Annotated in this window: 56 protein-coding genes, 1 tRNA gene and 1 pseudogene (1 of these 58 cut by a window edge); 38 read left to right on the forward strand and 20 right to left on the reverse strand. The window is 59.6% G+C overall.

Annotated elements, in window-relative coordinates:
* Positions 1-53 precede the first annotated feature (53 nt).
* From NW822_RS07435 to NW822_RS07460, 6 genes are all read left to right on the forward strand, one after another.
* Positions 54-941 carry a DUF4388 domain-containing protein gene (locus NW822_RS07435; RefSeq protein ID WP_414404024.1) on the forward strand — a complete coding sequence of 296 codons (888 nt, stop codon included), beginning with the start codon at positions 54-56 and terminating at the stop codon, positions 939-941.
* A 94-nt stretch (positions 942-1,035) separates the two neighbouring features.
* Complete coding sequence (locus tag NW822_RS07440; protein WP_414359763.1) at positions 1,036-1,404, forward strand: roadblock/LC7 domain-containing protein; 369 nt, start codon at positions 1,036-1,038, stop codon at positions 1,402-1,404.
* A 46-nt stretch (positions 1,405-1,450) separates the two neighbouring features.
* Positions 1,451-2,008 carry a protoglobin domain-containing protein gene (locus NW822_RS07445; RefSeq protein ID WP_414359766.1) on the forward strand — a complete coding sequence of 186 codons (558 nt, stop codon included), beginning with the start codon at positions 1,451-1,453 and terminating at the stop codon, positions 2,006-2,008.
* A 62-nt stretch (positions 2,009-2,070) separates the two neighbouring features.
* The gene (locus tag NW822_RS07450; protein WP_414359769.1) at positions 2,071-2,616 is read left to right on the forward strand and encodes a GTP-binding protein; all 546 of its coding nucleotides are present in this window, start codon (positions 2,071-2,073) and stop codon (positions 2,614-2,616) included.
* A 112-nt stretch (positions 2,617-2,728) separates the two neighbouring features.
* Positions 2,729-3,181, forward strand: a complete 453-nt coding sequence (locus NW822_RS07455; RefSeq protein ID WP_414404025.1) for a hypothetical protein — start codon at positions 2,729-2,731, stop codon at positions 3,179-3,181.
* A gap of 7 nt (positions 3,182-3,188) precedes the next feature.
* Entirely contained in the window at positions 3,189-4,112 is a 924-nt protein-coding gene (locus NW822_RS07460) for a fructosamine kinase family protein (protein WP_414404026.1), read from the forward strand.
* A 36-nt stretch (positions 4,113-4,148) separates the two neighbouring features.
* On the opposite strand, the gene glyS is transcribed toward NW822_RS07460, so the two are convergent.
* The 7 genes from glyS to NW822_RS07495 form a co-directional block, all read right to left on the reverse strand.
* Complete coding sequence (gene glyS, locus NW822_RS07465; RefSeq protein ID WP_414404027.1) at positions 4,149-6,341, reverse strand: glycine--tRNA ligase subunit beta; 2,193 nt, start codon at positions 6,339-6,341, stop codon at positions 4,149-4,151.
* Between the two features lie 176 nt (positions 6,342-6,517).
* Positions 6,518-6,991, reverse strand: a complete 474-nt coding sequence (locus NW822_RS07470; RefSeq protein ID WP_414404028.1) for a universal stress protein — start codon at positions 6,989-6,991, stop codon at positions 6,518-6,520.
* The gene (locus NW822_RS07475) at positions 6,988-7,374 is read right to left on the reverse strand and encodes a hypothetical protein (protein WP_414404029.1); all 387 of its coding nucleotides are present in this window, start codon (positions 7,372-7,374) and stop codon (positions 6,988-6,990) included. Before NW822_RS07475 ends, NW822_RS07470 begins: the two co-directional genes overlap by 4 nt.
* Positions 7,346-8,455 (reverse strand): cation:proton antiporter, encoded by a 1,110-nt coding sequence (locus NW822_RS07480; protein ID WP_414404030.1) that lies wholly within the window; start codon positions 8,453-8,455, stop codon positions 7,346-7,348. The genes NW822_RS07475 and NW822_RS07480 overlap by 29 nt, the downstream gene beginning before the upstream one ends.
* Positions 8,456-8,726: 271 nt before the next feature.
* Positions 8,727-9,326 carry a superoxide dismutase gene (locus tag NW822_RS07485; RefSeq protein ID WP_414359777.1) on the reverse strand — a complete coding sequence of 200 codons (600 nt, stop codon included), beginning with the start codon at positions 9,324-9,326 and terminating at the stop codon, positions 8,727-8,729.
* 185 nt (positions 9,327-9,511) lie between these two features.
* Positions 9,512-9,871, reverse strand: a complete 360-nt coding sequence (locus tag NW822_RS07490; RefSeq protein WP_414359780.1) for a hypothetical protein — start codon at positions 9,869-9,871, stop codon at positions 9,512-9,514.
* Positions 9,868-11,838 carry a transglycosylase domain-containing protein gene (locus tag NW822_RS07495; protein ID WP_414404031.1) on the reverse strand — a complete coding sequence of 657 codons (1,971 nt, stop codon included), beginning with the start codon at positions 11,836-11,838 and terminating at the stop codon, positions 9,868-9,870. The genes NW822_RS07490 and NW822_RS07495 overlap by 4 nt, the downstream gene beginning before the upstream one ends.
* 161 nt (positions 11,839-11,999) lie before the next feature.
* On the opposite strand from NW822_RS07495, the gene tyrS reads away from it, so the two are divergent.
* Positions 12,000-13,235: a tyrosine--tRNA ligase gene (tyrS, locus tag NW822_RS07500; protein WP_414360075.1), complete on the forward strand. Its 1,236-nt coding sequence runs from the start codon at positions 12,000-12,002 to the stop codon at positions 13,233-13,235.
* Positions 13,236-13,286: 51 nt separating this feature from the next.
* On the opposite strand, the gene NW822_RS07505 is transcribed toward tyrS, so the two are convergent.
* Entirely contained in the window at positions 13,287-14,003 is a 717-nt protein-coding gene (locus tag NW822_RS07505; protein ID WP_414404032.1) for a hypothetical protein, read from the reverse strand.
* Between the two features lie 328 nt (positions 14,004-14,331).
* On the opposite strand from NW822_RS07505, the gene NW822_RS07510 reads away from it, so the two are divergent.
* Complete coding sequence (locus NW822_RS07510) at positions 14,332-14,814, forward strand: hypothetical protein (protein WP_414359785.1); 483 nt, start codon at positions 14,332-14,334, stop codon at positions 14,812-14,814.
* A gap of 145 nt (positions 14,815-14,959) precedes the next feature.
* Entirely contained in the window at positions 14,960-16,105 is a 1,146-nt protein-coding gene (locus NW822_RS07515) for a peptidylprolyl isomerase (RefSeq protein ID WP_414404033.1), read from the forward strand.
* Between the two features lie 117 nt (positions 16,106-16,222).
* Here the strand turns inward: NW822_RS07515 and NW822_RS07520 are convergent.
* A pseudogene (locus NW822_RS07520) lies at positions 16,223-17,137 on the reverse strand (IS630 family transposase).
* Between the two features lie 412 nt (positions 17,138-17,549).
* Between NW822_RS07520 and NW822_RS07525 the strand changes: the two are divergent.
* The 11 genes from NW822_RS07525 to NW822_RS07575 all read left to right on the forward strand — a co-directional run bounded on the left by NW822_RS07525 (position 17,550) and on the right by NW822_RS07575 (position 26,521).
* A complete protein-coding gene (locus NW822_RS07525; RefSeq protein ID WP_414404034.1) occupies positions 17,550-17,852 on the forward strand; it encodes a restriction endonuclease subunit S in 303 nt (100 codons plus the stop codon).
* A 3-nt stretch (positions 17,853-17,855) separates the two neighbouring features.
* Positions 17,856-18,572, forward strand: coding sequence for a transposase (locus NW822_RS07530; RefSeq protein WP_414404035.1), 717 nt, complete (start codon positions 17,856-17,858; stop codon positions 18,570-18,572).
* Complete coding sequence (locus NW822_RS07535; RefSeq protein ID WP_414404036.1) at positions 18,487-21,408, forward strand: type I restriction endonuclease subunit R; 2,922 nt, start codon at positions 18,487-18,489, stop codon at positions 21,406-21,408. Before NW822_RS07530 ends, NW822_RS07535 begins: the two co-directional genes overlap by 86 nt.
* A gap of 41 nt (positions 21,409-21,449) precedes the next feature.
* The gene (locus NW822_RS07540; RefSeq protein WP_414404037.1) at positions 21,450-21,722 is read left to right on the forward strand and encodes a M48 family metallopeptidase; all 273 of its coding nucleotides are present in this window, start codon (positions 21,450-21,452) and stop codon (positions 21,720-21,722) included.
* A gap of 71 nt (positions 21,723-21,793) precedes the next feature.
* Positions 21,794-22,075: a DUF4351 domain-containing protein gene (locus tag NW822_RS07545; RefSeq protein ID WP_414404038.1), complete on the forward strand. Its 282-nt coding sequence runs from the start codon at positions 21,794-21,796 to the stop codon at positions 22,073-22,075.
* A 13-nt stretch (positions 22,076-22,088) separates the two neighbouring features.
* A complete protein-coding gene (locus NW822_RS07550; RefSeq protein ID WP_414359802.1) occupies positions 22,089-23,429 on the forward strand; it encodes a TldD/PmbA family protein in 1,341 nt (446 codons plus the stop codon).
* A 4-nt stretch (positions 23,430-23,433) separates the two neighbouring features.
* Entirely contained in the window at positions 23,434-24,231 is a 798-nt protein-coding gene (locus NW822_RS07555; RefSeq protein ID WP_414404039.1) for an MBL fold metallo-hydrolase, read from the forward strand.
* Complete coding sequence (locus tag NW822_RS07560; protein ID WP_414404040.1) at positions 24,228-24,635, forward strand: DUF2358 domain-containing protein; 408 nt, start codon at positions 24,228-24,230, stop codon at positions 24,633-24,635. Before NW822_RS07555 ends, NW822_RS07560 begins: the two co-directional genes overlap by 4 nt.
* A 69-nt stretch (positions 24,636-24,704) precedes the next feature.
* Positions 24,705-24,789 (forward strand) — tRNA-Ser (locus NW822_RS07565).
* Positions 24,790-24,837: 48 nt separating this feature from the next.
* Complete coding sequence (locus tag NW822_RS07570; RefSeq protein WP_414378738.1) at positions 24,838-25,182, forward strand: hypothetical protein; 345 nt, start codon at positions 24,838-24,840, stop codon at positions 25,180-25,182.
* A gap of 199 nt (positions 25,183-25,381) precedes the next feature.
* Complete coding sequence (locus NW822_RS07575) at positions 25,382-26,521, forward strand: YbhB/YbcL family Raf kinase inhibitor-like protein (RefSeq protein ID WP_414404041.1); 1,140 nt, start codon at positions 25,382-25,384, stop codon at positions 26,519-26,521.
* A 9-nt stretch (positions 26,522-26,530) separates the two neighbouring features.
* Here NW822_RS07575 and NW822_RS07580 read toward each other — a convergent pair whose 3' ends face one another.
* The 3 genes from NW822_RS07580 to cobU form a co-directional block, all read right to left on the reverse strand.
* Positions 26,531-27,073 carry a hypothetical protein gene (locus tag NW822_RS07580; protein WP_414404042.1) on the reverse strand — a complete coding sequence of 181 codons (543 nt, stop codon included), beginning with the start codon at positions 27,071-27,073 and terminating at the stop codon, positions 26,531-26,533.
* Positions 27,070-27,570: a CRR6 family NdhI maturation factor gene (locus NW822_RS07585; RefSeq protein ID WP_414359814.1), complete on the reverse strand. Its 501-nt coding sequence runs from the start codon at positions 27,568-27,570 to the stop codon at positions 27,070-27,072. The genes NW822_RS07580 and NW822_RS07585 overlap by 4 nt, the downstream gene beginning before the upstream one ends.
* Positions 27,571-27,652: 82 nt before the next feature.
* Positions 27,653-28,216, reverse strand: coding sequence for a bifunctional adenosylcobinamide kinase/adenosylcobinamide-phosphate guanylyltransferase (cobU, locus tag NW822_RS07590; protein WP_414404043.1), 564 nt, complete (start codon positions 28,214-28,216; stop codon positions 27,653-27,655).
* 804 nt (positions 28,217-29,020) lie between these two features.
* Between cobU and NW822_RS07595 the strand changes: the two genes are divergently transcribed.
* From NW822_RS07595 to ubiE, 3 genes are read left to right on the forward strand one after another with little or no spacing between them, the layout of a single operon-like run.
* Positions 29,021-29,293: a hypothetical protein gene (locus NW822_RS07595; protein WP_414359823.1), complete on the forward strand. Its 273-nt coding sequence runs from the start codon at positions 29,021-29,023 to the stop codon at positions 29,291-29,293.
* A gap of 57 nt (positions 29,294-29,350) precedes the next feature.
* Positions 29,351-30,142, forward strand: a complete 792-nt coding sequence (locus tag NW822_RS07600; RefSeq protein ID WP_414404044.1) for a hypothetical protein — start codon at positions 29,351-29,353, stop codon at positions 30,140-30,142.
* A 50-nt stretch (positions 30,143-30,192) separates the two neighbouring features.
* Positions 30,193-30,906 (forward strand): bifunctional demethylmenaquinone methyltransferase/2-methoxy-6-polyprenyl-1,4-benzoquinol methylase UbiE, encoded by a 714-nt coding sequence (gene ubiE, locus NW822_RS07605; protein WP_414359826.1) that lies wholly within the window; start codon positions 30,193-30,195, stop codon positions 30,904-30,906.
* Between the two features lie 4 nt (positions 30,907-30,910).
* Here ubiE and NW822_RS07610 read toward each other — a convergent pair whose 3' ends face one another.
* The 3 genes from NW822_RS07610 to NW822_RS07620 all read right to left on the reverse strand — a co-directional run bounded on the left by NW822_RS07610 (position 30,911) and on the right by NW822_RS07620 (position 33,654).
* On the reverse strand, positions 30,911-31,687 hold the full coding sequence (locus NW822_RS07610; protein ID WP_414359828.1) for an anti-sigma factor domain-containing protein: 777 nt from the start codon (positions 31,685-31,687) through the stop codon (positions 30,911-30,913).
* A 36-nt stretch (positions 31,688-31,723) separates the two neighbouring features.
* Positions 31,724-32,332, reverse strand: coding sequence for a sigma-70 family RNA polymerase sigma factor (locus NW822_RS07615; protein ID WP_414360078.1), 609 nt, complete (start codon positions 32,330-32,332; stop codon positions 31,724-31,726).
* 161 nt (positions 32,333-32,493) lie between these two features.
* Entirely contained in the window at positions 32,494-33,654 is a 1,161-nt protein-coding gene (locus NW822_RS07620; protein WP_414359830.1) for an HhoA/HhoB/HtrA family serine endopeptidase, read from the reverse strand.
* 365 nt (positions 33,655-34,019) lie between these two features.
* On the opposite strand from NW822_RS07620, the gene NW822_RS07625 reads away from it, so the two are divergent.
* From NW822_RS07625 to NW822_RS07645, 5 genes are all read left to right on the forward strand, one after another.
* On the forward strand, positions 34,020-34,712 hold the full coding sequence (locus NW822_RS07625; protein ID WP_414359832.1) for a hypothetical protein: 693 nt from the start codon (positions 34,020-34,022) through the stop codon (positions 34,710-34,712).
* A gap of 166 nt (positions 34,713-34,878) precedes the next feature.
* Complete coding sequence (locus NW822_RS07630) at positions 34,879-35,364, forward strand: allophycocyanin (RefSeq protein WP_414359834.1); 486 nt, start codon at positions 34,879-34,881, stop codon at positions 35,362-35,364.
* Between the two features lie 58 nt (positions 35,365-35,422).
* Positions 35,423-35,908 carry an allophycocyanin subunit beta gene (gene apcB / locus NW822_RS07635; protein WP_414359836.1) on the forward strand — a complete coding sequence of 162 codons (486 nt, stop codon included), beginning with the start codon at positions 35,423-35,425 and terminating at the stop codon, positions 35,906-35,908.
* Between the two features lie 161 nt (positions 35,909-36,069).
* Positions 36,070-36,273, forward strand: coding sequence for a phycobilisome linker polypeptide (locus NW822_RS07640; RefSeq protein ID WP_011431036.1), 204 nt, complete (start codon positions 36,070-36,072; stop codon positions 36,271-36,273).
* 111 nt (positions 36,274-36,384) lie between these two features.
* Positions 36,385-37,383, forward strand: coding sequence for an ABC transporter ATP-binding protein (locus tag NW822_RS07645; RefSeq protein ID WP_414404045.1), 999 nt, complete (start codon positions 36,385-36,387; stop codon positions 37,381-37,383).
* Positions 37,384-37,472: 89 nt separating this feature from the next.
* Here the strand turns inward: NW822_RS07645 and NW822_RS07650 are convergent, their stop codons facing one another.
* On the reverse strand, positions 37,473-39,122 hold the full coding sequence (locus NW822_RS07650) for a 2-isopropylmalate synthase (protein ID WP_414359839.1): 1,650 nt from the start codon (positions 39,120-39,122) through the stop codon (positions 37,473-37,475).
* Positions 39,123-39,452: 330 nt separating this feature from the next.
* Between NW822_RS07650 and NW822_RS07655 the strand changes: the two genes are divergently transcribed.
* Together NW822_RS07655 and NW822_RS07660 are read left to right on the forward strand one after the other, a co-directional pair.
* Positions 39,453-41,591, forward strand: a complete 2,139-nt coding sequence (locus tag NW822_RS07655) for a polyribonucleotide nucleotidyltransferase (protein WP_414359841.1) — start codon at positions 39,453-39,455, stop codon at positions 41,589-41,591.
* Between the two features lie 43 nt (positions 41,592-41,634).
* Positions 41,635-43,677: a CHASE2 domain-containing protein gene (locus NW822_RS07660; RefSeq protein WP_414404046.1), complete on the forward strand. Its 2,043-nt coding sequence runs from the start codon at positions 41,635-41,637 to the stop codon at positions 43,675-43,677.
* Between the two features lie 461 nt (positions 43,678-44,138).
* Here the strand turns inward: NW822_RS07660 and NW822_RS07665 are convergent, their stop codons facing one another.
* Positions 44,139-44,360: a high light inducible protein gene (locus NW822_RS07665; protein ID WP_414359847.1), complete on the reverse strand. Its 222-nt coding sequence runs from the start codon at positions 44,358-44,360 to the stop codon at positions 44,139-44,141.
* A gap of 242 nt (positions 44,361-44,602) precedes the next feature.
* Here NW822_RS07665 and NW822_RS07670 point away from each other — a divergent pair, with 242 nt between their 5' ends.
* The gene (locus NW822_RS07670) at positions 44,603-45,085 is read left to right on the forward strand and encodes a pyridoxamine 5'-phosphate oxidase family protein (protein WP_414404047.1); all 483 of its coding nucleotides are present in this window, start codon (positions 44,603-44,605) and stop codon (positions 45,083-45,085) included.
* Between the two features lie 38 nt (positions 45,086-45,123).
* On the opposite strand, the gene NW822_RS07675 is transcribed toward NW822_RS07670, so the two are convergent.
* Entirely contained in the window at positions 45,124-46,050 is a 927-nt protein-coding gene (locus tag NW822_RS07675) for an alpha/beta fold hydrolase (protein WP_414359852.1), read from the reverse strand.
* Positions 46,051-46,129: 79 nt separating this feature from the next.
* On the opposite strand from NW822_RS07675, the gene NW822_RS07680 reads away from it, so the two are divergent.
* The 4 genes from NW822_RS07680 to NW822_RS07695 all read left to right on the forward strand — a co-directional run bounded on the left by NW822_RS07680 (position 46,130) and on the right by NW822_RS07695 (position 49,034).
* Positions 46,130-46,903, forward strand: coding sequence for a WecB/TagA/CpsF family glycosyltransferase (locus NW822_RS07680; protein WP_414404048.1), 774 nt, complete (start codon positions 46,130-46,132; stop codon positions 46,901-46,903).
* Positions 46,904-47,063: 160 nt separating this feature from the next.
* The gene (locus NW822_RS07685; RefSeq protein WP_414404094.1) at positions 47,064-47,750 is read left to right on the forward strand and encodes a cell division ATP-binding protein FtsE; all 687 of its coding nucleotides are present in this window, start codon (positions 47,064-47,066) and stop codon (positions 47,748-47,750) included.
* A 79-nt stretch (positions 47,751-47,829) separates the two neighbouring features.
* On the forward strand, positions 47,830-48,735 hold the full coding sequence (locus tag NW822_RS07690) for a cell division protein FtsX (RefSeq protein WP_414359856.1): 906 nt from the start codon (positions 47,830-47,832) through the stop codon (positions 48,733-48,735).
* 59 nt (positions 48,736-48,794) lie between these two features.
* Positions 48,795-49,034, forward strand: coding sequence for a DNA-directed RNA polymerase subunit omega (locus tag NW822_RS07695; protein WP_414359857.1), 240 nt, complete (start codon positions 48,795-48,797; stop codon positions 49,032-49,034).
* 88 nt (positions 49,035-49,122) lie between these two features.
* On the opposite strand, the gene cax is transcribed toward NW822_RS07695, so the two are convergent.
* Positions 49,123-50,226 carry a calcium/proton exchanger gene (gene cax, locus NW822_RS07700; protein ID WP_414404095.1) on the reverse strand — a complete coding sequence of 368 codons (1,104 nt, stop codon included), beginning with the start codon at positions 50,224-50,226 and terminating at the stop codon, positions 49,123-49,125.
* Positions 50,227-50,586: 360 nt separating this feature from the next.
* Positions 50,587-51,816: a bifunctional phosphopantothenoylcysteine decarboxylase/phosphopantothenate--cysteine ligase CoaBC gene (gene coaBC / locus NW822_RS07705; RefSeq protein ID WP_414404049.1), complete on the reverse strand. Its 1,230-nt coding sequence runs from the start codon at positions 51,814-51,816 to the stop codon at positions 50,587-50,589.
* 345 nt (positions 51,817-52,161) lie between these two features.
* Between coaBC and NW822_RS07710 the strand changes: the two genes are divergently transcribed.
* From NW822_RS07710 to NW822_RS07720, 3 genes are all read left to right on the forward strand, one after another.
* Complete coding sequence (locus tag NW822_RS07710) at positions 52,162-52,530, forward strand: AbrB family transcriptional regulator (protein ID WP_414359861.1); 369 nt, start codon at positions 52,162-52,164, stop codon at positions 52,528-52,530.
* Positions 52,531-52,726: 196 nt separating this feature from the next.
* Positions 52,727-53,515: an Ig-like domain-containing protein gene (locus NW822_RS07715; RefSeq protein ID WP_414404050.1), complete on the forward strand. Its 789-nt coding sequence runs from the start codon at positions 52,727-52,729 to the stop codon at positions 53,513-53,515.
* A gap of 26 nt (positions 53,516-53,541) precedes the next feature.
* Positions 53,542-55,126, forward strand: the 5' portion of a protein-coding gene (locus tag NW822_RS07720) for a helicase HerA domain-containing protein (RefSeq protein ID WP_414404051.1). 131 nt of this gene lie beyond the right edge of the window; the window shows 1,585 of its 1,716 coding nt (coding positions 1-1,585); its start codon is at positions 53,542-53,544; its stop codon lies off the right edge, out of view.

A 55,126-nucleotide genomic window follows, 5' to 3' on the forward strand; every position in this document is an offset into this window, starting at 1 on the left:
GAATGGTGGTGTCTTTGAGGATCCCTGAAACTAATGGAGGCTAAAGAATTGCTATGGCCATCGTTGGAGACCTCCAGGAATTTTCTTTGCCCGATCTGTTGCAGCTCATCGAAAAAGGCGGCAAAACAGGGCAACTTTCCATCTGGGCCCCAAACGGTATCTACAGAATCTGGTTTTACCAAGGTCGGGTGATTGCAGCTCTGCCCCCCGAAGAGGAGCACTGCTTGGAGAGTTTGTTGGCCCGTTCCGGCTTGGTTAGCAAGCGGGTGGTGGAAAAGCTGGCTTCTTTCTGCGGCCTAGAAGAGCCGCTGGGGCGGTGTTTGCAGCGGCAAGGGTTGATCTCGCCAGCAGCTTTGGCCAAGCTCTTCCGCCATCAACTGCAGGTGGGTCTCTACAGCTTGTTTGCTCTGGAAGCGGGTCAGTTCAGCTTCCTACCTAACGCACCCATGCCTTATCGGGAGATGACTGGCCTAAGCAAGGGGGCCAGTGCTGTGGTTCTGGAAGCGCTGCAGCAGCTTAAGCTCGATCAGTTTCCTGAGGAGAACCTGCCGCAGCCGGACAGCTATTTCTGGCGCACCAGCACTGAGCTGCCCTTGTACAAGCTCTCTGCCTTAGAGTGGGGGATCCTGGAGCAGGTTTCGCCTTCGCGCCGGCTGACCGACCTAGCCCGGGCGCTGGGGGCAGATCTTCTGGAAGTTCGCTATGCCTGCGCCCGCCTGGCCAAGCTGGGGCTCATCAGCCCCTGTGACGGCCCAACAACTATTGCTTCTGCTTCTCTCCCGGCTTTCTTGGACAAGTCGGCACCAGCAGCAGACAACCTAGAAACCGCAAAGGAGAAGCTGAACACCAAGCTGCCTCCCTCCCAAGAAGGGAATGAGCAGGTTAAGCCCTCCCTCGTCGCGCGACTTGCCACTTTACTGAGGGGAGTTCGTGATAGATGATTTTTTGGGTAGATCTCTGCGCTACTATCTTCTGCAGCAGGTATAGGAACAGATGGAAAAATGACAAGAAGGACTGAGAGCGGGGAGAGAAAGGATGGCTAACTTATCCTCTTTGCAGGCAATTCTGCAGAACTACGTTTCCAGCACGCCAGGAATTCAAGGAGCGGCTGTGGTTACTCCTGATGGGCTGCCATTGGCATCCGCCTTGCCCGTAGGCATGGACGAGGAGAGAACCTCGGCTATGTCTGCTGCCATGCTTTCTTTGGGGGAGCGGATTGGGAAAGAGTTGGGTCGTGGAACCATAGAGAGGGTCCTTGTGCAGGGAGAAAAGGGATATGGAGTTTTAACCAGTTGCGGCCCCGATGCTGTACTGTTGACAATTGCTAGTGATGAAGTAAAGCAGGGTTTGCTGTTTTTGGAGATGAAGCGAGCCGCAGCAAGCATTGCGGAAGCCATGAAGTAGAGAGCAGGGAAGCTGAGCTTGATTTTGACCTGATTCTGAGGGAACTATGGCTATCAAACCTTTGGAGCTGCTGCAAGTCTTAATCTCGCGTACCCAATTTACAGACGAAGACAGAAAGGTTTTGCAGCAAAATGCCGACTGGGGCAGCAGCATTGCCGCAGAAATGTCGGATACCTTTTACAGCTATTTGGATCGCGATGCCGAGATGGCGGCCATCATTGCCAAGCATAACCGGCAGCGGCTGGGTCAGACTTTTGCCGACTGGTTTAAGGAAATGTTCACAGGCATGGACAACTGGGGTCCCCAGTATGCCGATCGCCGCTGGAAAATTGGCCTAGTTCATGTGCGCGTTGGCATTGGCCCTCAACACGTGGTGCCGGCCATGGCGACGGTTGTCCAGGAGGTGAGTCGTCGGCTGGTCAAAGAGGGCAAGCCCGAACAACTGCGGATGAGCCTAAGCAAAGTTTGTATGATCGACCTTTCCTTTATTGAGCAGGCCTATCTTGAGGTGGCCTATAATGCTGTACAGCAAGAAACAGGCATGAGCGAGGCTTTGTTTAAGCGCTTGATCGCTACCGGGGCTAACAGCTTAGCTTCCTCTTGATTAATCTTAATTAATTGGGTTGGGATAGGTGGGCCTGCACTGGGGGCTTGGAGCTGAGAGCTATGGACAATATTCTCCGCATTGTTGTAACCGGGCCGGTGGGAGCTGGAAAGTCCACTTTTATTCGCACCATTAGCGAGATCGAAGTGGTCGATACGGATCGCAAGGCCACCGATGAGGTGGCAGAACTTAAGAAGAGCACAACGGTCAGCATGGACTTTGGCCGCCTGAGAATTGGCGAAGAGGAAGAAGAGATGTGGCTACATCTCTACGGCACCCCCGGCCAGGCCCGTTTTAGCTTTATGTGGGATATTTTGATTAGGCGTGCCCACGGATATATTCTTTTGGTACCCGCCCACCTGCCCGGCCAGTTTCGCAATGCCCAGGCCATTCAAGCCTTTATGAGAGCTAGGACAAGTGCTCCCTCAGTTATCGGGATCACCCATGTCGATCACCCGAATGCCTGGGATCCGGAAGACATTCTGCTGATCTTGAACAACCAAGATGGCTCGATTCCCCACACGACCTTAAATGCCCAAGAGCCGGCCTCTGTGGCTAATACGCTGCTCCTATTGGTTGAGCAACTGATGCCCCAAGTGGTCGCCTAAGAGAAGGTGGCCGCGATGGCTCGGCCCCTTCCGGCTTCTTGTAGGTACTGCCTCGGAAGCAGAAGATGCTAAGGAATGTTAAGCTAGGGGAGACTTGGATCAGGTAAGCCTCATGGAGTCCCTCTACGTCAGCAGCGAGTTTTCCCGTAGCTTTGTCAACCCCCCTATCTACTCGGCCATTGCCCTGTTTAGCTTCTTTGCTGTTATTTTCGGCCTCATCTTTAAGGACAAGTTGGAATACCAGGTAGCCCTCTGGCAGCGGAACCGAGAGCGCCAAGGCCAGATTCGCTACCGCACAGCAGGGGTGATCCTTACCTATATCCTCTGCTGTGGGTTTACTTTTGGCTTTGTGGCTGCCTGTTTGCACGTGTTTGGCTTATCCCTGGCTTTGGCTGCCTTGGTCGGCGGGATCCTTGTCTTCAGTACGGCAGGATTGATCTGGTGGCGGCTGGGATCCCTGATGGATCTGTTGGCGACGGGGGGATCCCAAGCCATTGATCTCGACTTTTACGGGGCAGGGGCTGTTTTGGATCCTGAGGCAGCGGCGCCTACGGAAGGAGAATAGCGTACTGATGCAGCATTTTTGGCAGGCTATTGCCCAGCACCTTTCTGAAATTACAGGGGATCCCTTACGTCCCCTCCACTTCCGTCCTGTGGGCGGGGGCAGCATCAACGCCGCCTATCGGTTTTCCTGTGCGCTCCAGACTCCTTCTGCCCAGGCAACAAGGGACTACTTTGTTAAAGTGGCGCGCGGGGGAGGGGGGGCACTGGAGATGTTTGCAGCAGAGGCGGCGGGCCTGCAAGCCTTGGCAGCAGCCAACGCCGTGCGGGTGCCGCAGCCGATTGCCTGGGGATCCCTAGATGGGCAGGCTTACCTGGTGCTGGAATACCTGGAGCTGACCTCGCCCCGCCCTCAAACGGGAAGTCTGCTGGGATCCCAGTTGGCCCAGTTGCACCGCACGCTCTCCCCCAACGGCAGCTACGGCTGGGATCGCGACAACACCATCGGCTCGACGCCGCAGATCAACAGTTGGCGGCAGAACTGGCTGGACTTCTACCGGGAACAGCGACTGCTCTACCAGGTCAAGCTGGCCTGCCAGCGGGGTTACCGCGGCGCGTGGGTAGCCCAAGCCGAGCGGGTCATGGCAGAGCTGGAGACTTTCTTTCGGGACTACCGGCCCGTCCCGTCTCTGCTCCATGGGGATCTCTGGGGTGGCAACTACGGCGCCTTGCCCGATGGCTCGCCGGTGATTTTCGACCCGGCCACCTACTACGGGGATCGGGAGACGGATCTGGCGATGACCGAGCTTTTTGGCGGCTTTCCACCGGAGTTCTACCAGGCCTATCAAGAAGCCTATCCGCTGGATGAGGGGTATTCCCGGCGCAAGCCTCTTTACCAGCTCTACCACTGGCTTAACCATCTCAACCTGTTCGGAGAGGGCTACCTGGGCTCGGTGCAGCGGGCCTTGCAGCAATGCTTGTGCTTTCTTGGATAATTCCACTCTCCCGCAAAGGGAAGAGCCAGCCGGCAGCTAGCGGCTCTTTTCTGGCGCAGCTTCCCCTGCCATGACTACAGCCCCCATATCTCCCAGCAGGCGGGACTGGTTGCGCAATATCCCCAATAGGTTTAGCCGGTTGGTCCGCAGGCTGGGATCCGGATCCATGACCAAAACCGCCTCGAAAAAGCGATCCACTGCAGGGGCTGCTGCCTGCAGACCCTCCACCAGCGGGGTAAAGTCTCCCTGTAAGGCTGGCTCCACCCCCAGCCGGTAAACCCTTTGACAGGCCTCGTACAGCTCCCGTTCTGCCGCCTCCTGAAACAGGCTGGGATCCACGGCAGCCGCCGGATCCAGCACGGCGTAGTCCAAGTCCCCTTGGGCGGCCAGGCGGGCGCAGCGGTTGAGGGTGGGGTAGAGATCCACCAATTCTTCAGTAGCTCGCAGATGTTGTAAGTACTCGGCCCGCAGCAGGGTGAGGGGCAGGTTGCTCAAAGCCCGCAAGGTCAGTTCCGCTTTCTGGGGATCCTCGCTGTGGACAGACTCTGGATCCCCGACCACCGCTCTGACCAAGTCGTAGTCGATTTGCTTTTCCTCCTGCAGAAGGATTTGCAGCCGCTGGGCAAGAAACTCCTGCAAGGCCTTTAAGGTCTTTTCATTTCCCGCCGCATACTCCTGCACCAGCTGGCGCAGGAGCTGATTGACATCCAACCTCCAGCCGGCCTCCCAGGCAATCAACACCAGGCTGTTGGCAGCCCGCCGCAGGGCAAAGCGATCCGAAGAACCCGTGGGGATCTGCCCCAGGTGGAACATGCCCACCAAGGTGTCCAGGCGATCTGCCCAGCCCACCACCCGCCCAGTCAAAGAGGTGGGCAGAGCCTCCCCTGCCCCCAGGGGCCAGTAGTGCTGCTCGATCCCCTCTGCCACGGCTTCCGGCTCGCCGTCATGGCGGGCGTACTCGGCGCCCATGATCCCCTGCAGCTCCGGGAACTCGTACACCATTTGGGTAACCAGATCCGCCTTGCACAGGTAAGCCGTGCGATCTACTAAGGCTTGTTCTTGGGGATCCAGATTTAAGGCAGTGGCGATGAGGCGGCTGATGCGGCGGATGCGCTCCACTTTATTGCGCATGGATCCCAGCCCTTCGGCAAAGGTAACCGCCTGCAGCCGCTCCACCCGCTGGGCCAAGGGGATGCGGCGATCCTCCTCGTAGAAAAAGCGGGCATCGGCTAGGCGCGCCCGCACCACGCGGCTGTTGCCTGCCGCAATCCGCTCCGCTTGCCGGGGGTCGCCGTTGGAGATGGTGATGAAGTAGGGTAGCAATTTCTCGGGATCCCGGCCATCCCGCACCGGGAAGTAGCGCTGGTGGGTGATCATCACCGTCTCGATGACCGCAGGGGGCAATTGCAAAAACTCCGGCTCAAAGCGCCCCAGAACGGCCGTTGGCCACTCCACCAACTGCACCACCTCCTGTAGCAGAACAGGGGGGATCTGGGCTCGCCCGTTCACCTGCTTGGCCAGCTTGGTCACCTCCGCCTGGATCTGGGCCGCTCGTGCCGCCGGGTCAGGGTTGACGCCAGCTGCTTGCATTTGCTGAACATAGCTCTCGGCCCGCTCCAGGACAACCTGCTGGGATCCCAAAACGCGGTGGCCACGGCTAACTCGACCCGCCACCACGCCCGGCAGAGGATTGCCCTCAGGGGTGGGCCAGAGCAAAGGCAGCACTTGATCGTCCCAGAGGGAGACCAGCCAGCGGATGGGGCGGGGAAACTTGAACCCTCCATGGCCCCAGCGCATTAGCCGCTTGCCGCTCAAGGTGGTGATCCAGGTGGGCACCAATTCCTGGAGCACCGCTGCCGTCGGCCGCCCCCGCACCCGCTGCACGGCAAAGACAAAGGATCCCTTGCCCACCTGTCGGATTTCTAGGCTGGCGGGATCCACCCCCTGCTTCTGGGCAAATTTTTCCCCGGCAGGGGTGAGCCGGCCATCTTGGTAGGCCACCTGAGCCGGTGGCCCCTTCACCTCCAGGGTGCGATCCGGCTGCTGGGTGGGCAGGCCCCGCAACAGAACTGCCAAGCGGCGCGGTGTGCCGAAAAGCTGCATCTCCTCGACCTGCAGATGGGCTTCTGCCAAAGAGGCCGGGATCCCCTTCCTCCACTGCTCTAGGGCCGAATCGACAAAACTGGCCGGCAGCTCTTCACAGCCGACTTCCAGCAAATAGGCAACCATACCCCTCTGCTCTTAGCGACATCCCCCCTGGGGATCCCAGTTTATCAGGGGAGCCGGGGCGGCGTTCACACAAGGGCTGCAACCCGCCATCAGGACCAAGGGGGATCCCGCCCTCCTGCGGCCGTGCCGGGGAGGCAGCAGGCCAATGCACCACAAGGATGGGAAGGTTAGGCCGGTTACGGGCGATGATCTCCGGCTCGCGGCCCAGACGGGAGCGGCTGCGGGTTTACCAATGCATCCCCCGGCTGCAGCGCCTTCAGCACCTCGGCCACCAGCCCTCCTTGCACCCGTTGGAGCGGCAGATGGGCATAGCTTGCCGCCACCAGGGCTGGAGAGCGCTCCCGTGGCGGTCGGGTTTGCACCAGGAGAATCTGCAGCGCCGCCTTCAATTCCTCGGCCAGCGTCTGCGCCAGCCCGATCGTCTGCTGCAGGGATCTGGGAGACACTTCCAACTCTGGGGCTGCCAAAAGGATGCGCTGTGTTGTCTCGATGGGGACGGGGAAGCGCGTAATCAGCACCGGGATCCCCACCTGCCGCACCACTGCGTCGATGATGCTGCCAAAGAAATTTTCCGCGTAGGTGGAGTAGCCCTTCCAGCCCAGGATCACCAAGGTTGCCTGCCGTTCCGTTGCCGAGCGAATGATCATCATCCACCCGCCGAATGGCTTCCACTCGAGCAGCGGCGCTGTGGGCCAGGGCCTCTGCAAAGGTCAACAACTGCTCCTGTCGGGCCAGAGCTCCCGGCACGGTCAGACAAAACGTGCAGCGGCAGCAGCGTCCCCCCTTCTTTCTTGGCCAGAATCAAAGCCAACCGCAGCAGGTTGCTCTCGGTGTCAGGGTTGGCCACCGGCACCAGGACGCGGGATCCCCAGGCTGGCTGGGGCAGGTTACCAGCTTCTGCCGCCACCTCTACAGGCTGGAGTCGCTCACCCCAGCGGGCCACGATCCAAGGCGAGGCAATGCAGGTAATCAGGATCATGGCGATGGTGCCGTTCACCGTCAGCTCATCCACCAATTTCACGTTGAAAGCCACCGTGATTGCCGCCAAAGTAGCCGCCGCCTGCGCTACCGACAGGCCGAACATGACCATAGCGCTGGCCAAGCGCCAGCCAAACAGTTGGGCCGGGATCCAAGCCGCCAAAAACTTGCTCACCACCTCCGCGGCAATCATCACTCCGCCCACCAGCAGCGTGCGTGGCTCGCCCAAGAGAATGCTGGGGTTGATCAGCATCCCCACCGAGATCAAGAAAAACGGTATAAACCAAGGTGTTGCCGAGGAACTGAATCCGGTTCATGAGGGGGCTGAGCTGGGGAATGAGGGGGGTGATGGCCGTCCCAGCCAAAAAGGCGCCCACCACCGACTCAATGCCAATCAACCCCGCCCCGTAGGCCACCACGAACAAGGTGGCAATCACAAAAGTAAACTCCGCCCCCTCATCGTGGCCAAAGCGCCGGAAAAACCAACCGCCCAGCTGGGGCACCCCCCAGAGGGTGGCAAACATGTAGAGGGCAATCGAGGGGATGAGCGTCAGCCAGAATTGCAGTGTCAGCTCCCCTTGATGGGCGCGCGCCACCACCGCCAGCACCAGCAGCGCCAAGACATTGGTAATCAACGTCGCCCCCAGGGTGGCTGTTACCGCCTGCAGGCGCATCAGGCCCAACTTGGAGACAATCGGCAGGGCAATGAGGGTGTGGGAGGCAAAACACGAGGCCACCAGCACTGCCGCCAGAAAGTCATACCCCAAGGCCAGCATGGCCGCCGTGCCGATCACCATTGGCAACAGAAAGGTGAGCACCCCGAAGACACTGGCCTTGCCGGCGTTGAGCTTCAAATCCTCCAGGCTGGTCTCCAAGCCGGCCATGAACATGAGAAACAACAGCCCCACCGTGCCCAACAAGACGATGGTTCCGTCCCGCTGCAAGATGCCCAAGCCGTAGGGCCCTACCACCAACCCGGCCAGGATCAGGCCGATGATCCCGGGCAGGTGCAGCCGCTCAAACAGCAGCGGGGCCACCAGCATGATCGTCAGGAGGATCAGAAACACCAGCACTGGGTCTTTCACCGGGCCGAGCAGGGCCAGAGGGATCCTTGAAATTGGCAGCCAGTTAGCCATCGTCACTACCCAACAGACAGCAACCCTCCGACTCGGCCAAGCGCCCGCCTGAGTCTATCAGATTCCTCCAGCTTCGAGGTACCTCGAAAACTAGGCCCCATTGCCCAAACAGCAGAGAGAGCTGGAGCCCTAGGAAAAAGACCGAAGGGATCCCCAACAACTAGGGATCCCTCAAATCCGTTTAAAAGAGTCCTACTGGCTTGCTTAGCTGGCCAAGGCGGAGCTAGTCTTCCAGGGGATCCCCTGTCAAGGGATCCCAGAACAGGTAGAGTCAGGCCGCCGCCAGCCGGGCGTTGGCAGCATCCCAGTTCACCAGATGCTCGAGGTAGGCACTGATGTAGTCAGGCCGCCGGTTTTGGTAGTCCAGGTAGTAGGCGTGCTCCCACACATCCAGGGTGAGCAAGGGCACTTGGCCGTGCACCAGGGGGTTTTCGGCATTGGGGGTTTTGGTGACCTTGAGAGTGCCGTTGTCCAGCACCAGCCAAGCCCAGCCACTGCCAAACTGGGTGGCCGCCGCCGTTTTGAAGGCCTCGACAAACTTGTCGTAGCCGCCCAGATCAGCGTTGATCTTGTCGGCAATGGGCCCTGTCGGTGCGCCGCCCCCACCTGGCTTCATGGATTCCCAGAAAAAGGTGTGGTTCCAGACCTGGGCGGCATTGTTGAAGATGCCCACTTTGTCGGGATCCCCAAACGTGGTCTTGATAATTTCTTCTAGGGACTTATTGGCCAGCTCAGTGCCTTCGATCAGCTTGTTTAGGTTGGCCACGTAGGCAGCGTGATGCTTGCCGTGGTGGTAGGAGAAGGTTTCTGCCGACATGTAGGGCTGAAGCGCGTCGGCAGGGTAGGGCAGAGGTGGGAGTTCAAAAGCCATAATCGTCTGTCCTCTGTGTCTTGGGCAAAAAATGCAAGAAAGGACGCCAGGAAGGCCGCGCTACACCCGACAAAGGCGTTACCTTTCTTTCCAGTCTTAGTGTAACTCAGAATCACTACGCTTTGATCCTGCGCCCCAGCGCGGGAGGGGCCCAATAGTCCCTTCCCCCGGCAAGAGCTATGGAACTAACGGGATCCCTGCTGCAGCAGTTCAATCAGCAGGGGGGCGACATCCCGCAGCAGCGGGATTAAAACCGCTGTGATGGCGGCAATGGTAACCACATTGCGGGTGAAGTTGAGGGTGTCACGGCTGAGCTGGAAAAACCGCTCGTCCCAGCGTTTGACCTCAGCTTCCAGACGTTCTTCTGCCCTGGCAATGCGCTCCTCGGCGTTGGCGATGCGCTCCTCAGCTCTGGCAATGCGCTCTTCGGTGCCGGCAATGGTCTGCAGCACCTCTTGGTTTTGCCGAGCCAGCTGGGCAATGGCCTGGGCATTGGCCTCAACGGTGCGCTCGATGCGCGCCAGCCGCTCCTCGCTATTGCTCATGGCTGGGGAGGGGGAAATTGGTCGGGGCTGGGAAAGTCTTCGGGGGGGATCCCTTGCAGGGCCTCGGTCATGAAGCGCTTCCAGGTGGGGGCGACAAAAGCCCCCCCTGCTGTGCCGGGCAGCATGGGAGAGTTGTCATCGTTGCCCATCCAAATGGCAGTGGACAGTTGCGGCACATAGCCAATGAACCAAGCATCGCGGAAATCCGAGGTGGTGCCGGTTTTGCCCGCTACCGGCCTTCCGTCATCCAAGCGAGCTGCTGTCCCAGTGCCCCGGGTCACCACCCCTTTGAGGATCTGGTTGAGAGTGGCCACTGCCCAGGGATCCAACACCCGCTTTGGTTTCGGTCGGGCCTCGAAGAGGATTTGGCCGTTGCGATCCACCACCTGGGCCAAGAGAGTTGGCTCCACCCGGTAGCCGCCATTGGCAAACACCGCATAGCTGGCCGCCATCTCCAGGGGGCTGACGCTGGCCGAGCCCAGAGCTGTGGCCAGGTTGGGGAACATCTCGGCGCTGATGCCCGTGGCCCGGGCCGCTGCAATGACGTTGCGGATCCCAACCTCATCCGCCAGCTTGACGGTGGGCACGTTGCGGGAAAGCTCCAAGGCGCGGGCAAAGGTGAGGGGGCCGTAAAAGGTGTTGTCGTAGTTTTTGGGGCTGTAGGGGGGTGAGCCGGGATAGGTGACGGGAGTGTCGTAGAGGATGCTGTAGGGTGTGTAGCGGCCGGTAGCCAGGGCCGCGTAGTACACGTAGGGCTTGAAGGTGGATCCCGTTTGGCGGAAGGCTTGGGTGGCGCGGTTAAATTGGCCCCGCTGGGCGTTGATGCCGCCCACCAGGGCTTTGACATAGCCGGTACGGGGATCCACCGCCGCTAGGGCCATCTGATTGGCACGGCGAGCGGCGGCAATGCGGGGCCCATCTTCGTTGACAATGCGCTCTGCCAGGCGTTGCAGCCGCAGGTCAATGGTGGCCTGCACCCGCAGTCCTCCCTGGAAAATTGCCTGCTCGCCGTAGCGACGCCGCAGCTCGGCCTCGATGGCGTCGGTGACGGCCGGGGCGTTGCTCTGAAAGGAGGTGATGCGGCCCAAGGTCAGTTTCTGCTCGCGGGCTGCCTGGGCTTCTTCTGGGGTAATCCACTTTAGCTCCACCAGGCGATCCAGCACTAGCCGCTGCCTTCGCTTGGCTCCTTCCAGGTTGCGAAAGGGGCTGAGGATTTCCGGGGCCGGCAGGATCCCGGCCAACATTGCCGCTTCCGCCAAGTTCAGTTCCGCCGCATCTTTGTTGAAGTAGCTGCGGGCTGCCGCCTGGATGCCGTAGAGGTTGTGCCCCCAGTACACCTGGTTGAGGTACATCTCTAGGATCTCGTCTTTGGTGAAGACTTGCTCCAGCCGCACCGCCAGCACAATCTCCGCCACCTTGCGGCTAAGAGTGCGCTCCGGCCTCAAAAACAGGTTCTTCACCAGTTGCATCGTCAGGGTGGACCCGCCCCCGGCAGAACCCAAGCCCCCCTCAACACTGCCCAGAAGGGCCCGACCCAAGCTGACCGGGTTGACGCCGGGGTGGGTGTAGAAGTGGCTATCTTCAATGGCCAGCAGCGCCTTCTTCATCTCCGGCGAGACCTCCTCCAGCGAGATCACCTCCCGGTTGGCTTCCCCGTGCAGGCTGGCTATCGGCTCGCCGTGAATATCAACAATGTGGGTGGTGGCCGCCGGCACGTAGTCCCGCAGTTGGCGCACATCGGGCAAGTTGCGGAAGCTGATGGCCAACCCCACCAAACCGGCAGCTGTTGCCGTAGAGCCCAAAAGCAGGGATCCCAGCAACAGGTTGCCCACCGTGCCGGCGACCTGGGCCATCCAAGAGAGGCGGGTGGGCGGGACCTCGTCAGTGTACTCGTCGTAGTCCAGGCGGGGAAAGCGGCGCCTAGGAAGGTGCCGCGGCGCCCGCAGGGGTCTGCGACTGTAGGTCACCTCAAAAACTCCGTTACTTCAGGGCTGCGGGGAACCCTAAGCCTGACCCATTATAGGGCGGCGCTTCTTGGGCCAGCAGGGGATCCCTTCCACCTCTAGGCAAGGCAGAGCCGACGGGGCGGATGGGATTAAAATGACTCATGTTGCCTCTCAATCCAGGAATGGAGCCTACTCCTATCTCTTCGGCGCTAGAGGATCCCTGTATTGCCGGGATTGTCCAGCGGGGGGTGGCCGAGATCTTTCCGGGGGGAGCGGCAGCCCTGGCGGAGCGCTTGGCCAAAACGGATCGCCCTTTGCGGGTAAAGCTGGGCATCGATCCCACGCGGCCAGATCTGCACCTGGGCCATGCGGTGGTCTTGCGCAAGTTGCGCCAATTCCAGGATGCCGGCCATGTGGCCATCTTGCTGATTGGGGATTTTACGGCGCTGGTGGGAGATCCCACTGGCCAGTCGGAGACGCGTCCCCGCCTGAGCCCAGAAGAAGTGGAGGAAAATGCCCGCACCTATTTGGAGCAAGCTGCCAAGATTTTGGACTTTGAGACCCCTGGCCGGCTGGAGGTGCGCCGCAACAGCGAGTGGCTGGCCCGCCTCACCCTAAGCGAGCTAATCGAGCTGCAGGCCCAGATGACAGTGGGGCAGATGTTGGCCAAAGAAGACTTTGCCCAGCGCTATCGCTCGGGAACACCCATCTACCTGCACGAATTCCTCTACCCCCTCCTCCAGGGCTATGACTCGGTAGCTCTCAAAGCTGACGTGGAGCTGGGGGGAACCGACCAGCGCTTTAACCTCCTGGTTGGTCGGGAGCTGCAGCTTTGGAAGGGCCAAACACCGCAGCTTTGCCTGACGGTGCCGCTTTTGGAGGGCTTGGATGGCTATCAGAAAATGTCCAAGTCCAAAAACAACTACGTCGGCCTGACCGAGGATCCCCTCACCATGTACTCCAAGCTGGAGAAGGTGCCGGATCACCTGGTGGAGCGGTATTTTGAGTTGCTCACCGCGGTGCCCCTCTCAGAGCTGCCGGCGGATCCCCGCCAGCGCCAGATCCTCTTGGCCAAGACCTTGGTGGCCCAGTTGCACTCTCCTGAAGCGGCAGAAGCGGCGCAGCGCACCGCCCAAGCGCTGGTGTTGCAAGGCAATCTTGTCGAGGCAGGATCCATCCCCACCTTTGCCCTCGAGGGCTTGTCCTATCCGGTGAAGCTCAGCTACCTCCTGCGCGAGTCCGGCCTGTGCAAGAGCGCCGCCGAGGCCCGTCGGCAAATTCAAGGAGGCGCCGTGCGGCTGGATGGGCAAAAAGTGGAAGATCCCGACCTGGAGTTTACCAGCGCTTCTGAACTGGCCGGGCGAGTTCTCCAGGTGGGCAAGAAGGCCTTCCGCCGCCTGGTGGTGGGCCCAGAGTAGTCAGCCCCCAACCCCTCTCCCTTGATGAAACCGGGAAGGGGGGATCAACCATTAACGGGTGGGGGTGGGCCTGAAGCCGAGCCCGGCTTTTTTCTGCTTGGTCTTGGCTGGGGGATTGGACAGCGGTGAAGCCAACAAGGTTTGCGGGAAAACGGGCTCCGCCTTGGGCCGGATCGATCTCGCCTCTGCCACAACCTCAGCGAGCTTCTGCCGCACCAGCTCTTGGGTCTCCAAGATATTGGGATCTGCCGCCCATTCCGGGGCTTCCCTGACCGGATCGTCTTCGGAAGTAAATTCCAAGTCGTAAACCTCGTTGCGGTAATCGGGGCTGAAGCACTCCCAGGCGCGCAAACTGTAGAAGTAGGGGAATAACCGCACTATGCGCTCGATATCTAGGTGGGCTGCAAAGCAACAAAAAGCCTCTTCTTCAGAGACCGGAAACGGCGCGTAGTGCTCGGAAACAAACCACTGCAAAAACTTGCGCGCCTCCGGAACAACCTGCTCTGGGGCCATGGATCCCAGCACCGCTACGTTGAAGCAGTTGACCAAAAGGTGCTCCAGGAGCACGGCGTTGTACTCGGCAAAGCAGGTTTGCTCGCGGCTTTCTACCGGCTGCCAGGGCATATTGCCGTTGGCGGCGATAAACAGATGCACCAAGTCATGCGAGGGATTGGTTTGAATGGCGCCGTGCCCCTCCAGCTTGGCCCCGTCACAACTAAAGATTTGGTACTGCGGGCTCCAGTAGAACTTCAGTTGCTTGGCCGCCATGTCCGACCGTCCTCCTCACCCAGAGGGATCCCTCTAGAGCTTACACCCGCAGGCGGGCTACAGGCACCTCTGTAGGGACAATCCTCGTCACCCCTGCCCTGTCCCAAATGGAGACAGAGAAGGCTTCCTAGCCAAGGTTAAAGGAGAGCAATTAGCTTGCAGAAACGTCGTCGATAGAAGCAATCGACCCGAAAACAAGCTTATAGTGTACTTTCTTATACACTTGGGTTCTTTTCTCCGCGATGCTCCTGGGTTTTTCTCATGGTAGGTTTACGCTGCTGTCCTCAAGCTTGTCTGTGTTACCGGCTATATTCTTCAGGTTTCAACAATGCAGCTTAGCAGACCCCAAAACCGAGAAACTGGCTGGGCAATTGTCTTGATCCTGCTGGGGATCTCCATAACCGGCTGTGGCTCTTCCAGTAGCACAGGGATCGACCCTGCTTCTTTGGGATCCCAAACGCGCTTGACCTTCAATGGGGCTCTGACGCGCAGTTTCAGCACCACCCAGGGGGAGATGGAGTTCAACATTGCCCTCTTGCAAGCAGGGGATCCGCCTCAGCCGGTCACCCAGCTTTCTCCTGCCCAGGTCAGCTTGCAAGTTAACCGCGTAACCGATCTGCAAGGGATCCCGCAGTCAGCCACAGTAACTCTAAGCCCCACCCGCATCGAGAACCCTCGAGCTGAGCTGGCCCGTCAGCCTTTGCTCATGGCCATCCTCATGGACAGCTCCGGCATGGATCCCCAGTCCCGTCGCTTCTTAGCTGTTTTTGGGCTTTTGGATCAATTTCGCACCACACCCTTGGATCTGTGAGGCCGTCGTTCCCAGGTAGGAGGGGGACACAGCCGGTCCCTGGCCGTTTGACCTTTGCATTCTCTTCTCTTGCAGCAACGCTTGCCGCCAGCAACGGTAGAATGCCAGGCTGAGAGCAAAAGCAGTGTCGGCAACAGGTGAGGATATGGCGCAGCGTGCCCAGCAGGGATCCGCAGTTGGAGGCAAGACCAATCGGGGGGAGTGGGGGAGAAAATCGCTCCGGCTTGTCTTAGCTGCGGTGTTGCTGTGGGTGGTTTGGCTGGGTGGGATCCCGGCCCTGGCGCTGCCGCAAGGGGATGCTATTAGGGATCCGCGTACTCTCTTGCGGCGGGCGCTGCCCATCCAAGACAGCCGGATCTGGGAAATCGATGAGGCCATCACCAAAATTGAGAGCGACTTGAAGTACAACCGCTGGTCGGCGGTGCGGGGAGATGTGCGCCAGGTGGAGCGGCTTCTGGATCGCTATGCGGAGCCGCTACTGGCCAGCCTGTCCCCTGAGCGAGTAAACAGTGCCTCTGAACAACTGGCTGCTCTGCGGCAGGAGTTGCAGCTCATTAGCCAAGCTACGGAGCGCAAATCCAAGGGCAAAAAAGAGGCCCGCGCCGCCTACGACCGCCTCATAGACGAGCTGGGATCCCTGGAAAACCACTGGGTGGGGGCTTTTCCCTACGCGATCCCTGCCGAATATGCCGACAAGCCGCAGCTCCTGGGCCGGGCGGAAGTGGAGCTGAACACCACCGCTGGGCGGATGGTGATCACCCTCGATGGCTACAGTGCTCCAATAACTGCCGGCAACTTCGCCGACTTGGTGCAGCGGGGCTTCTACGATGGCCTGACCTTTGACCGGGTGGAGAACTTCTTCCTGGTGCAAGCGGGGGATCCCCCTGGCCCTGCCGACGGCTATGTGGATCCGGCCACTGGCAAAGTTCGCACCATCCCCATGGAGATTCGGGCCAAAGGCGAGGTCATGCCCCGCTACGGTCAAACTTTTGATCAACTGGGCCTGTGGGATGTGGAGCCGGCCCTCCCCTTTTCTGCTGAAGGAACGGTGGCCATGGCCCGCTATCCTGATGATCCCAACAGCGCTTCTTCTCAGTTCTTCATTTTCATGGCCGAGCCAGATCTTACCCCCGCTGGCCTTAACCTCATGGATGGCCGCTACGCCGTGTTTGGGTATGTTACCGAGGGCATCGAAGTGCTGCGCAAAATTAGGCTGGGGGATCGGATCTTAAGCGCCCGCCTCATCTCAGGTCAAGAAAACCTTAAAAATAGTCCTTCCCTAAGTTCTTGATTTGCCAGAAACTGACTCTTTTTATCCTTGCCAAGAGCTACGACCTTGGAAATAGATAGTAGAGTGTAAATTGTCAGCATCTTAGTTACTCTATCAAAAGTACAGCCTGTTAAGGAATCAAGGGGTACAGTAGCAACACTTAGCAAACCAACTTCGGAAGCAGGATGGATTGATCAGGAGTAAAGAAGTCTGCACTCTCCGATCCATGCTCTACTTCCCAGCTCTGGAAAACTGCCGAACAAAGTGCTTCAACACCGGCCCCATCGTCTCAATAGGATTCACTTCCAGTGCATACACAGGCAGGTGCAAGATTCTCGCTCCTGTTCCCCTAATCAGTTCCTCAACTTCCCGACTCCTATGAATATTGAAGTTGTCCATAATCCCAACCTTCCTCGCATCTAACTTCGGACATAACTCGCTTCTCAAAAACTCCAAAAAATCCTCTTTCTTCATCCCACCCTTGATGACGCGACAGCCAACTACCCCTCTCACAGAAATAGCTCCAATAACAGGATGCTTCTCCTCCTTGTATCTCTGAGACCGCTTAAACTCCAAGCTACTCCCCGTTCCATTCCCTCCCACTGTCTGGTCAAGGGCAATCAAATCCTCCGCTGGAATATCTCTGACCTCTTGACTATAAGCTAGTCGTTCTCTTTGCCCCTCCTCTTCTTGGACTCTCGCGCTGCGGTAAGTCTTTTTTTGGAGTCATTCCTTGCTTTTTCAAGAAGTTGTGTATCGTAAAAGTCAATCCCTAAGCGCTCCCGCAAAAGTTCTTGATATTGCCACAGGTAGAAGTCGGGGTGTTGTACAATGATTGCCATCACTTCCTATCAATGCTGTTCCAAAATACTCACTCGCTTGGTGCCTACTTTCTTGGGGGTTAAGTCCTGAGTTTGTTGGTACTGTCATACCCAGCGGTGTGCTGTTCTCTTGGTCACCATCAACCGTTCGGCTACCTGGCGGATAGAGGTCTTACCTGCCTGATAAGCTGCTACAACTCTTTGCCGTAGATCCTAAAGAACGGGTTGGCATCTCTTTCTCTCCTTCCTCTTGAAACCTGTACCCCATTTAAATTAACAGGCTGTAGCTGTTTTTCCCCTCCCTCTCCCCCTCTCCCTGAGCAGCGTGCCATTGCCCAGGTGCCCCAACGGGAAACTGAAATCGGTCCGATCCCTGCACGCTGGCGGGTGGTGAGGCTGGGGGAGGTGGTAAAAAAGACCAGACAAATTGATCCTCACAAAAAGCCGGATTGGTCATTCAGGTATGTAGATGTTTCAAGCATTGATAACGAATCACTTCGCATTACATCGCATCAAAACTTCACGGCGAAAGAAGCACCGAGCCGAGCGCGCAAACAAATCAGTGCTGGAGATGTGCTATTTGCCACTGTCAGGCCATATCTCAGACGGATTGCTATAGTTTCGTCTGAGTTAGACGGCCATATTTGCTCTACTGCATTTTGTGTACTTCGGTAGCTGAGCATCAAAGAGGGTCAAGTTACCCCGCCGTCACTGACCAGGATGTGCTACGAGAAGTTATCCCCCTTCCCCCACTCGCCGAGCAGCGCGAGATCGCCCGCATCCCGCAGGCTGTGGATGCCAAGATCACCGCTGAGCAGGCGCGCTGGGCGGCGCTGGAGGAGCTGTTCAAGACCTTGCTGCATCAATTGATGACCGGCAAAATCTGCGTCCCTAGGGTCATCCCCACAACCCTTGGTTCCGCTGAATCTGCCGCAACGGAGGATTGACTCATGCCATATGACCCCAACCGCCATCATCGCCGATCCATCCGCCTGAAGGGGTACGATTACACCCAAACCGGCGCGTATTTCATCACCATCGTCACCTATGAACGTATGCCGTTGTTTGGTGACATCGTGAATGGCGAAATGTGGTTGAATGCGATCGGTCGCGTGGCCGAACGATGTTGTCTGGATATTCCCTCCCATTTTCCCCACGTGGCATTGGATACATTCGTCATCATGCCCAATCATGTTCACGGGATTTTGTGGATTGTCGAATCGCCGCCAGAAACGCCGGAAATGGTAGGGGCGAAAAATTTTTTGCCCCTACCCCCACCATCGTCCACCGAACGCCCCCGTGGCACATCCAAAACGATAGGGTCCGTCATCCGCGGATTCAAAATCGGCGTTACCAAATGGGTGCGGCAAAACACGAACATCTACATCGTCTGGCAACGCAATTATTACGAACACATCATCCGCCACGAACGCGCCTTGAACGCCATCCGCCAATACATCATCGAAAACCCCCGACGCTGGCAAGTGGAAATCAGGCCCGCACCGTCCCCGATCCGCTGGCGCGAGCTATCTGGAACATGCTCAAACAGGAAGAGGCGGATCATTCCCCTAGAGGTGAACGATGACTCTGGCATCCGAACGTCATACCGTACAAAACCCGCTCATCCGCTACGCCAAAGAGGCCGGCTGGATCTATCTACCGCCTGATGAGGCCCTGCGCCTGCGTCACGGGCCTGAGCAGCCGTTTCTGCGAGGTGTGCTGATCGCCCAGTTGCAGCGTCTCAACCCCGGCGTGATCACCTCTGCGGAACAGGCCGCCGAGGTCGTCGCCCGCCTGGTGCGCCTCCGCCCCGACATCGAGGGCAATCGCGAAGCCTGGGAATACCTCAAAGGGCTGAAGACGGTCTTCGTCCAGGTCGAGCGCCGCGAGCGCAACCTGCGCCTGCTCGATCCCGAGCACCTGGAAGCCAACACCTTTCATGTCACCGATGAGTTTCGCTTCCACAGCGGCCCGCACAAAATCCGCGCCGATGTGGTCTTTCTCGTCAACGGCATCCCAGTCATCCTGGTCGAGACCAAAGCTGCCACCCGCCTGGAGGGCATCGCCGAAGCCTTCGATCAGGTGCGCCGCTATCATGCCGAGGCGCCCGACCTGCTGGTGCAAACGCAACTCTTTGCCCTCACCCACCTGGTGCAGTTCTTCTATGGCGCGACGTGGTCGCTTTCGCGCAAGGCGCTCTTCAACTGGCGGGGAGAAGTCGGGGCCGATGATTTTTCGCCCCAACCCGATTTTGAAACGCTGGTCAAATCCTTCGTCGCACCGCGCCGCGTCCTGCGCGTGCTGACCGATTATATCCTTTTCGCTCGCAAGGATGGCGAACTTTCCAAGATCGTCCTTCGTCCGCATCAAATGCGCGCTGTGGAGCGCTGCCTATCGCGTGCCTGCAATTCGCAGAAACGCCGCGGCTTGATTTGGCACACGCAAGGCTCCGGCAAGACCTACACCATGCTCACCTTGGCCCGCCTGCTCATCGAGACGCCCGCCTTTCAGAATCCCACCGTGCTGCTGATCGTGGACCGCAACGAACTGCAAAGCCAGCTCTTCCAGAACCTGGAAGCGGTCGGCTTCGGGCGCGTGCATCTGGCGCTCTCCAAACATCACCTGCGCGAACTGCTTAATAAAAAAGAAGATACGCGCGGCATCATCGTCTCGATGATCCACAAATTCGACGACATCCCAGCCAACCTAAACACCCGCGCCAATATCTTCGTGCTGGTGGATGAGGCTCATCGCACCACCGGCGGGGATCTCGGCAATTACCTGATGGGCACATTGCCTAAGGCCACCTTCATCGGGTTTACCGGCACGCCCATCGACCATACTGCCCACGGACGTGGCACCTTCAAGACCTTCGGCGCCGACGACCCGCAGGGGTACCTCGATAAATACTCTATCCGGGAATCGATTGAAGATGGCACCACCGTCCCCCTGCACTACCAACTGGCGCCCAACGACCTGATCGCCGATCGCGAGGCGATGGAAAAGGACTTCTGGGCGGCGGCAGAGCTGGAGGGCGTGGCTGACGTGGAAGAAGTCAACCGCGTGCTGGACCGCGCCGTCACCCTGACCAATATGCTCAAGAATCGCGAGCGGGTGGATAAAATCGCCCGCTTCGTTGCCGAGCATTTCCAGAAATATGTCAAACCGATGGGCTACAAGGCCTTCCTGGTGGCGGTGGATCGCGAGGCCTGTTGCTTCTACAAAGAGGCCCTCGACCGCTACCTACCATCCGAAGCCAGCGCCGTGGTTATCAGCGCCGCGCACAACGATCCGCCGCATCTCAAGCGCTACCACCTGAGTGATAAGGAAGAGGCACGCATCCGCAAAGCCTTCCGCAAGCCGGGTGAGAACCCGCAGATCCTCATCGTCACGGAAAAACTGCTCACCGGCTACGATGCGCCCATCCTCTACTGCATGTATCTCGACAAACCCATGCGCGACCACGTGCTGCTGCAAGCGATTGCCCGCGTCAACCGACCCTACGAGAGCGAGGAGGGGCAACGCAAGACAACCGGCCTGATCGTGGACTTCGTCGGCGTCTTCGAGAACCTGGAGCGGGCGCTGGCCTTCGACTCACAGGATGTCAGCGGCGTGGTCGAGGGGTTGGAGGTCCTACAGGCGCGCTTCGCCCAATTGATGGCGCAGGGGCGAGCCGAGTACCTGCCGCTCACGGCCGGAAAAACCGAAGACAAGGCTGCCGAGGCTGCGCTGGAGCATTTCCGCGACACAGAACGCCGTGAAGCCTTCTATTCCTTCTTTCGCGAAGTGCAGGAGATCTACGAAATTCTCTCTCCTGATCCCTTCCTGCGCCCCTTCCTCGAGGATTATGGGCGGTTGGTGGAGATGTACCGCCTGGTGCGCAGCGCCTATGAGCCGCACGTGCCGGTGGACAAATCCTTCCTGCGCAAGACGGCCGAGATCGTCCAGCAACATATGCTGACCTCCCAGATTCGCGAGCCGCAGACCCCCTACAAAATCGGGCCGCAAGCGCTGCTGGCTCTGCTCCACGAGGAAAAACCCGATACGGTCAAGGTCTTCAACCTGCTCAAGGAGCTCCACCGCATCGTCGCCGAACAGGGGAAGACGGCCCCTCATCTCATCCCCATCGGCGAACGGGCTGAAGGGATCCGCCGCCGCTTCGAGGATGGCCTCATCTCGGCCCAGGAGGCGCTGCAAGAGCTAGAGGAGGTCGTGGGTCAACTGCAAGCCGCGCAGGAGGGGCGCCACTCTAGTCCACTCTCGTCTCAAGCCTTTGCTCTAGAGTGGTGGCTACGCACTCAGGGTATTGAACCGGAAAGGGCTGCCCAAGCCGCCATCTCGCTGGAAGAAGCCTTTGCCGGTTTCCCGAACTGGGCCATCAGCATAGACGATGAGCGCGAACTGCGCACTCGGCTTTACAAAGCCCTGCTTGCTCTGGACGTCAAAGAGGTCGTTGCCTGGGCGGATCGCATCCTGGACCTGTTGCGGAGGGCTGCCGAATGAAAAAGACAACGACTTCAGACTGGATGCCACTAGAAGAGTCTGTGCCGGTTGACCTGTTCAAAGCCGAGGTCCAGGCCTGGGCGCAACGGTTGGAAGTAACCCCACGCGAAATCCACCTGCGGCCGCTGAAGCGCAAATGGGCCAGTTGCTCCTCCCGCGGCCGTCTCACCTTCGACATCGAGCTGCTACGTCAACCGGCTGCCTTCCGTCGGGAGGTCATCGTTCATGAGCTGCTGCACCTCAAGGTTCCTAACCACGGGCCGCTCTTCAAAGCTTTGCTCAAGGCTTATCTCGAATCTCCCAGCGAGCTTTAGCCGCACCTTTCCCGGCCGCAACCCCTGTTTTGTCTGGACTAGCATTGGATCGGGGCTTGATTTGGCAAATCATGAGGTCCTTAGGAATCTACCAGGAGTGGCGGGCAGAAGCTCTGCGGGAGGGGTTGGAAGCAGGGCGCAAAGAAGGCCTGCAACTGGGCTTACAGCAGGGTTTGCAACACGGGGAAGCAACCCTGGTTTTGCAGCTTTTGCGGCGGAAGCTGGGATCCCTTGACCCGGCCTTGGAAAACCAGATTTGGGCCTTGCCGCCGTCGCAGCTGGAGGCGCTGGGGGAAGCTTTGTTGGATTTCCACAGCGTGGAGGACTTGACCGCCTGGCTGGCCCGTCGCTAGGGAAGGAGTAGCGATGCTGCAAGTTGAGGCCTTGGCCGAACAGGCGCAAAGCTGTGCCAAACGTTTGGGGATCCCCCAGTTTGATCTCTACGGAGCCGAAGTGGACGAGACCAGCGTGCAGGTGGAGCAGGGGGAGCCCCGTCAGGTAAAAGCCTCTCACCGCTGCAGTGTGACGGTGCGGGCCTGGAACGACCAGGGCCAGGTGGGGGTGACTTCCACCACTGCTGTGGACGAGGCAGGGCTGGAACTGGCTCTGCAGACGGCCTTGGAAGCCAGCCACTTCGGCGTGCGGGAACACGCACCCCAATTGAGTCCAGAAGCGAAGCTGCCCATTCTCCAGCCCTGTAACGACAAAAGGCCGCTGGCGCTGGCCAGCGAGCTTCTTGAGCAACTGCTGGCCGCCGAGAAGGCTTTACTGGGATCCCATCCCGCCATCCAGGGGGTACCCTACAACGGCCTGGCCCAGCGGCAGATCGACCGCTTTTACCTCAACAGCGACCAAGCCCTGCGGCAGGAGGGCCACACCCTGGCCTCGGTCTTTCTCTACGGCAAGGCAGAACAAGAGGGTCGCAAACCCCGCAGCGCCGGCGCTGTGCGGGTGGCCCGCAGTCTAGAGGAGTTGGATATCCAGGGCTGCGTCAAGGAAGCGGCCGAGAAACTCATCAGCCACCTGGAGTACGAGCGGATCCCTTCGGGGAAATACACAGTGGTTTTTTCTGGGGAAGCTTTTTTAAGCCTCTTGGGCGCTTTCTCCAATCTCTTCAACGCCCAGAACATCCTGGACAACCAAAGCCTGTCCACTCCTGACTCACTGGGCAAGCAGATTGCCTCGCCGCTGCTCTCGGTGTGTGATGACGCCTTGCACCCTACCAACGTGAGCGCAATTAGCTTTGACGGCGAAGGCACCCCCACCCGCCGCGTTCCCCTCATCACCAATGGAGTTCTGACCCACTTTTTGCACAGCGCTGGCACCGCCAAACGCCTGGGGGCTCAGCCCACGGGACATGCCAATATCGGCGCCAAGGTGACGGTGGCGGCCCACTACTACCACGTCTTTGCCGGGGCTCCGCCAGAGAGCACCTACGACCTGGCTACGGCTGAGAATGTGGTCTGGATTGACGAGCTGCAGGCTCTCCATGCCGGAGTCAAGCCTCTGCAGGGATCCTTTTCCCTGCCCTTTCAGGGCTGGTGGGTGCGCCAGGGAGAGCGCATCAGTATTGAGGCGGCAACGGTAGCGGGGGATTTTCTAGAACTCTTGCAGTCGATTTTCTACGTCGAGCCGGAGCCCCAAATCACCCCTGCTGGTCTGTGTCCCCGCATTTGGGTAGCCGATCTCTCCATCACCGGGCAGTAGCACCATGAAACTCACCCGCATCGACCTCAACAGTTGGCTAATCCATACCCAGACCCAGACTTTTCTGCTGGATCCGTGGCTGGTGGATCCCTTGGTGTTCTTTGGCCTGCCCTGGTTCATCCGCCTGCAGCACCGCCAGGTGCCGCCCTTCACACCGGAAACCCTGCCCAAACTCGACGCCATCCTCCTCAGCCAGGGCCAGCCGGATCACTGCCACCCCCCCACCCTGCAGCGGCTGAACCGGCAGATCCCGGTTTTCGCTTCTCCAACAGCCGCCGGCGTGGCACGGAGCCTTGGCTTTAAGAGGGTGCAGGCCCTAGATCCCTGGCAGTCAGTGCAGTGGGGAGATCTGCGCATCACAGCGGTTCCGGGAGCACCCCTAGGGTCGGTGCGGGAGCTGGGCTTTTTGCTGGAAGAGCTGCCGACCCAGACGCGGCTTTACTACGAGCCCCACCTCTCCCAAGCGGATATCCGCCCGCGGCTGCAGCAGGAGTTTGCCCCCATCCACACCCTGCTGATCCCGGTGGTGGGGCAGATCTTTCCCCTCTTGGGCGAGGTGATCATGGGGCCGGAGCGGGCCCTGCAGGTGGTGGCCGCCCTGCGCCCACAGCAGGTGATTCCCACCGCTATGGGAGAGGTAGATTACCACGGCTGGTTTGCCGCCCAGATCCGCCCTCTGGGGAGCCTAGAGGAGTTCCGGGAAAAGCTGGGATCCCTGAACGCCGCCACCGGTCAATCCATCCGGCTGTGCTGTCCTGCCCCGGGGGAAACGGTATCCCTTCCTGCTGAGGTCAGAGCATGAGCCACCCTTCTCAGTCCAGCCTTGACCTGGTGGCCATCCTGCGGGCCGATTACGCCCGCTTTCCTCGGAATCAAACCTACTCCATCTACGATCCCCAGGTCTATTTCCGGGATCCCCTCAACGAGTTTCGCGGCCTGGATCGCTACCGGGTCATGATTGCTAGCCTAGAGCGCTGGCTGCAGGATATCCATCTTGAGCTGCACGACATTCAACAGGTCGGCAGCCACATTCGCAGCGAGTGGACGCTGAGGGGATCCCTGTCCTTTTTGCCCTGGCGCCCCCGCTTGTGCATCCCCGGCTGGACAGAGATGCGGCTTAACCCCGCAGGTCTTATCGAGTCCCACATTGACTACTGGCGCTGCTCCCGCTGGCAGGTGCTGCTGCAGGCTTTGGGAGTAGCCTAGCTCTTTCCTTTGCTAGAATTAAAAAGCTCGCTTTTCGGCGCTGCTGAAAAGTGGCTGCGTAGGTGCGCTGGAGAGATGGCCGAGTGGTCGAAGGCGCAGCACTGGAAATGCTGTGTGGGGCAACTCACCGTGGGTTCGAATCCCACTCTCTCCGTCCTAGAACCTTTCGCCAGCTGCTGAAGTTTGCAGAGGCTCTGGCTCTATGCCAACGCCGACTGCAACCTACACGCCAACTCCCACACCGACGCCGACATCTACCCCGGCGGGCACCCAGCTCACTATCCTGGGGCTGTCTGCCGGCGCGACAGTTACCATCCGCCAGGCCGATGGCACAGTCATCGCCACCTCTACGTCGGTATCCGGCAACGTTGTCACCTTCCCCGGCTCCTTCACCATCCCCCTCGGCAGCCAAATCCGGGTGACACCGGCCATCGCCTTGCTGCAGCCAATTACGGTGGGCGGCACGACGCTGAGCCCCTTCGACAACACCACGAACTCCGGCGGCACCACCTACTTCAACTTCGGGCCAAGCATCTCGGTAAATTAGCTTGCGGTTGGCTGCCATAGCAGTCTCGGGAGGGCATTGGGTTGCCCTTCTTTTTTCCTTTACGGGCAGGTGGTCTTTTTCCGCCCCAACGTTTATGCGCGAACTTGGGTAGGATTTCCTTAGTCCAGTTTCGCAGGGAGCGAGATAGCCTCTACATAAGACTTCAGCCCCTTTGAGTTTTAACCAACGGAGGCTAGGTATGACTGTTCGGGATCCCAAAACCAACCTGCGCTCTTCGCTGCTTTCGCTGCTGCTCACTTCCTCCCTGGTGGGGGGAGTAACGTCCTGTTCTTTTTCTGAGGCTCCCAGTGTTACCCAAGTTCCGCCAACCCTCTCTGCTCAGGCTCCAGAAACACCTGCGACGCCGCCCGATAGCATTTCCTTCTACTACGACGGGGTGAAGACCTCCATCACCATCAAGGACGCGGCTATCCTGTTTGCTGCCGACGTCCTGAATACCAACAACCCCGAGCAAATTGTAAATTTCGTTAACAACACCCTGAAAGCAGGGCCGATTACTACCGGCGACGTTACGGCGCTGGGCAACCCGCTGGATCCCGCCATTTCCGACTTTACCGGCGATGGCAGGGTCAACATCAACGATGTGGCCGTGTTGTTTGCCGCCGTGTACACGGGAGCGCCGCCGACGGCCAGCAAGATCAACACCTTCATTTCGGGCACGCTGAAGCTGCCGGGAGTAACCGTAACGCAGGCGCAGCTGGACAGCTACTTCAGCGCAGCGACGCCGACCCCGACACCTACGCCCACGCCCACGCCGACGCCCACGCCAACACCAACCCCGACGCCGACTGCAACGCCCACCCCCACGCCCACACCGACTGTAACTCCCACACCGACCCCGACACCCACGCCAACAACTTTGCAGCTCACTAGCTCTGCTTTTGCCCCCTCACAACCCATCCCCTCCCGCTACACCTGCGAAGGAGAAGACCTTTCTCCCCCCTTGACTTGGTCGGGGGCACCTGTAGGAACCCAAAGCTTTGCCCTGATTATGGATGACCCAGACGCGCCCGGGGGCACCTTTGTCCACTGGGTGGTCTACAACTTGCCCGCCAGTGTCACGAGTCTGCCAGAAGGAATCCGTTCCGACAGGGACCTGCCCCAGGGGGCCGTCCACGGGCAAAACAGTTGGGGAAGCAATAGCTATGGCGGCCCTTGCCCTCCCAGCGGCACCCACCGCTACTTCTTCACCCTCTACGCCCTGGACAGGCGACTGGACTTAGCACCAGGGGCCACCAAAGAGGCCTTGCTACGGGCCATGACAGGCCACATCCTCGCCCAGGCCCAACTGATGGGCACCTATCAAAGAAGAAGGTAGGGGAGAACCTCAAGCAAGGGGTGCCCACAGGCTGGAGCTGAGCGTTGCTGAAAGCAAATCCCACATCTCTGCTCTCCAAGAAATTTGCCCTGCCGCTGTCTTCCTGCCCAGGACAGGGATCCCCAGCTGGGCCTGCAACTGCCAGACCAAGGGGGGTTCTTCTAGGGAGGAGCCGGATGCGGATTCCAGCAACACCCATCCCAGACAGTGAGTCTTGGCTTGGTGAAGCAAGGCCGCAAAAGCAGCTCCCTGGCTAAGGGCCGCTTCCTCAGGCAGCGTCAGAAGTACCTTGAACCCCCAGGCAGCAGCTAGGTCGGCCCAGGTTTGGCCGGGCCCTATCGGATCGGCTAGGGTGCCAGGTACTACCAGCAGGGGATCCCTTTCCCCTTCCCAGGCAGCAATCTGTTGCCAGAGGGCCTTGAGCTGTGCTTCAGAAGGGCTGGGATCCACCCAGAGCAGCCCCCAGGGACGGGGGACTGCCTCTTGCCAGGCTTCTGCCACTGCCGCTGCTGCCGGGATTCCAGGCCAGGTGTCGGCTACCATCACTCTCATGGTTCTCCGGTCTCGGCTTCCCAGAGGTTCAGAAACTCGGGTTGCACCTCGAAGCCAAACACTAAGGCCATGTCCCGCAGCATCGAGACAGATCCCAGTTTCTGCTGCTTAAACCAGCGCATCAGCACGAAAATCTTCTGATAGACGAAGATCTCCAGTGCTTCGGGGTTATAGACGATCCCTTCGCGGGGGTTGAATTGGTGGGGCACCAGCATGGCAGCGTAGCGAGCCAGCTCACCGCTGCGCCAGTCAAGAAAGTAGGGCATCCAGGGGTAAACCGTATCCCAGCGGATAAACCACAGGCGCACTTCCGGGATCTCCGAGAGCTCGCGCGGATCGTCGGGGCTGCGCGGCCAATCAATGGAACATTGCACCTGCTGAGCGGAGCGAACGGGATCCGCCATCAAGGTTTTCACCAACTCATGGCCCGGCGTTAAATCCAGGGTTTGGATGGCTTTGGCGGGCAGGTAGAAGGTAATCGGCACGACGACAAGCAATCGCTTTAACCCAGTCTCGATCTAGGCGAGGGCTTCCGCAAGGGAGAAACCCTATCCGCGGATACCATCAACCCATTGCAGCTTATCTCAGCTCTGGGCTATTCACCCCTGCCAGCGGGATCCCCAGCTGGGTGAGATCAAGAACAAAGCCAGCCGTAACCAAAAGCACTTGCTCCGCCAGCGGGGCCAGCTTCTGGGTGAGCTCCCCCATCCGATCCCGAAACCGCCGCCCCAGCGGATAGGCAGGCACCACCCCCCAGCCCACTTCTTCGGAGACCAAGATGACCTTCCCCGCACAGGTCTGCAAGGCAGTTAGGAACGCTTGCACCAAGGGATCCCACTCCTCAGGGGAACACTCCAGGCCCTGCGCCACCCAGCCCCCCAGTGAATCCACCAGGGCACAACAGGGCTGGGGCAGCTTCTGCAGTTCGGAGCCCAGGTCTGGCTCGGTTTCCCAGGTTTGCCAGGTGGGAGGACGCCGTTGCCGGTGCTGCTGAACCCGCTCCGCCCACTCCGGGTCGGCCTCAGGGTCGGGCTTGGGCCCGGTGGCCAGGTAGATGACCGGCAGGGCAGAAGCCGCGGCTAGGTTCTCCGCCAGCCGACTCTTGCCACAGCGGGCAGGACCACAGATAAGTACAATCGACATTAGGCATTGGGATGGAAGTCAATCGTTAGATTAGCTCAGTATTGGGTAGCCTCTACTGCCTCCAGCTTCGTTCAAAGTGTAAGACTTGAAGACTCCTGCGCGGAGTTGGGGCACACTCTACTTAGGCTTACGTTTGACCTTAGCAAGCCCCGATCCAGGGAACTGAGGTTCTATGCCTATCCGCATTCAACACAGCCCACAACTAGAGGAGAAAACATACTTTGCCTATAGAGGCTTAGAGCCGTTTCCCTTGGTTAATATTGGCTCTCTCAGCTATGGATGTGAGTTCTTCGTTGGATTAGGAGAACCTTCGCAGGTAAAGATTGGCCGCTGTAGCTCAATTGCACAAGGGGTACATTTTTTGCAGGCTACGAGCACCACACTGACTGGGCTACTACCTATCCTTTCACTCACCTACCCGAGTGCTGGAGTGAGCTGCGCGTCTTGGAAGGTCACCCTTTGACTCGCGGAGATATTCTGGTTGGACACGATGTTTGGATCGGCCATGGCGCCGGTGACAAGGGATGTCCCGCCCTAGGCAATTGTTGCCGGTGTGCCCGCCAAAGTAGTTCTCTACCGCTTCTCACCCGACGTAATTGAGCAGCTCAGCCAGCTTGCCTGGTGGGATTGGCCTCTTGCAGCAATACGTCAAGCAGCACCTCTTCTTTGTCGCCCCCTGGATCAAGAAACTCTGGCGGCACTAGCTGAGTTTAAGCAAAAGCTTCTAGATCCGTAAGTTTGGAGTTAGGATGAGGTTCAATTCAATTAGGGGTAGGTTTACAAGTCCCGATTCAGAACGCAGACATGATGGATCTTAAACCGGCATCTTCCCCTGCCCAAAATACTTCCTCAGCCGCCTCGCAAACCTTTCCTCCCCTTTGGCTAAGCCTGGCGCTGGGGATCTCCACCGCTCCTGTTTTGTTGGGACTGGTCTTGGCAGATCGCGCCGCCAAGTGGCTGGGATCCCTGAGCTGGGAGGATCCAAGCTGGTGGTTAGGAGAACGGCTGCCCAACCTTGATAGCACCGCTCTCCGCGGCCAGCTGCAGGAGCACCCAGATTCTGGGCCAGGGGCGTAGCTTGCCGATGGCTTGCGTACCATAGTAGAACAAGTCCCTAGCAGGAGCGAGCATTCTTTGCGCAGGTTGCTCAGGCGGGTGCGAGAGTTCACCTCCAGCTTCTTGGGAGAGGTGGGGTGGGTGGGGGCCCTTTTCTTTACGGCAGTGGTGAGCGGCTGCTTGGGTTATCTCTTCGGCCAACGCGCTCTCTCGGGGGTCTCCTCTCCTGTTACCAAAACCAGCCAGGTTTCCTCCGCCGGGATCGTTCGCGATCCCCGTACCGTGCCCCTTCTCAGTGAGGCCGAGGTAATTGCGGCAGCGAAAGCCTTTCTTCAGCCACCCCCCACTCCCACTCCGCTTTCCACACCCCCACCCGCAGTCGTTGTCTTTCCCACCCCCACTCCTCTCCGTCCCCTGTCTCCCGAATTGGCATTGGCCCCCTCTCCCTCCCCTACCCTGCAGCCTGCCTCCCCCTCTCCGCCACCAGCGCGCCCCTCGCCACCACCTAGGTCTACACCCTCTACCCCACCCCCACAGGTGGCCCCCAGTGGGCAGGTTGCCATGCAGGTGCTCTCTGTGCGACGCGAGGGAGGGCAGGTGGTTTTGAATGTTGCCGTGCAAAACAATTCGCCGGAAGCAGTGCGCTTTCTCTACAGCTTCCTGAACGTTACTGACGACAACGGCCGGTCGATCAACGCTCTCACCCAGGGCTTGCCCGGGGAGCTGCCTCCCAACAGCCCCGTTTTCCAGGGAACCATCCGCATCCCCGCCTCCAGCTTAGCCGGCTCCCGCTCCTTGTCCCTAAGCCTGGCGGATTATCCCAGCCGCCGTTACCAAGTTGGGGTTAGCGGAATCCCGGTGCCGCCGTAGCCCTGCCTAGAGATTGTTGCCACAACAACGCCAAGCGGAGTTGACAAGCAGTGCCTAGCCCAGCCTTTGAGCGCCCTGAGCAGATTCGCGAGCTCTTCGACCGCATTGCCCCCCACTACGATGCCCTCAACCAAACCCTGAGCCTGGGCCTCCATCGGGTTTGGAAGCGCATGGCCGTGCGCTGGTCGGGCGCCGGTCCGGGCGGGCACGTGTTGGATCTCTGCTGTGGCACTGGCGATCTGGCCCTGCAACTGGCCCGGAGGGTGGGACGAAGCGGACAAGTAGTGGGACTGGATTTCTCCCCCGCCATGCTGGCCATTGCCCAGCGCCGTGCCCAGCAATTGCTCCCCGGCTACTCCCTAGAGTGGGTCTTGGGCAATGCGCTGGCCTTGCCTTTTGCCAACCACCGCTTTGATGCCATTACGATGGGCTATGGCCTGCGCAACGTAACCGATATCCCTCAGGCTCTGCGGGAGATTTACCGGGTGCTCAAACCTGGCTGTCGCGCCGCCATTTTGGATTTCCATCGCCCCGCTGGGATTCCTTTCCTTGAGAGCTTTCAGCGCTGGTACCTCACCACCCACGTTGTTGCCCAGGCCAAAGCCTTTGGATTGGCATCCGAATATGCCTATATCGCTCCCAGCTTGGATCGCTTTCCCGGCGGAGAACAACAGCGGCAAATGGCCTTGCAGCTGGGCTTTTCTGCTGCCAAGTTCTACCCCCTAGCCGGTGGCATGATGGGAGTGCTCCTGGTTGTTCGCTAGGGACTCACCTTTCTCCCAACACCCTAGCGCTAAGGAGAACCTTGCCGCCAAGGTCTGGGGGGACGGCGGCAGCCGTAATCAGCACTTCTTGGACAGGAGCATCCTTGGAAGGCGTTTGTAGCGGGCGCAACGCAACAATGGCGGTGCCCTGGCCATCTACCTGAAAGCTGCCGCCATAGAGCATCTCCTCGGTGTCCAGCTTGAGCCAAAGGTGGTAGCGCTCCCCTGCAGGCAAGGGGGGCAGATCCCTTGCCGCCAAAACCACCTCCTGCCACTCCCCCGGGCGAAACAGCAAGTTAGCCGACCCTGCCTCCCCCTGCAAGGTAATCAGGCGGGATCCCGGCTGTTGGAACAACTGGGCCAGCGCCTGCACCGCTTCTAGGGGAGCTGGCTGCAGGGTCTGCCGCAGCCGCCAGTTATCGAAAACCAGCAACAACAAAGTTACCGCCGCTAAGCCCCTCAGCCACCGCCCCTCAAGCTGGAGGCGACCAAGGCCCAGAGAGGGCAAGGCTGGGGGTGGGGGGATGGGTGGGGTGCCTGTCTCTGCCATGACCTGGCTGCGCAAACTGGCTGAAGGGATCACCCCCGGCAGCCCATAGGGCAACAAATGCAGAGCTTCCTGGAGGGCTTGTAATTCTGCCAATAGCTGCGGCTCTTGAGCTAAGCGCACCTCCAGGGCACTTGCCTGCTCAGGGGGCAAGAGCCCCAGCAGGTAATCGGCCAGGACTGCCTCTTCCAGCTCAGCGGGAAGAGGAAAAAGGGGGGAGGAGGCAGAAGACATGGCTATCCCAACAACCCTGCGGCAGGGCTCAAAACTTTACTGGCCAAGCAGGGGGCGCAGGGATCGTCGCAACTTGCAAAGGGCTTGGCGAGAGCGAGCTTGGACTGTGGCCAGCGGAATCCCCAGCTCTTGAGCGATATCCTCTGCGCTTAACCCTCGATAGTAGAGTAACTCCAGTAGCTGGCGCTGGCTTTCCGAAAGCTGACTGAGAGCCTCCTGAACTGGCTGCCGCCGCTCCTCCACAGAAAGCTGCTCAAAGGGGGCTGGAGATCTGCTGCTGGCAATGAGCAGGGGCTGCCAGGGCTTCCAGGGGCGCCGCTGGCTGCCTTGAGAGCGCAGCCGCTCAAGAGCCTGCGCTCGGGTCAACCTACACAAAAGACTGTTGATGGATCCCTGCTTGGGATCGTGGCTGGGCTTTCGCCAGAGGGTGGCGAACACTTCTTGCGTCAGATCCTCGGCCTCAGTTACACAGCCTAGGATCTGGAGGGCCAAACCATAGACCAAGCTGGCATAGCGATCATAGAGGGCGGCCAGAGCAGCAGGCTGCCCTGCTTTGAGGGCTTCCATCAGCTCCAAATCAGTACAGGCTGGCCAATTCCTCACCTGCTTGCACCAAGGGGATAGGGCTCTCCGCTGCTTAACCATGCTGGACCCTACCCAGAACGCCAGAGGAGACAGATCCATAGTAGCTGCCCCACCGTCCCCCTCCCCCGCAAGAGCGCCAGCCTGCCGCCGAAGTCCAGCGGAACGTTACCTCCTCTCCCCCCTCTTGGTTGTAGCAACCAGCTGGCTTGAACAGCAGTTGCTTAGCTGCGCTTTGGCGTCGGGAAAGAGCCGGTGACCGCCTGGATCTTTTGCCGCCGCCCCCCTCGCTCAATCTCCAGCTCTAGCTTGCTGCCCACCTCAGTGCGCTCCACCTCTTGCTGCACTTGGTCGGCAGTGGTTACAGGGCGGCCATTGACGGAGAGGATGATATCTCCAGCCCGCAGGCCCGCCCGCTCTGCTGGGGATCCCTGAATGACCTCGCCGATGAGCACCCCCTGATCCACGGTTACGAAAATGCGACTGTTGGGATCCTGGTTAAGGCGCTCCTTCAGCTCAGGAGTAAGGGTGAGCATGCGGATACCCAAGTAGGGGTGATCCACCCTGCCCCGGGTAATCAACTGGTTGGCCACCCGCTGCGCTGTCTCAATGGGAATGGCAAAGCCCAACCCCTGCGCTCCCTGGATGATGGCGGTATTGACCCCAATCACTTCCCCTTGGGCATTCAGCAGCGGACCGCCGGAGTTGCCGGGATTAATGGCCGCATCCGTCTGGATGAACGACACCCGCTTGTCGGGCACGCGGATCTCGCTGCTGGAACGGCCCAAGGCACTGATGATCCCGGCAGTTACCGTGTTGTCTAGCCCCAGGGGGTTGCCAATGGCAATGGCCCACTGACCCGGCTCCAGAAGCTCGGAGCGGCCCAGCTTCACCGTTGGCAAGTTCTGGGCGTCAATCTTGACCACTGCAATGTCCGTAACTGGGTCCGTGCCAATAACCTTGCCCTCAAAGCTACGGCCATCTTTCAGCGTCACCGTCACCTTGTCAGATCCCTCCACCACATGGGCGTTGGTGATGATCTGGCCATCCGGGCTAATGATAAAGCCGGAGCCCGTCCCTTGCTGTCGTCGCTGCCGCGGCAGGGGAGGGATCACCTGGCCAAAGAACTCGCGGAAAAACGGATCGCTAAAGAACTCCTCTGGGAAAGCCCCAGGAACGTTGACTGTCCGCTCTGAGTCGATGCGCACCACTGCCGGCCCCACCTTCTGGGCCACCTCGGCAATAAAATTTAGGTTTGGCTGGGGTGGAGTTGCCGTCGTCTGAGCAGATACCCCCCTGCCTCCCCCTAGCGCTGCTCCCAGACCAATGCCCAAGAGCACCAGCAGCACTGACGCAAAAAGAGACCTGAGGGCGGAGACTGCCAAAGGCTGCAAAAAGGGAAGGACTCTATTCCCTTGAGGCGACTGGTCAGGCTGAGCAGAAGGGCCTGAACTGGGAGAGGGTTGGTTTGGCATAGATGGGCTGGACTTCATAGCCACAGGGAAAGAGTTGGGATTGCGGAAAAAGCCCCACGGGGAGGAAAAAACCTAGGCCCAATCTAGCACGGGCAGCAGGTATTCCAGAACTATGGCGCTTTTCCGCACTGCTATCCAGTCCAAAGAGCAGCAGAATCTACTGCTCTGGGAAGCTGACTTCCCTCTAGGAGTGGGTTTGATGGAGGGGGAAGCCAAAGAAGCCTTTGCACTTGGTTTTTGCCGCTAACCTAGAAGTGTAGCTCAGGGATAAGACCATGACCAACCGAGCCCGTTGCCTGTTGGCTCCGCTGCTGGGGGGGTTGCTCTGGCTACCACCAGCTGCGCCGGTTTTGGCGCAAAGGGATCCCTTGCCACCCCCACCCCCTGGCGAGGGATGGCGTCCTGTAAATCCGGCGGCAGGGGGAAACGGCTCTGGCCAGCCCTTTCAATTGCGAACCACGCTGCTATTGCGCTCTGGAGATTTAATCCAAGCGGTGCATCGCTCTGCCGAGCCCCTCCTGCTTGCCCCTGGTGAAACCCGCGCCGTCAGCCTCAGCCTGGAAACTCCCCTGCGGGATATCTACGGCAACACGGTCGTCCCGGCGGGAGCCATCCTAGAAGGTCAATTCCAGCCAGTAAGCGGCGGCACCCAGTTTGTCTCGCGAGCTTTGGTTTTTAACGGCCAATCCTACCCCCTCTACGCCCAAAGCCAGGTGATCCCGCTGCGCAAGGATCCCCGCCATACCTCTGCGGAAGCCATTGTCCAAGATGCCCTGATTGGAGCAGCTGCAGGGGCCATCTTAGGGGGCCTCCTGGGTGACCGGGTGATCTCAACAGAGAAAGTGCTGGGCGGAGCAGCTGCAGGGGCTGTGATTGGCAACGTGACAGCGCCAGAAGTGGCGGTGATTGATGCCAACGCCAGCCTGACCTTGAGGGTTACCCAAGACTTTCAACCCTATCTGCCCTAGACGAGGGCTAGCCGCTGCAGCCGTTGCCAGGGAGGGGAGCTCCTTGCCTGGGAAGGACTTTAAGAAGTGTGAAGATCTGAGATGGCAGACGGCAGGCATATCGGAGAATAACATGGGGGTATGCCTGTCATACTCTTTTAAAAAAACGACTTGAGGATGGCTATCCATGAGCGTTATCACGAAGTCGATTGTGAATGCGGATGCGGAAGCCCGCTACCTCAGCCCGGGAGAACTGGATCGCATTAAGTCCTTCGTCACCTCGGGGGAGAAGCGGCTGCGCATTGCTCAAGTCTTGACTGAGTCGCGTGAGCGCATCGTTAAGCAAGCAGCCGATCAGCTCTTCCAAAAGCGTCCCGACATTGTCTCTCCAGGTGGCAACGCTTACGGAGAGGAGATGACGGCAACTTGCCTGCGGGATATGGACTACTACCTGCGCCTAATTACCTATGGGATCGTTGCCGGCGATGTTACGCCGATTGAGGAAATCGGCTTGGTAGGTGTGCGGGAGATGTATAACTCCTTGGGCACGCCCCTGCCGGCAGTGGCGGAGAGCATTCGCCTCATGAAGCAGGTAGCCATGGGTCTGTTGTCTCCCGAGGACGCGGCTGAAGCAGCCTACTACTTTGACTTTGTCGCGGGAGCCATGAGTTAGTCTTTTTGTTTAACTGCCTTCTGTTTAAGGTTCACGGATTGGATTTAGGAAGCTCATCATGCAAGACGCAATTACTGCTGTAATCAACAGCTACGATGTCCAAGGCAAGTACCTCGACAGCTCGGCCATGGACAAGCTGAGGGCTTTCTTCGCCTCGGGCGAGCTGCGGGTGCGGGCGGCTGCCACCATTGCAGCCAACGCTTCCAACATCATTAAGGATGCTGCTGCCAAGGCTTTGCTCTACTCGGATCTCACCCGCCCTGGTGGCAACATGTACACCACCCGTCGCTATGCTGCTTGCATTCGCGACATGGACTACTACCTGCGCTATGCCACCTACGCCATGTTGGCAGGGGATCCCTCCATCCTCGACGAGCGGGTGCTCAACGGCCTCAAAGAAACCTACAACTCGCTGGGAGTGCCAATTGGGGCAACGATTCAGGCCATCCAAGCCATGAAGGAGGTAACTGCGGCTTTGGTGGGTCCTGAAGCCGGCAAAGAAATGGGTGTGTACTTTGACTACATTTGCTCCGGCCTAAGCTAACTGCCAACATTGTGGCCTTGGCCTGAGGTTTAGCCTCTAACAAGCACGACAGGCGACTTGCCCCAGGGATCTGGTGTGCTAACTAGGGTACGCGAGCTTTCTGAGGTGGGTCGCCTGCCTTGCTGGTTGGGTCAGCCATTTATCAGGGGGATCCTTGCACCATGCGGATGTTTAAGATTACAGCTTGCGTGCCTAGCCAAACCCGAATTCGTACCCAACGGGAGCTGCAGAATACCTACTTCACCAAGTTGGTACCCTACGACAACTGGTTTCGCGAGCAGCAGCGCATTCAGAAGTCGGGTGGCCGCATCCTGAAGGTAGAGCTGGTTGCCGGCAAGCCAGGAATCGACGTGGGGTTGCTGTAGTTCCCTTGCCCATCTGCTGTTGCCTCCTGGCCAGATCTGGTAGGCCCAGCTTTGGGGAGCTTAGCCTTGGGGCTGGGGAAGCCAGTCTGGCTATTTTGTGGGGGTGAGAGTTTGGAGCCAATTATTGCTGTTGACAACCTGAGCAAGGTCTACCCAGTGGCCATCAAGGAGCCGGGGGTAGTGGGCACATTGCGTCACTTTTTTCGCCGCACCTATCGCTACATCCCGGCAGTGCAGTCTTTGAGCTTTCAGATTCAGGCGGGGGAGGTGGTAGGTTTTCTGGGGCCAAACGGCGCTGGCAAGACCACCACCCTAAAGATGCTAACAGGTCTCATCTACCCCTCCAGTGGCACGGTCCAGGTGGTCGGCCATCTGCCCTACCGACGCGAGCCAGCTTTTTTGCGGCAGATTACCCTTGTGATGGGACAAAAGCAGCAGCTCCTCTGGGATCTCCCGGCGATGGACTCCTTGCGCATTAATGCCGCTGTTTACGAGCTCCCGGAAAAGGTGTTTCAGGATCGGGTGGAGGAGTTGGCGGAGTTACTCAACCTGCAAGGCAAGCTAAATCAACCGGTGCGCAAGCTTTCCCTAGGGGAGCGGATGAAGGCAGAGCTCCTGGCGGCCCTGCTCCACCGCCCGCAGGTTTTGTTTTTGGACGAGCCCACCTTGGGGTTGGATGTGAATGCCCAGGCTGCTGTGCGGCAGTTTCTACGGGACTACAACCGCCGCTACGGGGCAACAGTGCTCCTGACCAGCCACTACATGGCTGATATTACAGCCCTTTGTGAGCGGGTGCTGGTGATTAGCGGCGGGCAACTGATCTACGATGGCAACCTAGAAGAGCTGCGGCAGCGCTTTGCTCCCTATCGCGAGGTGAAGCTGGAATTGGCCCGCCCTTGCTCCTCGGCGCAACTGCAGTCCTATGGTGAGCTGCGCAGCGAAGGGGATCCTGGCAGCAGCTGCGAGGTGCGGCTGTGGGTGCGGCGGGAACAGCTCACCCAGACAGTGGCCAGGCTGCTGGCAGAGCTGGAGGTGTTGGACTTGACAGTAACCGATCCGCCAATTGAAGAGGTTATCGGCCGAGTGTTTGCCGGGGGGATCCTCCCCTAGGGTTAGGTTCCCCCGGACTGCCCCCCGGCAGGAGAGGGAGCCCAGGAGCCTGGCTTTGGAAGCAAGGAGAGGGCTTGTTGTGCTCGTGGTCAAACTTGTTGCGTAGCAGCCTCCCTCTGGGCAGCCGTCGAGCGAGCTGCATGCAGAGCGGCATAGAGCTTGTTGAGGGCGTTCACATAGGCTTGCGCGGAGGCAACAACGATGTCCGTATTGGCAGCATGGCCGGAGAAGATGCGATCTTCATGGCGCAGGCGGATAGTAACTTCCCCCATGGCGTCAATGCCGGCGGTAACCGACTGGACAGAGAATTCAATGAGCTGGTTAGGAATGTTGACAATGCGGCTGATAGCTTTGTAAACCGCATCCACCGGTCCCGTGCCCACCGCTGCATCCACCTTTTCCTCCCCCTCAGGGGTAATTAGGCGCACAGTAGCTGTAGGCGTCTCGTGATTGCCACACACCACCTGCACGTGCTCCAGCCGGTAGAGGTCCGGCACTGGCCGGGTTTCATCGTTGACGATGGCCTCTAGGTCGAGATCGGTGATCTCTTTCTTTTTGTCGGCCAGCTCTTTGAAGCGCAAGAAAGCCTTGTTTAGCTCTTGCTCTGACAACTCGAAGCCCAGCTCCTTGAGGCGGGTACGGAAGGCGTGGCGGCCCGAGTGTTTGCCCAACACCAAGGTGCTCGATTGCAGACCGATGGTTTGGGCGTCCATGATTTCGTAGGTCTGACGGTTTTTGAGCATCCCGTCTTGATGGATGCCGGATTCGTGGGCAAAGGCATTGGCACCAACAATTGCCTTGTTGGGCTGCACCAACATGCCGGTGAGGTTGGAGACTAGGCGGGAGGTGCGGTAGATCTCCTGGGTTTTGATGTGAGTCAGCGGTTTTTCGGAGTCCACCGGCAGCCCAAAGTAGGGGTTAAAGTAGCTGCGGCGCACATGCAGGGCCATCACCACTTCTTCCAGCGCTGTGTTACCGGCCCGCTCGCCAATGCCGTTAACGGTTACTTCCACCTGTCGCGCTCCCTGCTTGATGGCCTCCAGGAAGTTGGCTACTGAGACTCCCAGGTCGTCGTGGCCGTGGACAGAGATGATAGCCTGCTTAATACTGGGCACGTTCTCGCGAATGCTTTTAATCAGTTGGCCGAATTCCTCGGGCATGCTGTAGCCAACGGTATCAGGGATATTGATGGTTTTGGCCCCGGCCCGAATGGCTGCTTCGAGGACCTCGTAGAGGAATTCGGGATCAGAGCGGGTGGCATCCATGGCGGAGAACTCCACATCGTCCACAAAGGACTTGGCGTAGGCCACCATCTCTTCAGCAATTTGCAGCACCTCAGCGCGGGTTTTGCGCAACTGGTACTTGAGGTGGATGTCAGAGGTGGAAATGAAGGTATGGATGCGGGGCTTGGCAGCGGGTTTGAGGGCTTCAGCTGCCGCTTCGATATCAGCCTTGCGGGCACGAGCCAGGCTGCAGATGACGGGGCCATCGGGGGTGCCCACGTGCTCAGCTATCTTCTGCACCGCCTCAAAGTCGCCAGGGCTGGCGTAGGCAAACCCCGCCTCGATGATATCAACCCCTAGCCGAGCCAGTTGCCGGGCAATGGCCAGTTTCTCCTCAGTGTTGAGGGTTGCGCCGGGACACTGCTCTCCGTCGCGCAAAGTGGTGTCGAAAATAAGCACATGATCCAAGGCTTGGCCATCAAATGAGGAAGAGGTAGAAGCTGCGGCAGCGTTCATAACTTTTCGATTGAAGAGGTAGACAGTGCTTTTTATTTTGGCATTACTAGAAGCGCCGTAAAGCCCCTAGCTTATTGCATTGCTCTATAGAAGCAAGCTATAACCGCCGGGAGGACTTCAGCGGCTGCTGAAGGCCCCAGATCCTTGGCGCCTGGAGAGGTACTGCCAACCGCCTTCTGCAGTCTCTTGGCCAACGCAGAAATCGGGTGAGGCTGAGCTAGCCCCTGCAAAAGAAGTGGCCGGAGGCCTAGTGGCTCGGCAGGGGTTGCCTACTTCAACGGGCCAAAATGCTACGATAGCGGCAAGGAAAAGAGGAAGGCGAAGCGTTACATGGCAGAATATACTCGGTCGATTTCCTTCTACGGGCGGGAAATTGACATCAATATTGGCTTGATGGCCCCCCAGGCAGGCTGTGGAGTCTGGCTGACCTGTGGGGAAACTTCGGTCTTGGTTACGGCCACGCGCCAGGCCAATCGTGAGGGGGCTGACTTTTTGCCGTTGCTGGTGGACTATGAGGAGCGCCTCTATGCTGCTGGCCGGATCCCAGGGAGCTACCTGCGGCGCGAGGGTCGCCCCCCAGAGCGGGCTACTTTGATCTCGCGTCTCATAGACCGACCCCTGCGGCCGCTGTTTCCAGAGTGGCTACGGGACGACGTACAAATTGTAGCCACCACCCTCTCTGTGGACGACAAGGTGCCCCCCGATGTGCTGTGCATTTTAGGAGCCTCCCTGGCCGTTCACGGTGCCCGCATTCCCTTCAACGGCCCGGTGGCAGCGGTGCGAGTTGGCCTACTCCAGGATGAGTTTATCATCAACCCTACCTATGCGGAAATCGAGGCTGGCGACCTGGATCTGGTGGTAGCTGGCTGTGCCGACGGCGTGATCATGGTCGAGGCGGGCGCCAAGCAGGTGCCGGAAAAGGACGTGGTTGAGGCTATCGAGTTTGGATTCGAGGCTGTTCAGGAGCTGCTCAAAGCTCAACAGCAAGTCTTTGCCGACCTCAACATCACTCCTGTGGAACTGCCCCCGCCCCCCGTCAATGAGGAGCTGGTTACCTTTGTAGCAGAACAGGCGCAGGAGGAGATTTGCTCTGTCCTTAGACAGTTTTTGGACAAGACCAGCCGCGAGCAGCAATTGGAGGCCATCAAGGCCAAGCTGGCGGCCCAAATCCAGGAACGGCCAGAGGGGGATCCCCTAAGGCTTTACCTGCTGGAAAACCCCAAGGAGTTGGACAACCAGTTCAAGGCCCTCCTCAAGAAGCTGATGCGCCGGCAGATCCTGGAAGAGGGGGTGCGGGTAGATGGGCGCAGGCTGGACGAGGTGCGGCCGGTCTCCTGCCGGGTGGGCTTGATCCCGCGAGTCCACGGCAGTGCTCTGTTCAATCGTGGCCTCACCCAAGTCCTTTCCATTACTACCCTAGGCACCCCTGGCGATGCCCAGGAGTTGGACGACCTGCACCCAGTGGACGAAAAGCGCTACATGCACCACTACAACTTCCCTGGTTTTTCTGTGGGAGAAGTGCGGCCCTCGCGCTCGCCGGGGCGGCGGGAGATTGGCCATGGGGCGCTGGCGGAGCGGGCCCTAGTGCCAGTGCTGCCCAAGGAGGAGGAGTTCCCCTACGTGGTGCGGGTAGTCTCGGAGGTGCTCTCCTCCAATGGCTCCACCTCGATGGCTTCAGTCTGTGGCTCTACCCTGTCTTTGATGGATGCCGGGGTGCCGATTAAGGCGCCAGTTAGCGGCGTAGCCATGGGCCTAATCAAAGAAGGGGACGAGGTGCGTATCCTCACTGACATCCAAGGGATCGAGGACTTTTTGGGGGACATGGATTTTAAGGTGGCCGGCACGCGGGCGGGGATCACCGCTTTGCAGATGGACATGAAAATTACCGGCATCACCGTTGACATCCTCGAGAAGGCCCTCCTGCAAGCCAAGGCTGGGCGGGACTACATCCTCGACAAAATGCTGGAGGTCATTCCCGCCCCTCGGCCTCAGTTGGCCAAAACGGCTCCCCGTTTGCTTACCTTCAAGGTGGATCCAGAAGACATCGGCAAGATCATCGGCCCCGGCGGAAAGATGGTGCGCAGCATTACTGAAGCAACGGGGGCCAAGGTGGACATTAGCGACGATGGCACAATCACGGTCTCTTCCTCGGTTAGCGGCCAGGCTGAAGCGGCGCGGGCCATGATTGAAAACCTAGTGCGGCGAGTGGAGGAAGGGCAAGTTTACCTAGGCAGGGTGACCCGCATCCTCCCTATTGGCGCCTTTGTGGAGTTCTTGCCTGGCAAGGAGGGCATGATCCACATCTCGCAACTGGCGGAGTACCGCGTCACCCGCGTCGAAGATGAAGTTGCCGTGGAAGACGAAGTGGTGGTCAAGGTGCGCAGCATCGATCACAAGGGCCGTGTCAACCTCACCCGGCTTGGCATTAGCCCTGAGGAAGCGGCGCGAGTGCGCAGCCACCGCCGTTGAGGCTGCGGTTTCTTCCCCACCCCCCAGTGACCAAGGTCCTGGAGTGCCAGCTCGACGGGCCGCCTCCCCAGGGGAATGGGGCTGGGCTTTGGCTTGGGGGCTGGGGTGGGCTACTTTGCTCAACCTTTCCGCTCAGCACCCCTTGCCCCTGCGGCTGGAGAGCGATGCCCAAGCCTGGCTCTATGCCCTGCGCCGCCCCCAACAGCCTTCCCCAGAGGTGGCAATTGTCGGCATCGATGGCCGTCTTGAAGGCCAGGGGGAAAGGGCGGAGGGCAAGCCTCATGTTGACTTTCTTCTGGAGCGCTCCAACTACGCCGGCCTAACTCTGCGCTTGCTGGAAGAAGCGGGGGCTAGGGTGGTGGTGCTGAATCTGCCCAGTAGCTTTGTGGTGCCGCAGAATCTGGGTAACGAGGACCTGGATGCTCCCCTGCGTCAGGTTATCCAGCGCTACCCAGATCGTGTGGTCTTGGCTACCCGCAGCAGTGAGAGCTTTGGCCGCTCTGAGATCAACATCTACAACCACTTTTTGCCCTTTTCCTCGCGGCGGCTGGAGTACTTGGTGGCACCGGAACATGTCCAGGGAGTGGTGCAACACCGCCTGGACGGGGCTGGAATCCTGCGCCAGGCCCAGTTGCGGGGGCTCTACCTACGCCGCGACAGCCAGGAGGAGCAGATGTTTGCTGCGGTGGAGGCCTTGGCTTTTGCCAAGTACGACCCGGAGCGGGCCAGCCGCTGGTTGCGCGAACGGGGTTTGCAGCCAGTTCAATTCAACCCCCTCGGAGCCCAGCACGGCATCCCCATCATTCCCATCGAGGAGGTCTGTCCGCCGGTGATTCCCCGGACGGGACCCGGCTCCCCGACGATCAACCCCGGGCAAGCCTGCCGCCGCCAGGAAGGGATCCCCCCCCTCGATCCGAAAGTTGCCGAGCAACTGCGGAACAAGATCGTCCTGGTGGGCTTTGTGGGCGGCTACCCCGAGACCTTTCCAGTACGGACAGCAGATGGATCCCAGATTGCAGCCGTAGAACTGCAGGCGCAAGTCTTGTCCAGCCTGCTTACCGGAGAGGTGTATCGATCCCTGCCGGCAGCGCTGGCGGCAGGGGTTGTCTTTCTGCTGAGTGGGGGAACGGGCCTGATCTTGGTGCTTCATCGCCCTTCTCCGCGCAAGAGTCGCTGGGACTGGAAACAGCGGTGCCCTCTCCTCTGGCCGCTGCTGGGGCTGGCTGCTTACGAAGGCTGGGCTGTGGCCCAATTTTTGCTATGGCGTTGGATTTGGCCGCTGAGCTTGCCAGCTTTGGCGGTTGGCCTGACAGAGGTAAGCCTGCTGCTAACGTTGGTGATTTTGGAAAACCAGCAGAGGCTTTTGGCCCAACAACAGGAATTGGAGCGCCTACGCCGGGCTGAGCAGGAGGCGGCCATCGACCAAGCCCGCAAGCTGCTCTACCGGGTAGCCACCGACATTCATGATCGCGAGCTGCAAGAGCTGAAGGTGGTGATGGACGAGCTGGAGAGCTTACAATGGCAACAGCAACAGGGCAGGGATCCCGATCCTGCCATTTACGATCGTCTCCTGGAGCAGCTGGAGCGGATCGGGCGGGGCATTCGCGCCCAGCTCAATGACGTGCGCACGCTGGCCACCAAGTTGCACATTTCCCCCAGCCTGCGGGAGGGCTTGCACCGGGGCATCGACACCTATCTGGACGAGCTCATCCAAACGGGCAGCCTGACCTTGGCTGTAGAGCGCCACCTGCAACCTTTGGCGGAGCCCAATACTAGTGAGTGGTTCGACCAGCGGGAGGACATCCTGCGCTTTCTGCGAGAGGCCATTGGCAATGTCATTGCCCATGTCCAGCCTCCCAAGGGCAACGCCTCCTTTGTCAAGGTGTCCCTAGTCCAAAGGGATCGCCACTGCTACCTGTCGATCCTCAACGACGGCATAGAGTACGCTCCGGCCCCCTGCGGCGGTTACGGCAGCAAGGTCATGAATACCATCGCCCGCTACCTGCCCAAGGGATCCTGGCACCGCACCCAAACCCCAGAAGGCTACACCCATGTAGAGCTGCACTGGGAGATGCCGGATCCCTAGCTACAGCCAAGGGAAGCTCCTTGGCAAGTGCTAGCCCACGGCTGGGGGCTCGAAGGAGGGCGTCCCGCTGGCAAAACGTAGCCCCGCAGGCAGCGGGCCAAGGCCCCCTAAGCCCCAGGGGGTACCTTGGGCCAACACGACTCTGCCTTGGCAGGTGGCTGCCGCTAGCAAAAGGGCCGCTTAGGCTGGCAGGGGACTGCAGGCTTTCACCTAGGTCTAGGCAGTTTGCAGTTGTTGCAGCTCCTTGGAGGTTAGCTTGGCACTGAGAGCACCCTGCTCCCCGCTGGAGTTAACCCTCTCTGGTGCAACCTGGCTGTTGGTGTAGAGGCCTACAAGGGGCTTTCCTAGGGGCCGGCGCTATTGCAGACTAGGTCAGGAGTTGTTGCAGGGTAGTCAAATAGCGGCGCTTCTTTTCCATACTTCCGCGCCGCGTTGCTCAGTGGGCCCCAGCTTGTCTTCTTCTACCGACCCAAGGACTGCAGCCAGCCAATGAGGGTGGTACCGGACAATGCTTCAAACGCAATCAAGGCCACAAAGCCAATCATTGCCAAGCGCCCGTTCAAGCGCTCAGCGTACTCGGTAAAGCCCACCCGCGGAACGGGATCCACATACATTTCTGGCTCAATGGCGTAGTTGTTGAGGCGACCACCGTCTTCAACAACAACGGAGCGATATCTGCTCATAGGGTTCTCCTTATTCTTTCTTGACCAGTGTAGCCTACTCTGGGGAGGATTGTAAAGTTTTGTTGAGCAAAGGGAGAGTTGGGGCTTTCGTCCCCGTTGCGGGAGTTGAGCCAAACCAGGTTGTGCAGACGGCGGGAGAGCCAGGCCACTTTCCCGGGCCAGGTCGTCAACGGGGGCTAGGCCATCCCTTCTCAAACCAGGAGGGCTTGGGGATAATAGCAGCGGCAGGGAGAGAAAAAGCAATGTCGGCACAGGAAAAGTTGCGGGCGCTGCTGGAGACCCAGCCAGTAGCCAGCTTGGCGGTGCTAGAGGAGGGGTCGCCAGCAGTGTCGCTAGTGCCTTTTGTGGTGCAATGGGATCCCTTGCGCTTGGCCATTGTCATCAGCGACCTTTCTGCCCACACCCTAGCTTTGCGGGCAGATCCCCGGGCCGCGCTGCTCATCCACGAGCCGCCGACGCCGGGGGATCCGCGCAGCAACCACGCCTTGCCGCGGCTAATGCTAAAGGGGACAGCCCAGTTCCTCAGCCGCGAAGAGGCCCAAGCCCAGGGGTTTGAGGCCCGTTATCGCGCCAAGTACGAGATTGCCGAGATGATCCTGGGCCTGGCGGACTTCCACTTCTGTCAGATCAACCCCACCAGCGGCAGCTTCATTCAGGGGTTTGGCCAGGCCTTCCGGCTGAGCGGCCCCAACTTGGATCAACTAGAGCACCTCACTCCCTCTTAGGCGGGGGACGGGACTTCCCTCCTCTGGGAGAGGCGCTGCTAGGGGATCCCGAGCTCAGGTTTTCGGGTGGGATCCCGGAGCCAGGCTAGCAGCAGCGGGTTGACCAGCTCTGGGGCTTCGTCGTGGGGACAGTGGCCCACCCCGGGCAAAGGAATAAACCCCACCACGCAGGGGAACTCGGCCAAGGCCCGCCCTAAGGCAATGGGCTCCCAGGGATCTGCCTCCCCCCAGAGGATGAGGACAGGGCAGGTGACCTGAGGGAGGAGATCTTCGGCCAAGGGGCCTTGAGAGTAGCGGACAAAGGCCAAGAAAACCTCTGCCGCCCCTGGATCAAGAGCCGGTCGCAGCACCAGCTGCACCAGATCTTCCGTAACCGCTTCTTTGCGCCCGTAGGCCTGGAGGAGGATGTTGCGAATAGCCTTGGGTCGGGCTAGCTGGGCAAAGAAAAACCGCCCAAAGGGGGGCCACCCCAGCAGAGATTGCAGCAACGGAGCAGTCCAGCGGCGCAGCCATGAGAGCTGGTGTCGCTTGCGCTCGTGCAGCAGCCGCAGCGAGGGATCCAACATCGCCACCCCCAAAACCTGGCCTGGCTGCAAAACAGCTGCCTGCAAGGCCACAATGCAACCAATGGAGTTGCCCACTAGATAAGCTGGCTCCCCCACGACCTCCCGCGTGAAATCGGCCACCTGGGCGCCCCAGGTCTCGAAGGTGTAGGGCAAAGGGGATCCCGGCAAGGGCTTGGCGGATCCCCCAAACCCGAGCAGATCCAGGGCGTACGCGCGGCAGTGCCGCCCCAGCGCCGGCAAATTTTTCCGCCAGTGGTCGCTGCTGGCCCCAAAGCCGTGGATGAGCACTACTGCTGGGCTAGCGGATCCCGCCTGCTGGTAGCGAATAGACTGGCCCCGCCAGAGCCAGTGCCCTTCAGAGGGAGTTAGGACGCTTGGAGAAGGCTGTTCGGAGAGCATGGGGATCCTAGCAGCTGGCCCTCTTTTTTGCTGGCACAATTTGGATGGGGAAGCAAGTCCTCTCCCTAGGTTCGTGGCGATGGCGTTGGTAGCCTACCCCCTTTTGGGCGTCAACCTGCACCTTACCCTGCCGGAAGCCCAGCTGCAGAGCTACGCCGCCTGGATTGCAGCCCGCCTCAGCCAGGGCCTGGGCGCCCAGGTGGTCACCTGCAACCCGGAGATGATCATGCAGGGGCAGCGGGATCCTGCCTTTGCCCAAGTGCTGCGGGAGGCTGAGCTGGTGATCCCAGACGGCATTGGGGTGGTTTGGGCCTTACAGCGGCAAGGGATCCGCGTCCAGCGGGTGCCAGGGATCGAGCTAGCCGAAGCCTTAATCCAATTGGCGGCAGAACAGGGGTGGCGCTTGGCCTTGGTGGGGGGCAAGCCGGAGGTAAACCAGGCGGCGATTCAGCACTGGCGAGCCCGCTTTCCCTCTCTGGCCGTTTGGGGCCACCACGGCTACTTCTCTCCTGCCGAGGAAGAAAACCTGCTGCAAACTCTCCAGGCCTTCCAGCCGCAGCTGGTGTGGGTGGGGCTGGGATCCCCGCGCCAAGAGCTATGGATTTATCGCTGGCGAGCTCTTTTGCCCCAAGCCATCTGGATGGGAGTGGGCGGTAGCTTCGACATTTGGGCTGGGCAAAAACGACGGGCCCCCCGCTGGTGGCGTGACCATCACCTGGAATGGTTGTATCGTCTCTATCAGGAACCTTGGCGCTGGCGACGCATGTTGGCTTTGCCCAGGTTTGCCTGGCAAGTGCTGTGGGCTCCCTCTCCCTCCCAAGCAGGTGGCGAGACCTCCTCTCCCTCTTTGTAGGTGCTTTGCCATGATGGTTAGTCAGCCCGTTGGTGATGTTCCTCGCTTTTACCGTTGCGCCCATCCCAGCTCCAGCGTCTCTCTTCCCGCCTTACCCGCCTTAGCTGACCTAGACGTTGACCGGTCCCGCCCGCGATCCCTGCCCAGCAGCTCTGAGAACATGGTGTTGCTGCGGGGTGTGAGCAAAGTCCTTCCCAATGGCGAGTGGCTCTTGCGGGATGTCAATTTGGAGGTGCGCCGCGGCGAGTTTGTCTTCATAACTGGAGTCTCAGGGGCGGGCAAGTCCACTCTCCTGAGGCTGCTCTACGGGGCTGAAGAGGCCACCAAGGGTACGGTGATGGTGGATGGGGTGTGCCTGTTTTCTTCGGAAGGTCGGCGGCGGCCCTACCGGATTCCCCCCCGTCCTCTAGCGATGCTGCGGCGGCGCTTGGGAGTGGTCTTTCAAGACTATCGCCTCTTGGCCAATCGCACCCTAGCGGAAAATGTAGCCTTTGTCCTGCGGGCCCAGGGGCTCTCCCCGGCAGAAATTCGCCGCCGCCTTGGGCCAACCCTGAAGATGGTGGGGCTGGCCGATAAGGAGAATCGCTTTCCCCATGAGCTTTCGGGGGGAGAACAGCAGCGCCTCAGCCTGGCCCGCGCCATTGTCAACAGGCCGGTGCTACTGCTGGCAGACGAGCCGACAGGGAACCTGGATCCGGAAAACTCGCTGTTGGTTCTCCAGATTTTGGAGCGCCTTAATTCTTTTGGGGTGACGATCATCATGACCAGCCACGACCCCTATCTCGTGGAGCGAGCCGGCCACCGGGTGGTGCGCATGGAAGGAGGACGCCTGTATGATAGGGGCTGAGGAGCTGCCGGGATCTGCAGGCCAAGCCCCCTTTCCATGCTCCCTAGGGCGGGAATCCCTTCGCTAGGCGCTAAGCAGCATGCAGTTTCTCTACAAGATTCGCTATCTCTTGCAAGAGACTTTTCTGGGGTTGCGGCGGGGAGGCTGGCTAAACTGGGCTGCTGTTAGCACCCTGCTGGTGCTGCTGTTTTTGGTCGGGATCGGCGTGGAGCTGTCTTGGGGAGTGGAGGCGACGGTGCGCTCCCTGGGAGGGCAACTGGAGATCTCTGTCTATCTGGAGCCGGAACGCCAAGGGGTGGAGTTGCAGCCGCAAGTTGCCCGACTGCCCCATGTGGAAGCGGTGAGGGTGATCACCAAAGAGCAAGCCTGGCGCGACCTGCTGCTGGAGATGGGGATCCAAGATGAGGCGGCCCTGGAAATCCAGCTGGGAGAGAACCCCCTTGTGGATACCCTGCGCGTCAAGGCAGATTCCGCCGAAACCCTGGGCCAGGTGGCTGAGCAAATTCGCACCCTGGAAGGGGTGGACGAGGTGTACTACGGCAGCCGTATTGTGGAAGAACTGACCCAGCTCCAGGAGCTGCTGCGGCTGGGATCCCTGGGCATCCTTGGGGTGCTGACTCTAACTGCAGTGGCTGTCATCACCACCACCATTCGCCTCGTCGTCATAGCGCGGCGGCGGGAGATTGAGGTAATGCAGCTGGTGGGGGCAACGGCAGCCTGGATTTACTTGCCCTTTGTTTTGCAGGGCTGCCTGTTTGGGTTGATCAGTGCCCTGGGGGCTTGGGGCTTGGTTTTGGGATCGCGGCAGTTGCTGCAGGAGGCGCTAGAGCGGCTAATTCCCCTGCCTTTGGTCAAGGTGCTCCAGGCCGATCCCGATCCCCTGGCGTCCTGGTTCCTGCCGCTTTTGCTTTTGGGGATGGGAATTTCCCTGGGCACCAGCAGCAGCCTCATTGCGGTGCGCAAGTCAGCAGGTCGCGGGCTCTGAGCTAAGGGCTTCCATTGCGCTACAATCAAGCTTTGCCTAGGAACACCAAGACTCCAACTATGGCGTCCCGCAATCCTGATTTGGGCATTGACAATGACGAGCTAATGCGTCGGGTAGAAGCATTGATTAACGCTGCCAAAAATCGCTATCGCATTACGGTACAGGTGGCCAATCGGGCCAAGCGTCGCCTCTATGAGGATCCCAACGAGGCGGAAGAAGGACGGATGAAGCCCATTCGCCGCGCCATTATCGAGATGTCGGATGAGCTGATGGAGCCGGAAATTATTGGCGACGAGTAGGGGTTTGGCCGGGAGGGGAGGGGCGGCAATCTTCCCCGGAGGAGGAAGCCCGCGTTGCCCGTCAGCCAGCAGGCGCAGGTAGGGGGAGTTAGTGCAAGAAGAAAAATGCCACCCCGAGAATGACATAGGTGGCTAGGAGCAAAAGCCCCTCCAGCCAGTTGGAGCGTCCGTCGCTCGTAACGGAGTTAACCAGCAGCACTGAGACGGCAATTGCCACCAATTCCACCGGCCCGAAGTTAAAGTTCATCGGTTGGCCCAGCAGGCTACCGGCCAGCACCAAGAGAGGTGCCACAAACAGAGCAATCTGCATCGTCGAGCCCAGGGCCACTGAAAAGGAGAGATCCATCTTGTTTTTCAAGGCCACTGTGATTGCCGTTGCGTGTTCGGCCGCATTGCCAATGAGGGGCAGCAGGATCACCCCCATAAACAGGGGTGTAACCTGTAGCTGCTCAAGGGCAGTTTCCAGGGTGTCTACAAGCAACTCCGACTCAAGGGCCACCAGCACGGTTAGCCCCAAAAGGGCTAGTACCCAGGGCCACAGCTGACTTTGCTCCGAGGAGGCGGTCAAGACCTGGGGAATGGATCCCTCTGCCTGCAGGACGGGATTGGGGGCAAGAGGGGTGGCGGCTTCGGCTTCGTGAATGCTGTAGAGGTAACTGTGGGTTTTGAGGGAAAAAAGCAAGGTGAGACCATAGACTGCCAGCAACACCAGAGCCACTGCTGTCGAGAGTTCCTGAAGGGAGATCTCCCCTAAGCTGGCATCGGCATAGGTAACCACACTGGGCAGGATCAACGCTACCACCGCCAGGTTCATCACTGAGGCGTTCATGCGCGCTACCTCAGGCCGAAAGCTCTGCTCGCGAAATTTGATCCCACCCAAAAGCATGGCCAAGCCGGCCACCAGGAGCAGGTTGCTGATGATGGCGCCGGTGATGGAGGCTTTGACCACCTCCACCAGGCCAGCCCGCAGCGCCACCAGGCCAAGGATCAGCTCGGTGGCATTGCCAAAGGTGGCGTTGATTAGCCCCCCAATCGTTGGGCCCGTCAAGGCGGCAATTTCCTCTGTGGCCTGACCGGTAAACTTGGCCAAAGCCACCACTGCCAAAGCGGCGCAGAGAAAGATGAGATTGGGATCCCAGCCCTGAAGGTGGCCTATCCAGGACAGGGGAACCCCCGCTAGCAGCAGGAACAGCAAGCCGTTCAGCGCTTTCTGCCAAGCTGCTGCAGTCGTCGAGGAAAGCGGAGAATTTGCATCGGCCAGGGTCATGGTTCCTAAGGAAAAGCCGGGTAGCTACTTAATAAGTGGCTGCTGCCACCGCTGTTGGGGCTTGGCGCAAAACAAGGGCCACCGCCTAGACAACGCAGGTGGTCTTCTAGAGCAGTCTAGCCGTTGCTGGGGAAGCTTGAATAGAGGTGCTGCTTGGCTGGCGCTGCCATCGCCGACTACTATTCTGGGAGCTCTCTGCTGCAGAGAGCCCCAACCCCCCTTACCCAGCTAATGATTGCCAGGGGATCCTCTCCTCTGTCTGTCAGGGCGGGTTACCCTCCAGCTTCAGCTTGGCTCCAGTTGCAGGGCCAGATCCAGCAGCCGATGGGCCAGGGTGGCCTTGGGAGCCAGGGGGAGCTGCTGGGGGTCTCCCTGACGAGGGATCCAATAGCCTTGGTTGTGGCTGCTGCCAAAGCCGCTATCCGGTTGGTCGATGGGGTTGGCTACAATGGCGTCTAGCCCTTTTTGCTGGAGCTTCCGGCGGGCTGGCGGGAGGGGATCCCCGCTCTGGGCGGCAAAGCCAATGAGGCGCTGGCCAGGACGCCGTTGGCCAGCCAAGGCTGCCACAAGATCAGGAACAGGTTCTAAAGGTAGCAGCGGCGGCAAATCGGTCTTAGCCAGCTTACCGGCATAGGTCTGCGCAGGTCGCACATCGCCCACGGCTGCTGCCATCCAGAGGAGATCGGCCTGGGGAAACTCAGCCTGCAAAACCTGCTCCAGTTGGGCTGCCGTCTCCACCGGGATGGCCCGTATGCCGAAGGGCTCCGGCTCGAAGGGGATCCCCAGGGGCCCATGCACCAGCGTAACTTTGGCCCCCCGACAGGCCGCTGCCACTGCCAGCGCCACTCCCATCCGCCCGCTGGCCGGGTTGCCGAGAAAACGCACTGCATCAATGGGCTCCCGGGTACCCCCCGCCGTCACCACCACCCGCTTGCCCTGCCAATCCTTTTTCCCCCCCGTCCAAAGCAAAGCTCGTACGTACTCCTGCAGCACCTCCGGCTCCAGCATCCGCCCTTCCCCCACTGCATCGCAGGCCAGGCGGCCACTGGCAGTAGGCAGGGTCCAAAAACGGGGATCCCGCTGCAGCCGCTGCCAATTCTCGGCCACTGCTGCGGCCTTCCACATGGACGTGTTCATGGCCGGGGCCAGAGCTATCGGGCAGTGGCAAGCCAGCACCACATTGGTGAGCAAATTGTCTGCCAGCCCCTGGGCCAGCTTGCTTAAGGTGTTAGCTGAAAGAGGCGCAATGAGAAAAACCTCTGCCCATTCGCCCAACTCAATGTGCAGGGGTCGCCCCCGCGTGGCCTGCCAAAACTCCGCATCGGTAAAAGCTGGCTGGCGAGACAGGGTGGCAAAGGTTAGCGGGGAGATAAACTGTTCTGCAGCTTTTGTCAAAACCACCCTCACCTCTGCTCCCTGCTGGGCCAGAGCAGATACCAAAGCCGCCGTTTTGTAGGCAGCAATTCCCCCACTCACCCCAACCAGCAGACGCCGTCCCGACCAAAAGGGATCCATACCAGAGAACACTCAAACAGCCTTGTTTCCAGTTTCCCTGTTTTTGCCCCCTGCCAGCGGCACAACAGGAATCCCTTGGGCTCAGACCGCAGACGCCGGTGAGAACAGCACTTGCGAGCCTAGGGCTTGCCTGGGGAGAACCTTTCTTTGCGAAAGTCCGACCTCGCCTCTACAGGTTCTGTTCCGCAGAGGGAATTCGCTACCGCCGTTTTGCGCACTCGTCTCTTCAGATCCCATTCCGGTTGCCGAACTTATCCCCTCTAATAAGAAAGAGTTGAAGGCAACTCTATTGCAATCGCTATTTGTTTTTGGCTACACTAACTGTTGTCCTTGAACCAGCTTGATATGACTGCAACTGGAAAACCAAAACCACTCACTGGCCAAGAGCTCCTCGACAAGGTAACCTCCATGGGAAATGCCGATCCCAAGGAGAAAGCTCGCGCCTGCGGTTACGTCACCTACACCAAGAACGGGCGGGAGCGAGTAAATCTGATGCAGTTCAACAATGCCTTGCTGAAGGCAGTCGGTGTGAATCTCGATGCTAGTGATGGGAACGGTTCCCGGGGTCGGGCTCCGAGTTACCGGGTTTCAGTTCACAAGAATGGCAACCTCCTCATTGGAGCTGCCTACACCAAGAAGATGGGCCTCAAACCTGGGGATCAGTTCGAGATCAAGTTGGGCCACCACAACATCAAGCTAGAGCGCATCGACTGATTTCCTGTCGCCTACCTTGTCGAGGTTCTCTCTCCTGATACCCTCCGTCATCCCCTGTTTCTATTTCATTAGGTAGACAAGGGATCCTCGCGTTTGCTGAGGATCCCTAGCTGTTTGCGTCAATCAATTGGTGGCTGACGCCCAGAAGGTTTCGCTATTCTGACAAAAGTTAATCTTCCTGAAGGGGGCAGCAGCAATGTCCACTCCATCTGCAGAGAACCTGGCTCGCCGCTGGCGACGCTGGCGAACCTGGGTGGGGCTGGTGGTGTTGGCAGCGGGGTTCTGGCTCGTTCAGCCTCATCCGCAGGTTGAGCCGCAGCCGAATCCGCCGCTGCAGTGGGTCTCCTCCCAGCCAGCCCCTGAGCAGCAGGATGTTTTTGTGGACGGGATCCTACGGCTGCAGTTCAATCGGCCGCTGGATCCCAATCTACAACGACTGGTGGTTCAGTTGGAGCCGCCGGCAGCGGTCGTTTTCGACGTGCAGGGCAACGAGCTACTCCTCAAACCGCGGGAGCCTCTGCGCTTTAGCACCAACTACACCCTCACGCTTGCCCCCCAGGAGGGGTTGCCTCTGGAGCAGACCATTCAACTGCGCTTTCGCACCGAGCCGCAGTACACCTACGAGCGGGACATCAAACCGCTGCTGGAGGCCAGTTGTGTTGGCTGCCATCAGCCGGCAGGACGCCAGCGCACCCAGTTGCTCGATAGCTATGAGGCAGTTCTGGCCTATGTCAAGCCGGGAGATCCCAACAGTGAGTTGATCGCTCCCCGCTGGACACGCCGCCACGCCACCATTCTCAACGCCAACAACCCCAACCGCCCTCAAGCCCGCGGCGGATCCCCCGAGATTGCCTACATCCAAGCCCGCGGGCTGCCCCTCTCCCGTCTGGGCTTTTGGACGCCGGAGGAGGTGGAGATCGTCCGCACCTGGATTGTGCAGGATGGTGCTCCCCGCACCAGTGCCCGTGCCCAGGCGGGCCCTTAGGCTCCTGGAACTTCTCTCCCACCGCCATGACCTCTCCCCAACCTTTGGCCACGGTGATTCAGGGATCCCTGAGTCGGGGCTTGGAAGCTCGCCTCAACCCTGGCGTTTCGGTAGAAGACCTGCGGGTGGGCAAGTTTGTGGTCATTCAAGGGGAGCGCCACCGCTTCTTCGGCCTGCTCACCGACGTTACGTTAGCAACCAGCAACCCCCAGATCTTGGTCAATCCCCCTCGTCCCGAAGAAACCCTGTTGCGAGAGGTCTTGGCTGGCAGCGGCACCTACGGGGTTATTGCCCTCACGCCAATGCTGATGTTGGTGCCGCGGCAGACGGAAGGGGAAAGGCTGTACCCCCTCATTGATCCCAACCGGCCAGAAGATGGCGGCCCCGCCCTTCCTGGTGCCGAGGCAATGGAGCTGTTGCCGGTGAAAACGGTGCCGGCCCACTTTTCCCAAGTGTACGAGGCGCGGGAGCTGGACTTTCGCACCGTCTTCGGCTGGGAAGACGACCCCACTCGGCGCAACTTTGCCATTGGTCAGCCCCTGGACATGGCGGTGCCCATTTGTCTGGATTTGGATCGCTGGGTGGAGCGCAGCAACGGGATTTTCGGCAAGTCCGGCACTGGTAAGTCCTTCTTGGCCCGCCTGATCCTGGCGGGCATCATCCGCAAGCGGGCGGCAGTGAACCTGGTTTTCGATATGCACTCTGAATACGGCTGGGAGGCAGTCAGCGAGGATAGGCAGGCCACTACCGTCAAGGGGCTGCGGCAGCTCTTCCCCGGCCAGGTGCAAATTTATACCTTGGATCCTGATTCCACCCAGCGGCGAGGGGTGCGGGATGCCCGTGAACTCTTCATTGCCTACAACCAGATCGAGGTGGAAGATCTGGCCCTGTTGGCGGAGGAGCTCAACCTCTCCGAGGCCAGCCTAGAAAACGCCATTATCCTGCGCAACGAGTTTGGCCGCGACTGGATTAGCCGGCTCTTGAGCCTCTCCAACGCCGAGATCCAAGAGTTTTGCGAACAGAGGATGGGCAACAAGGCCTCCATCCTAGCCCTGCAGCGCAAGCTGACCCGCCTCGACGACCTCAGGTACATCCGCAACAGTCTGCCCCGCAACTACATCGGCGAGATCCTGGAGGCCCTTAGCCGCGGCATTCACGTGGTGATCGAGTTTGGAGCCCAGTCCAACCTGCTTTCCTACATGCTGGCAGCCAACGTCATCACCCGCCGCATCCACCAGGCCTATGTGCAGCAGACGGAGCGGTACCTGCAGTCCAAAAATCCCCTCGACCGGCCGCGGCAACTGTGCATCACCATCGAGGAAGCGCACCGCTTTCTCAATCCGCGGGCAGCCAAGCAGACCATCTTCGGCACCATTGCCCGCGAGATGCGCAAGTACTTTGTGACACTGCTGGTGGTGGATCAGCGCCCTTCCAGGATCGACAGCGAGGTGATGTCGCAGTTGGGCACCCGTATCACGGCCCTCCTCAACGACGAGGAGGATATCGACGCCGTCTTTACAGGGGTAGCGGGCAGCCAGAACTTAAAGACGGTGCTGGCCAAGTTGGATTCCAAACAGCAGGCTCTGGTTCTCGGCCATGCCGTACCTATGC

The organism is Synechococcus sp. H70.2, assembly GCF_047462275.1.
In the GTDB taxonomy this organism is placed as follows: Bacteria; Cyanobacteriota; Cyanobacteriia; order Thermostichales; family Thermostichaceae; genus Thermostichus.

What these genes read in the sequence shown, in the direction of transcription:
- NW822_RS07435 (WP_414404024.1), top strand. Translation starts at nt 54, where the DNA reads ATGGCCATCGTTGGAGACCTCCAGGAATTTTCTTTGCCCGATCTGTTG.
- NW822_RS07440 (WP_414359763.1), top strand. Translation starts at nt 1,036, where the DNA reads ATGGCTAACTTATCCTCTTTGCAGGCAATTCTGCAGAACTACGTTTCC.
- NW822_RS07445 (WP_414359766.1), top strand. Translation starts at nt 1,451, where the DNA reads ATGGCTATCAAACCTTTGGAGCTGCTGCAAGTCTTAATCTCGCGTACC.
- NW822_RS07450 (WP_414359769.1), top strand. Translation starts at nt 2,071, where the DNA reads ATGGACAATATTCTCCGCATTGTTGTAACCGGGCCGGTGGGAGCTGGA.
- NW822_RS07455 (WP_414404025.1), top strand. Translation starts at nt 2,729, where the DNA reads ATGGAGTCCCTCTACGTCAGCAGCGAGTTTTCCCGTAGCTTTGTCAAC.
- NW822_RS07460 (WP_414404026.1), top strand. Translation starts at nt 3,189, where the DNA reads ATGCAGCATTTTTGGCAGGCTATTGCCCAGCACCTTTCTGAAATTACA.
- glyS (WP_414404027.1), bottom strand. Translation starts at nt 6,341, where the DNA reads ATGGTTGCCTATTTGCTGGAAGTCGGCTGTGAAGAGCTGCCGGCCAGT.
- NW822_RS07470 (WP_414404028.1), bottom strand. Translation starts at nt 6,991, where the DNA reads ATGATGATCATTCGCTCGGCAACGGAACGGCAGGCAACCTTGGTGATC.
- NW822_RS07480 (WP_414404030.1), bottom strand. Translation starts at nt 8,455, where the DNA reads ATGGCTAACTGGCTGCCAATTTCAAGGATCCCTCTGGCCCTGCTCGGC.
- NW822_RS07485 (WP_414359777.1), bottom strand. Translation starts at nt 9,326, where the DNA reads ATGGCTTTTGAACTCCCACCTCTGCCCTACCCTGCCGACGCGCTTCAG.
- NW822_RS07490 (WP_414359780.1), bottom strand. Translation starts at nt 9,871, where the DNA reads ATGAGCAATAGCGAGGAGCGGCTGGCGCGCATCGAGCGCACCGTTGAG.
- tyrS (WP_414360075.1), top strand. Translation starts at nt 12,000, where the DNA reads ATGGAGCCTACTCCTATCTCTTCGGCGCTAGAGGATCCCTGTATTGCC.
- NW822_RS07505 (WP_414404032.1), bottom strand. Translation starts at nt 14,003, where the DNA reads ATGGCGGCCAAGCAACTGAAGTTCTACTGGAGCCCGCAGTACCAAATC.
- NW822_RS07510 (WP_414359785.1), top strand. Translation starts at nt 14,332, where the DNA reads ATGCAGCTTAGCAGACCCCAAAACCGAGAAACTGGCTGGGCAATTGTC.
- NW822_RS07515 (WP_414404033.1), top strand. Translation starts at nt 14,960, where the DNA reads ATGGCGCAGCGTGCCCAGCAGGGATCCGCAGTTGGAGGCAAGACCAAT.
- NW822_RS07530 (WP_414404035.1), top strand. Translation starts at nt 17,856, where the DNA reads ATGCCATATGACCCCAACCGCCATCATCGCCGATCCATCCGCCTGAAG.
- NW822_RS07535 (WP_414404036.1), top strand. Translation starts at nt 18,487, where the DNA reads ATGACTCTGGCATCCGAACGTCATACCGTACAAAACCCGCTCATCCGC.
- NW822_RS07545 (WP_414404038.1), top strand. Translation starts at nt 21,794, where the DNA reads ATGAGGTCCTTAGGAATCTACCAGGAGTGGCGGGCAGAAGCTCTGCGG.
- NW822_RS07550 (WP_414359802.1), top strand. Translation starts at nt 22,089, where the DNA reads ATGCTGCAAGTTGAGGCCTTGGCCGAACAGGCGCAAAGCTGTGCCAAA.
- NW822_RS07555 (WP_414404039.1), top strand. Translation starts at nt 23,434, where the DNA reads ATGAAACTCACCCGCATCGACCTCAACAGTTGGCTAATCCATACCCAG.
- NW822_RS07560 (WP_414404040.1), top strand. Translation starts at nt 24,228, where the DNA reads ATGAGCCACCCTTCTCAGTCCAGCCTTGACCTGGTGGCCATCCTGCGG.
- NW822_RS07570 (WP_414378738.1), top strand. Translation starts at nt 24,838, where the DNA reads ATGCCAACGCCGACTGCAACCTACACGCCAACTCCCACACCGACGCCG.
- NW822_RS07575 (WP_414404041.1), top strand. Translation starts at nt 25,382, where the DNA reads ATGACTGTTCGGGATCCCAAAACCAACCTGCGCTCTTCGCTGCTTTCG.
- NW822_RS07580 (WP_414404042.1), bottom strand. Translation starts at nt 27,073, where the DNA reads ATGAGAGTGATGGTAGCCGACACCTGGCCTGGAATCCCGGCAGCAGCG.
- cobU (WP_414404043.1), bottom strand. Translation starts at nt 28,216, where the DNA reads ATGTCGATTGTACTTATCTGTGGTCCTGCCCGCTGTGGCAAGAGTCGG.
- NW822_RS07595 (WP_414359823.1), top strand. Translation starts at nt 29,021, where the DNA reads ATGATGGATCTTAAACCGGCATCTTCCCCTGCCCAAAATACTTCCTCA.
- NW822_RS07610 (WP_414359828.1), bottom strand. Translation starts at nt 31,687, where the DNA reads ATGTCTTCTGCCTCCTCCCCCCTTTTTCCTCTTCCCGCTGAGCTGGAA.
- NW822_RS07615 (WP_414360078.1), bottom strand. Translation starts at nt 32,332, where the DNA reads ATGGTTAAGCAGCGGAGAGCCCTATCCCCTTGGTGCAAGCAGGTGAGG.
- NW822_RS07625 (WP_414359832.1), top strand. Translation starts at nt 34,020, where the DNA reads ATGACCAACCGAGCCCGTTGCCTGTTGGCTCCGCTGCTGGGGGGGTTG.
- NW822_RS07630 (WP_414359834.1), top strand. Translation starts at nt 34,879, where the DNA reads ATGAGCGTTATCACGAAGTCGATTGTGAATGCGGATGCGGAAGCCCGC.
- apcB (WP_414359836.1), top strand. Translation starts at nt 35,423, where the DNA reads ATGCAAGACGCAATTACTGCTGTAATCAACAGCTACGATGTCCAAGGC.
- NW822_RS07640 (WP_011431036.1), top strand. Translation starts at nt 36,070, where the DNA reads ATGCGGATGTTTAAGATTACAGCTTGCGTGCCTAGCCAAACCCGAATT.
- NW822_RS07650 (WP_414359839.1), bottom strand. Translation starts at nt 39,122, where the DNA reads ATGAACGCTGCCGCAGCTTCTACCTCTTCCTCATTTGATGGCCAAGCC.
- NW822_RS07655 (WP_414359841.1), top strand. Translation starts at nt 39,453, where the DNA reads ATGGCAGAATATACTCGGTCGATTTCCTTCTACGGGCGGGAAATTGAC.
- NW822_RS07665 (WP_414359847.1), bottom strand. Translation starts at nt 44,360, where the DNA reads ATGAGCAGATATCGCTCCGTTGTTGTTGAAGACGGTGGTCGCCTCAAC.
- NW822_RS07670 (WP_414404047.1), top strand. Translation starts at nt 44,603, where the DNA reads ATGTCGGCACAGGAAAAGTTGCGGGCGCTGCTGGAGACCCAGCCAGTA.
- NW822_RS07675 (WP_414359852.1), bottom strand. Translation starts at nt 46,050, where the DNA reads ATGCTCTCCGAACAGCCTTCTCCAAGCGTCCTAACTCCCTCTGAAGGG.
- NW822_RS07680 (WP_414404048.1), top strand. Translation starts at nt 46,130, where the DNA reads ATGGCGTTGGTAGCCTACCCCCTTTTGGGCGTCAACCTGCACCTTACC.
- NW822_RS07685 (WP_414404094.1), top strand. Translation starts at nt 47,064, where the DNA reads ATGGTGTTGCTGCGGGGTGTGAGCAAAGTCCTTCCCAATGGCGAGTGG.
- NW822_RS07690 (WP_414359856.1), top strand. Translation starts at nt 47,830, where the DNA reads ATGCAGTTTCTCTACAAGATTCGCTATCTCTTGCAAGAGACTTTTCTG.
- NW822_RS07695 (WP_414359857.1), top strand. Translation starts at nt 48,795, where the DNA reads ATGGCGTCCCGCAATCCTGATTTGGGCATTGACAATGACGAGCTAATG.
- coaBC (WP_414404049.1), bottom strand. Translation starts at nt 51,816, where the DNA reads ATGGATCCCTTTTGGTCGGGACGGCGTCTGCTGGTTGGGGTGAGTGGG.
- NW822_RS07710 (WP_414359861.1), top strand. Translation starts at nt 52,162, where the DNA reads ATGACTGCAACTGGAAAACCAAAACCACTCACTGGCCAAGAGCTCCTC.
- NW822_RS07715 (WP_414404050.1), top strand. Translation starts at nt 52,727, where the DNA reads ATGTCCACTCCATCTGCAGAGAACCTGGCTCGCCGCTGGCGACGCTGG.